We start from the raw sequence: 57671 nt of genomic DNA on the forward strand, positions 1-57671 counted from the left end.
CCGTCACCGAAGCGGTGATGGCTGCTCTCAGCGATGCGGGAGAGTTCGCCGTCGGGGCGGAGATCCCCGTCAAACGAGGAGCGGAGGGGTGGACCTGGCTCGTCGCCCACAGGCTCGACGGCGCGGCGCCGGACGGACTCGCGGAAGGCTCCACGGTTCGCCTCGATGTCGATTCCGACCGACGAGCGGGACTGAGCCGCGGGCACACCGCCTGCCATCTCGCCTCGTTGGCGCTGGATCTCGCAGTGGCTGATCTCTGGCGCAAGGAACCGGGCGTCGATGCCCTGGGCAATCCTGATTTCGAGGGACGTGCGAACCAGTCCAGCCGCATCCACGAAGACGGCAGCGTCGACGAGTACCGTCTCGGCAAGAGTCTGCGCAAGGCAGGTTTCGACACCGAGGTGTTCGCAGCGACGCTGGCGGCGCGTGAAGAGGCGATCAACGCGAAGCTCGCGGCATGGGTGGCGTCAGCAGCGCCGAGCAGTATCGAGATCGATGGGCCCCGCATCATCGATCTTCGGCGCTGGCGCTGCGATCTGCCCGACGGCGTGGCGGTGATCCCGTGCGGCGGCACGCACGTCGATGCACTGTCGGCGTTCTCGAGCATCCATGTCGCGCTCGACCTGTCGGATGCGCAGCTGCTGGTCATGAACACGTCGGCTGCTCCAGCCACGAAGTGACCCCGACCGCGTCAGAGGCTTCGGGTCATGAACACCGAGAGCGGGTCGTCGACATAGTCGGCGAACGGCCCGCACTCGATGAAGCCTTCGCTGGCGTACAGGGCTCTCGCTGCGGCGAATTCGTCTTCTGATCCCGTTTCGAGCGACAGCGAGGCGAGTCCCTCCGCCCGCGCGATGTCCACGACGTGCCGAAGCAGCGCGCGGCCGACTCCTCGTCCGCGCGCTGCATCGGTCGTCCTCATCGATTTCAACTCTCCACGGTGGGCGTCCAGGCGTTTCAGGGCGGCCATTCCGCCGAGCGTTCGATCGTTCCACGCGGTGAACATCGTCACGCCGGGCTCGCGCATCGCCGCGACATCGAGGGCGTGCACGCTCTCCGCGGGCGAAAGGCTCCGCATGTGCGTCAGATGCTCGATGACGAGCGCACGGATCGCGTCTCCGGTGAGATCGTCGGGACGGATGCGCCACATGTGGACATCGTCTCAGGGCCGTGTTTCGCGGATGTTGCGTCGTCCGCCGGCTGCACGCGTCGCGGGTGAGATCTCAGGTTTCCGCTGAGGACCGTGCATTCTCACGCGCCCGCCGTGCCCGTCGCGATTCCTTCGCCCGGGAGAGCGGGTACTTCTCGTCGAGGTGGGGCTCCAGATAGATCCGACGGATCGCGACGAGGATGATGTAGCCGCCGACCCAGTACCCGAGGAACAGCACCAGCCCCTGCGGGAACGTGAAGGCGACGAGCGTGAGCACGACGCCGACGCCGATGTACAGCCACCGCCACGCCCCGCTGATCCGGTCACGCGCAGCCTGCTGCTGCTCGGTACGGTCCTCCAGAGAGTCCACCCGGCTGCTCAGCGCCTCGCCGTCGATCTCGATGAAGAGATCCCGCACTGGCACGTGCAGGGCTTCGGCGACCAGCGAGAGGGTCTCCAGGCTCGCATCCTGACCCGCCTCCAGCCTCTGGACGGTGCGTATGCCCACGCCGCTCTCGTTCGCGAGCCGTTCCTGCGTCCAGCCCTGTGCCTGTCGGAGTCCGATGATTCGTGTCTTGTTCACGGAATTCATGCTCGCCTCACACCTCCCGCCGGCACCACGTCATGAACACGCCGGCATCCCGCCAACAGGCCGTCAACGACCCGCCACCGACCCGGCGAGCGCGAACTCCACCTCGCCCTTGCCGATGTCGGCACGGATCAGGTGCAATCGCACGGTGTCACCCGGCTTCGCGTTCGAAGGCAGGGGAGCGGATGCCGTCACCGCCGGGTCGGCGATCTGTATCGTCGCGCGATCCTCGCGGATCTCGATGATCGTCGCGTCGACCGTCGAACCGACCAGCGGTGCCAGCAGAGCAGCCTCCACGCGGTTGACGGTGTCGGCGTTCAGCCTGGAGGCGCGCCGGCCCGACTCCTGCATCAGCGCCGGCAACTGCTCGAGCGACTCGCGCGCCCAGGTCGGCACCTGCTCACCGCGAGACACCGCGAGGCAGATCGTGAGTGCCCAGCGATCCACGAGTCTCCGCAGGGGAGCGGTGGCGTGCGCGTAGGGCGCGGCGATCGCCGCCTGTTCGATGTCATCGGGGACCGAGCCGTCGAACGTCACATATCCTGCGCCGCGGAAGAGCGATGCCGCCGCTTCCAGGACCGGCTGCGTGAGGGGGTCGTCGCGATCGAGCGAGCGGAGATACTCGCCGTACTCGCCGCTCTTCCACGGCCTGCCCAGCGTCTCGGTCTGCAGGCGGAATGCGGTGAACGCCTTCTCATCCGGCTCCGGCATCGTGCGCAGCACGCCGACTCCGGCGTCGATCATGAGCGTCGCTGCGGCCATACCCGTCATGAGCGAGAGCTGCGCGTTCCAGTCCTCCAGGGGCAGCGGATGCCGGCGGTCGATGCCGTAGGTGCCGTCCTCTCGCTGGACGACCTCCGAATCGGGGAGGTTCAGGCTGGCGCCACCGCGCTGCGCTTCGAGCTTCTGACGCAGGCCGCCGATCACCGGAAGCAGCGACAGCGCGCTCTCCTCGCCGCGGTCGAGCGACTCCTGAGCGCTCTCGTAGTCGAGCTGCGCGCGGGAACGGATCAGAGCGCGTTCCAGCCGGAACTCTGAGACCGCTCCGGCCTCGTCCAGTTCGAACGTCCACACCAGGGCCGGCCGGTCCTGGTCGGGCAGCAGGGACGCGCGATCCTCGCTGAGCGCGCGCGGGTGCAGCGGTATCGACCCGTCAGCGGCGTACAGCGTCTGGCCTCGTTCACGGGCCGCCGCGTCCACAGCACCACCCGGCTCGACGAAGGCGGGAACGTCCGCGATCGCGTAGCGAACCTCGAAACCCGAACCGTTTCGGGCGAGGTGCATCGCCTGATCCAGATCTTTGGCGCCCAGCGGATCGAGCGTGACGAAGGGCACGTCTCGCAGATCGAGTTCGGGTTCCGGTGCGCTGGCGGCCTCGGCTTCGGCCACGGCCTCGGGCGAGAACTCGGTCGGCACGTCGAGGTCTTCGCGCAGCGCCGCGAGCGCGGCGGCGAGTTCGCTCTCGACGGCGGAAGGGGCGATGTGCGATCGACGCTGAGGCATGACTTCACCCTAAGCCGCCCCGCGTCCGCATCCACGGCATTAGCGTGGAGACATGACCGCTGCAGAGAAGGCTCAGAGCCTCGTCGCCCTTTACAACGCACCGGAGATCCTCCGTGTCGTCAACGTGTGGGATGTGATCTCGGCGAAGGCTGTCGCCGACGTCTCGCAGACCACCGCCCTTGCCACCGCCGGGCACTCGATCGCCGCGACCTTCGGGTACGCCGACGGCCAGATCCCGCGCGAGCTCATGCTGGACATGGTGGGCCGGATCGCGGCATCCACCGATCTTCCCGTGTCGGCGGATCTCGACGACGGTTACGACGACGCCGGCGAGACGACGCGTCTGGCGATCGCCGCCGGGATCGTCGGCGCGAACGTCGAGGACCGACTGAAGCCGCTCGCGGAGTCGGTCGCGGTGATGGAGGCGATCGTGAAGGCGGGTGAGGCCGAAGGCGTGCCGTTCGCGCTCAATGCGCGCACCGACGCGTTCGTCCGCGGGGGAGACCGACCGGTCGAGGAGAGCATCGCGGATGCCATCGAGCGCGGCCGTGCGTTCCTCGACGTCGGCGCGACCTGCGTCTTCGTCCCAGGCATCCTCGACGCCGACGTCACCCGGCAGCTCGTCGAGGGGATCGGCGAGCGCAAGATCAGCGTCATCGGCCTCCCCGGCGCCCTCACCGCCGCCGAGTACGAGGCGCTCGGCGTTGCGCGCATCTCGTACGGTCCGATGATCCAGCGCGTCGCGCTCACGGCGGTGCAGGACGTCGCGACCAGCCTGTATGCGGACGGCGTCATCCCCGCGAGCACCCGCGCGCTGAACTGATGGTCCGAGAACGAGTGACCACGGTCACTAGACTTGACGCGTGGTCACTCGTCTCTCGAAATTCTTCCTCCGCACGCTCCGTGAAGACCCCGCTGAAGCGGAGGTCGTCGGTCACAAGCTGCTGCTGCGCGCCGGCTACATCCGCCGTCAGGCCGCCGGTATCTTCGCCTGGCTCCCGCTGGGTCTGAAGGTCAAGGCGAAGATCGAGACCATCGTCCGAGAGGAGATGGCGAACGCCGGCGCGCAGGAGGTGCATTTCCCCGCCCTCATGCCGCGCGAGCCCTATCAGGCCACCGGCCGATGGGACGAGTACGGCGACCTGCTGTTCCGCCTGCAGGACCGCAAGGGCGCCGACTACCTCCTCGCGCCCACCCATGAAGAGGCCTTCACGCTGCTCGTTAAGGACCTGTACTCGTCGTACAAGGACCTGCCGCTGACGATCTTCCAGATCCAGGACAAGTACCGCGATGAGGCCCGTCCCCGTGCCGGCCTGCTGCGCGGACGCGAGTTCACCATGAAGGACGCCTACTCGTTCGACGTCTCCGACGAGGGCCTCGACGAGAGCTACACGGCGCAGCGCGACGCTTACGAGCGCATCTTCCAGCGCCTCGGCCTCGAGTACGTCATCGTGCAGGCGGATGCCGGCGCCATGGGCGGCTCACGCAGCGAGGAGTTCCTGCACCCGACGCCCGTCGGTGAGGACACGTTCGTGCGCAGCGGCGGCGGCTACGCCGCGAACGTCGAAGCGTTCACGACCGCGGTCCCTGACGCCGTCCCGTACGACGACGCGCCCGAGGCGACGGTCTTCGACTCGCCTGACACACCGACGATCCAGACCCTGGTCGCGCATTCGAACGCCGTGCTCGATGGCGAGTACACCGCAGCGGACACGCTCAAGAACGTCGTCCTCGCGCTGACTCACCTGGATGGCACTCGTGAGCTCGTGATCGTCGGTCTTCCCGGCGACCGCGACGTGGACGAGAAGCGCGCCGAAGTGGCGTTCGCCCCCGCCGAGGTCTCGACTGCGACCGACGACGACTTCGAGAACAACCCGCTCCTCGTGAAGGGCTACATCGGCCCCTGGTCGCCGACGGGCGCCGTCCTGGGTGAGGAATCCGCCACCGGCATCCGCTACCTCGTCGACCCCCGGGTGTCCGAGGGCACTCGCTGGATCACCGGCGCCAACATCGACCAGAAGCACGCGCACTCGGTCGTCGCCGGCCGCGACTTCGAGGCCGACGGCATCGTCGAGATCGCGAACGTCCGCGACGGCGACCCCGCACCGGACGGGTCGGGCCCGGTCTCGCTCGCCCGTGGCATGGAGATCGGCCACGTGTTCCAGCTCGGACGCAAGTACGCCGAGGCGCTGGGGCTCAAGGTCCTCAACGAGAACGGCAAGCTCGTCACCGTCACGATGGGCTCCTACGGGATCGGCATCACCCGCATCCTCGCGATCATCGCCGAGCTCCACAACGACGACAAGGGCCTCATCTGGCCGGCATCCGTCGCACCGTTCGACGTGCACGTCGTCGCGGCGGGTCGTGATCAGATCGCGTACGACGTCGCGGAGAAGGCCTCCGCCGCTTTGGAGGCCGCCGGATACGACGTGCTCTACGACGATCGTCCGAAGGTGTCGCCGGGTGTGAAGTTCGGCGACGCCGAACTCGTCGGCATCCCCAGAGTCCTCGTGATCGGGCGCGGCGCTGCCGACGGCCAGGTGGAGCTGTGGGATCGCCGCACGGGGGAGCGCGACGCGCTCTCGCTGGATGATGCGATCGAGAGACTGACGTCCTGACATGAGCGACTCGCAGCCGGACGAACTCACCGCGGCGGTCGACGAGATCATGGCCGACGCCGGGATCACGAAGAACCGTTCGTTGATCCGGCGCATGCTCAGCACCGGCATCCTGCTGGGCCAGGAGGACACCGACCGGCTCGACCTCAAGATCGCGTCGGCCGCGCTCGTCGAGATGCGCGATGCGTTCCGTCTGTTCCGGCCGTACGCCGATGTGCCGAAGGTCACGGTCTTCGGCTCGGCACGCACGACCCAGGACGACCCGCTCTACGTCCAGGCGCGCTCGGTCGCATCCGTGCTCGCCGAGCGCGGGTGGATGGTCGTCACCGGCGCAGGGCCGGGCATCATGCAGGCCGCTGCCGAGGGTGCGGGGGAGAAGATGGCGCTCGGCGTGTCGATCCGTCTTCCTTTCGAGGAGAAGCCGGATGCCGTCGTCGCCGACGACACGCACCGTGTGGAGATGAAGTACTTCTTCACCCGCAAGCTCATGCTCGTCAAGGAATCGACCGGGTTCATCTGCCTCCCCGGCGGTTTCGGCACGCTGGACGAGATGTTCGAGCTGCTGACGCTGCAGCAGACGGGCAAGGCCGAGCCGATGCCGATCGTGCTCCTGGACCAGCCAGGCGGCACGTTCTGGAAGGGGCTCGAGAGGTTCATCGTCGAGAGCCTGATCCCGGCACGGGTCATCTCGGCCGACGACTTCGACCGTGTGCTCGTGACGGACTCCGCCGAGGAGGCCGTCGCCGAGATCACCGGCTTCTGGCGCAACTACGACTCGCTGCGGTGGGTGGACGACGTGCTGATCCTGCGGCTGAAGAACACGCCTACGGATGCCGAGATCGACGGACTGAACGCCGAGTTCGCCCCACTGCTGGTCGATGGTCGGATCGAGCTGATCGGCGCCCACGCGATCGAGCAGGCGGACAACGACCGCGTAGAGCTGCCGCGGCTGGCGCTGCGCCTGCGCCAGCGCGAGGTCGGCGGTCTGTACCGGCTCATCGACGCGATCAACGCGCTCGGCTCTGCGGCCTGAAGCCACGGGAAAGGTCGCCTGCATCTGCTGTGAAGCGGATGCAGGCGACCTTTCGTCGTGTCAGCCGGTCAGTCGCGCATGCGCCGACGCGCGCGGACGGCGATCGCAGCACCGGCGGCGAGCAGCGCGCCGCCCAGCGCGAGCAGAGTCATCCAGACGCTCTGGTCGAGGCCGGTGGCAGGCAGTTCACCATCCGCTGTGCCGCCGCCGCTTCCGGGAGCCGGTCCCGATCCGCCGTCCTCGCCCGGTGCGGTGGGGCTCGGAGACGGAGTCGGCTCTGCGGCTGCGGCGATGGAGAACGGCACCGCGACAGGATCCGATGCGCGTGCACCGAGTGACTGCGTGAGCTGTGCGTCGTAGGAGCCGGCGGAGAGCCCGGTGAGCGTCAGCGTCCAGCGGCCGTCCTGGTCCACGACCGTGGTGCTCGAGGTCGGTGCGGCCTGCGCCGCGGCGACGGTCGCGACCGCGTCCTGCGCCACCGGCGCCGTGGTGTCGATCCGCACATCGGCCCCTGGCAGGCCGGTGCCGTCGAAGGTGACGGACTCGGTTCCGGCAGGCAGCGTCCCTGTCGGCGCCGAGGAGATCTGCAGCCCGGTCAGATCAGCGCGCTGGGTGAGCCATTCGGCAGGTGTCGTCGGGCGGTCGATGATGCGCGTCTCGCCGATGCACCCGTGCCAGCCGTTGCGTGCGGCGTCATCGACCCAGTCCGCGCCGAGGATCCATGGCATCCCCTCGTTCCACGTCATCCCGACGGTGTCGACGGCGTTGCGGAGCACGGGTGCACCGTCGACGTACATCGTCGTGGTCTGCGTGTCGGGGTCGTTCACGATCGCGACGTGGGACCAGCTCCCGGTCATGATCTCACCCGACCAGTTCACTCGGTCGCCCTTGGAAGCATCTGCGGAGAGGCTGGAGTACTGGAACTCGCGCAGGTTCGAGATGCCGAGGGCCGTGGGTGATGCCGTGTAGTCCCACTGGCTGGGCGGCATCTCCGTCCACGAGCGGTTACCGCTGCGCACCAGCGCCTTGGACCAGCCGTTCTGCGACGCGGTCCAATCGGCGTCGAGCTTCACGAACGTCTCGATCGTGTAGCCGTCGGAGAGATCGACGTCGTTGACGGCGGCGTCCGCCGCAGTCGTCAGGTAGCTGTAGCGGGTCGCGGAGGAGTCCGCGAAGCACACGGCCGCACCGTCGGACGAGAAGCCGTGCACATCGGCGCTCTCGACGGTGACGTCGCCCCACTCGGCTCCGACCGCGTCGGTCGACGCGGGATCGACTCGACGCAGGTCGTTGTCGCCCGCGACGTCTTCGACCACCGCATCGGCGTCGACCACGCCGTCCAGGCCGTTGAAGCGCCAGTGGGCGACCGTACCGGCCGCTTCGACGAAGTCGCGCTCGTCGCCGGGCAGCTCGGTGGAGATCGGGTCTGGTCCCTCGAAGCCGTCCAGCAGGAGGTCTCTGGCCCGCTGCGTCAGAGACGGCTCGTCAGGGGTGGCGCCCTCACCGAAGGCCGGGTTGAAACCGGCGAAGCGCTCCGTGAAGTCGATGTCGATGCCGTACTGCTGCTGCGTGCCCTCGAGGAACGGCTGGTCGTAGCTGGTGAGCGTCTCCTGCGGCTTGGACACCACCCACGGTGACGCGGTCTGAGCCTCGATCCGTCCGTTGGTCAGATCGAACTCGAGCAGGCCGAGATAGCCGTTTCCGCCCTCGTACGCCATCTGGTAGTCGATCAGCACCTCGTGCACCTCGTGGCCGAAGTCGTTGATCTTCGTCAGCCGTGAGGCGCCGTGAAAATGGCCGTTGAAGGTGAGGAAGATCTGGTCATTGCCCGCGATGAGCTTGTCCCAGAGCATCAGGCCGTACTCCGTCTCGCGAGGGGTCGCGCCGTCCGCCTCGACGTTGAGCACCTCGTGGCTGGTGAGGATCACAGGCACCGTCGGGTGCTCGGCCATCACCGAATCGGCCCATGCGAGCGTGGCGTCCGATACGCGCCAGGGGAGAGTCAGCACCATGAACTCCTGGCCCTCCGCTTCGAAGATGTGATAGCGGCTGAAGCCGGTCGGGTCGCTGCCCTGGTAAGTAGGATCGGCTGCGGCGCGCTCGGTGCCGAACCACTTCAGGAACGGCTCGGCGGCCAGGTCGTAGTCGGTGTCGACGAGCGCGTCGTTGCTGTCGAGGACGTCGTGATTGCCCGTGAGGATCGAGTACGGCGCGCCGGCCTGCTCCAGGTTCCTCATGGCGGCGTCCGCGGCCTGCCACTCCGCCTCCACGGTGGCGCGATCGACGACGTCGCCGACGTGAGCGGTGAAGGGGATGTGCAGCGTGTCAGCGTTGTCCGCGATCCACTGCGTCTGAGTGGCGAAGGGATCGGTCCCGTACCGGGGCTGGAACTGCTCGGCGGAGTACCTCGAGTAGAACTGCGTGTCCGGGAGGACGGCGAATGTGAAGCGCGACGCCAGATCTGCGCCTTCGTCGGCAGCGGCGGGTGCTGAGGCGGGGGTGGACTGCGCTGAGGCGGGAGCGGCAGCCCCGAGGAGCAGACTCGTGGTGAGACCGACGGCGAGGACGCCGGCTGTACATCGTGCCGCGAGTGCGACGGGGGACACAGGGAGTGATCGTGGTGATCGCAAGAGTGGATCCTTCGAGGAGGAACGGACGGGAGGACGTGGCGATCGGCCGGGTTGCTCCGGGATCGCCCGGGTGACTCACGTTCGTGTGCGCGGGTAGCCGAAAAGTGGCCGTTGCGTCGACGTCGTATGGCCCGTTGGCGACGAACGCGGTGCTGATACGCGGAGACCTCCGGATGCCGGGCTCGCGGTCGCAACGGTTCAGCGGCCGTTCACACTCCGGTCACATGAGCCGACGATCCTGACCTGAGCACCCCGATGAGGAGGACTCGATGACCATTGCAGAAAACATCCGCCGCCCGCTTCCGATGGCGGACCACGTGCGCGGCAAGCGCTCAGCCGTCACCTGTGAGCTGAAGTGCGCGAACGCGTGCCTCGGGCCGGAATGCAACACCTCGGCGAACCAGGACTTCCGCTCGATCGCCTCGGCCGTGTTCTCCCGACGTCAGCTGTTCGGCCTCGGCGCTGCCGCCGCCGTCGCGATCGCCGTCGGCGTCGACCGCGCGGCACCGGTGTCCGCTCCTGGTGCCGCGGGCGTCGGGGGCCTCGGCGTCTCCACCGGCAAGCCGGGAACCGCAGGGCTCTCCTTCGGACCGATCGCCTCCGTGCCTGCCGATATCGACGCCTTCACCGTGCCGGACGGCTACACGTGGCAGCCGCTGATCCGATGGGGCGACCCGTTGTTCTCGCGAACGCCGGCCTTCGACATCCTCGGTCAGACGGCCGAGGCGCAGCACGGCCAGTTCGGTTACAACAGCGACTACCTCGACATCATCCCCGACCCGAGCGGCAAGACCGGCGTCCTCGTGAACAACCACGAGTACGTCAACCCGAACCTCATGTTCCCGACCACCACCGACGCGGCCGAACTGCAGCGTCGCGGCGAGATCTACAAGGCCGCCCAGGGGATGTCGGTCGTGGACATCGCCCGTCGAAAGGTCGGAGAGCCGTGGGCGTACGTCGTCGACGGTCGGCGCAACCGCCGAATCACGGTCGAGACGGTGTTCGAGCTCACCGGGCCGGCCGCAGGGTCGGACCTCGTCAAGACCGCGGCGGACCCCGAAGGCCGATGGGTGCACGGCACCCTCGGCAACTGCGCCGGCGGCACGACGCCCTGGGGGACCGTGCTGTCGGGCGAGGAGAACTTCAACGGCTACTTCGCCTGGGCGGCCGACACCGCGGAGCAGAAGCGCTACTCAAACTCGAGCACGACGTCGACGTCGACCGGGTGGGAGGCCTACGACCCGCGCTTCGACGCCCACGACCCCGACTACGTCAACGAACCCAACCGCTTCGGGTACATCGTGGAGGTCGACCCGCAGGACCCGAACTCCACTCCGCGCAAGCACACGGCCATGGGGCGCCTCAAGCATGAGGGCGCGAACGTGCACGTGGCGGAGGACGGCCGCGTCGTCGCGTACATGGGCGACGACGAACGAGGCGACTACCTCTACAAGTTCGTGTCGAAGAACCGGATCTCGGGGTCTCGGAAGAAGAACCTGAACCTGCTCAGCGAGGGCGACCTCTACGTCGCGACGTTCCGCGGCAACTCGCCGGCCGCCGAGATCGTCGGCACGGGCGCGCTTCCCGCCGACGGTGCGTTCGACGGCACAGGCGTCTGGGTGCCGCTGACGCAGGGCGGCAAGAGCGCGGTTCCCGGATTCACCACCGAGCAGGTGCTGGTGTACACCCGCCTCGCCGCGGACGCGGTCGGTGCGACGAAGATGGACCGACCGGAGGACGTCGAGCCGAACCCGCTCACCGGAAAGGTGTACGTGGCTCTCACGAACAACTCCGGCCGCACGGCCCTCGACGAAGCGAACCCGGTCACCGGCAACCGGTACGGTCACGTCATCGAGCTCACCGAGACCGCAGGTCAGTCGGGTACGACGTTCGGCTGGAGCATCCTGCTGCTGTGCGGTGACCCCGCCACCTTCGACAACGCCTACTTCGCGGGCTTCCCGAAGGAGCTCGTGTCGCCGATCTCCTGCCCGGACAACGTCGCCTTCGACTCGGAGGGCAACCTGTGGATCTCGACCGACGGCGCCCCGAGCACGATCGGACGCGCAGACGGCCTGTTCAAGGTGCCGCTCACCGGATCCGAGCGCGGGCACGTTCAGCAGTTCCTCGCGGTGCCGCGTGACGCCGAGACCTGCGGACCCGTCATCCACGACAAGGAGGGGCTGGTCTTCGTCGCCGTGCAGCACCCGGGTGAGGACGGCACTTTCGAGGCTCCGAACTCGCTGTTCCCCGACTACGGCTCGAGCGCGCCCGGCGATGCGCCGAACGCGCCGCGACCGGCCGTGATCCAGTCGTACCGCGCGTGATCTGAGACGAGAGGCGATCGCCGGGAACTCCCGGCGATCGCCTCTCGCGTGCATGCGAGAGTGTCACGCGACGGCGTACACGGGGTATCGTTGTACGGATGTCGCGCGTGCGAACCTGCGCGACGAGAGCTGAATAGGGAGGCCGTTATGGACATCGAATTGGGGCTGCTGCGCGGGATCGAGAAGGAGAAGGCGATTCCCTTCGACGAGCTCGTCGCGATCATCGAGCAGGCCGTTCTGACGGCATACGGCAAGCACGTCTCGGAAGAGGGCGCCATCCCTGAAGGGGTTCGGGTCGAACTCGACCGCAAGACCGGGCACGTCGCCGTGCTGCAGCCGGTCAAGGACGACGACGGCGCGATCATCGGTGAAGAGGACGCCACCCCTGACGACTTCGGTCGCATCGGCGCGTTCGCCGCCAAGCAGGTCATCAGCCAGCGCCTGCGCGACATCGCGGACGAAGCCGTCCTCGGTGAGTTCAAGGGCAAGGAAGGCGACATCGTCGCCGGCGTCATCCAGCAGGGGCCGAACCCGCGCATGATCCACGTCGACCTCGGCAGCGTCGAGGCGATCCTGCCTCCGGAGGAGCAGGTCCCCGGTGAGGACTACGCGCACGGCTCACGCCTGCGCGTCTACGTCACGGCGGTCGCGAAGGGTCTCAAGGGGCCGCAGATCACGGTCTCGCGCACCCACCCCGGCCTCGTGCGCAAGCTGTTCGCACTCGAGGTGCCGGAGATCGCCGCTGGGCTCGTCGAGATCGTCTCGCTCGCGCGCGAAGCCGGCCACCGCACCAAGATCGCCGTCAGATCGGACGATCCGTCGATCAACGCCAAGGGCGCCTGCATCGGAGAACTCGGGCGCCGCGTCCGCGCCGTCACGGAGGAGCTCGCGGGGGAGAAGATCGACATCGTCGATCACGACGTCGACCTCGCCACCTTCGTCGCCCACGCGCTCTCGCCGGCGAAGGTCACGAGCGCCTTCGTGCTCGATGCGAACACCAAGGCCGTGCGCGCTCTCGTACCCGACTACCAGCTTTCTCTCGCCATCGGCAAGGAGGGCCAGAACGCCCGACTCGCAGCCAAGCTGACCGGTGCGAAGATCGATATCCAGCCCGACAGCATCCTGGACTGAGGCCGGGTCGCGGAATCGGGACCCGACGGCGCGGTGTAAGATGGAACCTGTACGAACATGCGTCGGTTGTCGCGTGCGTGCTTCCCGATCCGCTCTTCTCAGGGTGGTGGTCACCGACGGCGTCCTCATCATCGATGAGCGCGCCGCGATGACGGGGAGGGGCGCCTGGCTCCATCCGACGCGGGAATGCATGGAAGCCGCTCTGCGGCGCCGCGCTTTCGCACGAGCCCTCCGTGTGTCCGAACCACTGGACACGCAGACCATCGAGAAACGGCTGAATGGCTATGGAAACAAAGTGAACGGCTCGAAATGAGACCCGTCCGCAACTAGTGGTCTGCCCTGCCTGGGTGGACCGACCCAGACAGGAGAATTGTGGCTGCCAAACCACGCGTACACGAGATCGCCGCTGAGCTCGGCGTCGACAGCAAGTTCGCACTCGCAAAGCTGAAGGAGCTCGGCGAGTTCGTCAAGAGCCCTTCGTCGACCATCGAGCCCCCCGTGGCTCGCAAGCTCCGTGCGGCCATCGAGGCCGACGGCGCCGCGGCGCCCAAGGCGGAGGAGAAGCCTGCTGCAGCGAAGCCCGCTGCAGCGAAGCCCGGTGCGGCCAAGCCCGGTCCGAAGGCACCGACCCCCGGACCCAAGCCCGGCCCGAAGCCGGCACCCGAACCTGCGCCCGCGCCCGCCGAAGCACCGGTCGCCGCTGCGCCCGCTCCGGCTGCCGAGACGCCTGCTGCGGAGGCGCCTGCCGCCGCCGCACCGTCCGATGACAAGGGAGCACCGAAGCCCGGCGCCCCGCGTCCGGGCAACAACCCCTTCTCGTCCGCTCAGGGCATGGGGCAGCGCCCCACCGGACCCCGTCCGGGCAACAACCCCTTCGCATCCGCTCAGGGCATGGGCCAGCGCCCGACGCCGGGGAACATCCCGCGTCCGCAGGCTCCCCGCCCCGGGGCACCCCGCCCTGGCGCACCGCGTCCTGGCTCGCCCCGTCCCGGCGCTCCCCGCTCCGGCGGTCCCGGTCGTCCCGGTGGTGCACCGTTCCAGCAGCGTTCCGGCGGCCCCGGCCGTCCCGGCGGTGCCGGTGGTGCGCCAGGCGGCGGTCCCGGCGCTCGTCCGGGTGGCGGCTTCGCAGGTCGCCCCGGTGGCGGCGGCGGCCGCGGCCGTGGACCCGGTGGTGGAACCGCAGGTGCCTTCGGCAAGGGAGGCGGCAAGTCCAAGCAGCGCAAGTCGCGTAGGGCGAAGCGGCAGGAATTCGAGATGCGGTCGGCTCCGGTCGTCGGTGGCGTCAACGTCACCCGCGGCAACGGAGAGATCATCCGCATGCGCCGCGGCGCGTCCATCGCCGACTTCGCGGACAAGATCGAGACGCTGACCGGTTACACCGTGCAGCCCGGAACCCTTGTCACGATCCTCTTCAACCTCGGCGAGATGGCCACGGCCACCGAGTCGCTGGACGAGGCGACCTTCGAGGTCCTCGGCGAGGAGCTCGGCTACAAGATCCAGATGGTCTCGCCCGAGGACGAGGACAAGGAGCTCCTCGAGGGCTTCGGCCTCGACCTGGCCAAGGAGCTGGAGGAGGAGAGCGAGGACGACCTCGAGATCCGCCCGCCGGTCGTCACGGTCATGGGTCACGTCGACCACGGTAAGACGCGCCTCCTCGACGCGATCCGCAAGACCAACGTCATCGAGGGTGAGGCCGGAGGCATCACCCAGCACATCGGTGCCTACCAGGTCTGGACCGAGCACGAGGGCCACGAGCGCGCGATCACCTTCATCGACACCCCGGGTCACGAGGCGTTCACCGCCATGCGTGCCCGTGGTGCGCAGGTCACCGACCTCGCGATCCTGGTGGTCGCGGCCGACGACGGCATCATGCCGCAGACGGTCGAGGCGCTCAACCACGCCCAGGCGGCCGAGGTCCCGATCGTGGTCGCGGTCAACAAGGTCGACAAGCCCGACGCCAACCCGGCGAAGGTTCGTCAGCAGCTGACCGAGTACGGTCTCGTCGCCGAGGAGTACGGCGGAGATGTCATGTTCGTCGACGTCTCGGCACGTGCCGGCACGGGTATCCAGGAACTCCTGGACGCCGTGCTGCTCGCGGCCGACGCCGGCCTCGACCTGACCGCGAACCCGAACAAGTCCGCACGTGGTGTCGCCATCGAGGCGAAGCTCGACAAGGGCCGTGGTTCGATCGCGACCGTCCTCATCCAGTCCGGAACGCTGCGCGTCGGCGACTCGATCGTCGCGGGCACCGCATACGGCCGTGTCCGTGCGATGCTCGACGAGAACAGCGAGGCCGTCGAAGAGGCGGCTCCGTCGCGTCCGGTGCAGGTGCAGGGTCTGAACTCCGTGCCGCGCGCCGGTGACGTGTTCATCGTCACCGAGGAAGACCGCATGGCCCGCCAGATCGCTGAGAAGCGTGAAGCGGTCGAGCGCAACGCCCTGTTGGCCAAGGCCCGCAAGCGCATCTCGCTCGAGGACTTCACCCGTGCGCTCGAAGAAGGCAAGGTCGAGACGCTCAACCTCATCATCAAGGGCGACGTATCCGGTGCCGTCGAGGCGCTGGAGGAATCGCTGCTCAAGATCGAGGTCGACGACACGGTCCAGCTGCGCATCATCCACCGCGGTGTGGGTGCTGTCACGGAGTCGGATGTGAACCTGGCGACGATCGACAACGCGATCATCGTGGGCTTCAACGTCCGCCCCGACCCCAAGGCCCGTGAGGCCGCGGCTCGTGAGGGCGTGGATGTCCGGTTCTACTCGGTCATCTACTCCGCGATCGACGAGATCGAGAGCTCCCTCAAGGGCATGCTCAAGCCGGAGTTCGAAGAGATCCAGTCCGGTGTCGCCGAGATCCGCGAGGTGTTCCGCTCCTCCAAGTTCGGCAACATCGCCGGTGTCATCGTGCGATCGGGAACGATCACGCGCAACGCCAAGGCCCGCATCATCCGCGACGGTGTCGTGCTCGCCGATGGCCTCGCCATCGAGTCGCTGCGCCGCTTCAAGGACGACGTCACCGAGGTACGTACGGACTTCGAGGCCGGTATCGGTCTCGGCAAGTTCAACGACATCCAGATCGGCGACGAGATCGAGACAACGGAGATGGTCGAGAAGCCTCGCGGCTGATCGCATCACTCATGAGGGGCGCCCGAGGGCGCCCCTCATTCGTCACACGGAAGAAGAAGGAAATGGCTGGAGAACGACAGGCACGTCTGGCGGATCGCATCCGCGTCATCCTGGCGGAGCGCCTCGAGCGGGGTCTGCGCGACCCGCGGCTCGGCTTCGTCACCATCACCGACGTCCGCGTCTCCGGTGATCTGCAGCACGCATCGGCCTTTTACACGGTGCTCGGCACCGATGAAGAGCGGGCCTCGAGCGCTGCCGCACTCGCGTCGGCGACGGGGATGCTGCGCAGCGAGGTGGGCAAGCAGCTCAGCACCCGCCTGGTGCCGACCCTGGAGTTCATCCCCGACGCGCTCCCCGAGAACGCCGACAACATCACCGCGTTGCTCCGTCAGGCGCAGGAGCGTGACGCCGAAGTGGCCAGGCTCGCCTCGTCCGCCACGCACGCCGGCGATGCGGATCCCTACGTGCGCTCCGAAGAGGACGACCAGCAGCAGTGATCCGCGGCTGATCAGCGGGGGAGTCGGAGCAGGTGCTCCGACGCCTCGGCGAGTCCGTCCGCGATGAGGGAATCGATCGCACGATCGCGCTGCACGGCATCCGCCCAGTCGTGGATGACCGCATCGAGCGGCAGCTCACCGGCGGCCGCGTCGCGCAGCGCCTTCAGCACTGCACCGCGGGCCTGCCGGTCGGAGCCCTCATACCTGGCCTGTCTGCGGCGCTCGTCCCCGGTGTCGGGAAATCCGGATGAGGCCCACACGCAGTCGCCCGCTATCGGGCAGCGGCCGCATCTCGGCGTCCGCGACGTGCACACGGTGGCGCCGAGCTCCATCATGGCGGCGTTGAAGACGGCGGATTCCTCATCCGATTCGGGAAGCAGCGCCCCCATCACGACAAGGTCCCGACGTGCGGCCGGCCCGGGCTGGGATCGTCCTTCGATCGCGCGGGCGATGACGCGGCGCGTGTTGGTGTCGACGACAGGATGCCGGTCACCGAACGCGAACACCGCCACGGCCCTGGCGGTGTAGTCGCCGATCCCTGACAGCGCGAGAAGTGCGTCCACATCGCGCGGCACTTCACCGGCGTGACGTTCGGTGATCTCGATCGCGGCGCGGTGCAGCCACAGTGCCCTGCGCGGATATCCCAGATTCGCCCATTGGAGCACGACTTCCGCGGGCGTCGCCGCCGACATCGCGGTCGGTGTGGGCCAACGGGCGAGCCACGCCTCCAGATGAGGGATGACCCTGGTCACGGGCGTCTGCTGCAGCATGAACTCGCTGACCAGCGTGCCCCATGCGCCGAACCGCTCATGGAACTCCGGCTGACGCCACGGAAGGTCCCTGGCCTCAGCGAGATACCAGTCCGCGAGCAGCGGGGGCAGGTGCGAGGAGGGGGTCGGGGTCGCAGGCACCTCGCCAGCCTATGCGGAATGCCCTGTGGCAGCGCTCCGGCGCGCTCGTGGTCGTCGGTAGGCTGGGGGGATGGTCGCACCCGGCATTCTTCTCGTTGACAAACCAGGCGGGCTGACCAGCCATGACGTGGTCGCACGGACGCGGAAGGCGTTCGGCACCCGCAAGGTCGGGCATGCGGGAACGCTCGATCCGATGGCGACGGGCCTGCTGGTGATCGGGATAGAAGGCGCGACACGGCTGCTCACCTACGTGGTCGGCGCGGACAAGACGTACACATCGACGATCCGGCTCGGTCAGACGACCGGGACGGATGACGCAGAGGGCGAGATCACGCGCACAGCCGATGCGGCCGATGTGGCCGCGGTCACGGGCGAGCAGATCAGGGCGGCGATCACCGAGCTCACGGGCGAGATATCCCAGGTGCCGAGCGCCGTCTCCGCCATCAAGGTCGACGGTCGTCGCGCCTATGATCTCGTCCGCGCAGGTGAACAGGTCGAACTCAAGGCGAGACAGGTCACCGTGTCGCGGTTCGATGTCATCGAGGAGCGTCGCAGCACAGGCGTCATCGAACTCGACGTGGTCGTGGACTGCTCCTCGGGCACCTACATCCGTGCGCTCGCACGCGATCTCGGCGAGGCTCTCGGCGTCGGGGGGCATCTGACCGTGCTCCGTCGCACGAGGATCGGTCCGTTCGACGTCGACGACGCGGTCGGGCTGGATTCGCTTGCGGGCGCGACGACGCTGACTCCGGCCGACGCCGCGGCGTCGATCCTGCAGCCCCTCGCGGTCACTGAGGACGATGCGCGCGACCTTCGGCACGGCAAGCGACTCAAGGATCAGGCCTCGAGGCTCGACGACGTGCTCGCTGCGGCCATCGATCCCGACGGTGCGCTCGTCGGGATCGTCGAGAAACGCGGCGGGGATCTCAAGAGTGTGATGAACATGCCGGAGAGTGCACGATGATCCTCTGGTTCACGACCCTCCAGATCGTCGTCGCCGTCGCGGCCGGCCTCTTCTGCATCATCGCCGGGCTCGCCCGGCGGCGCCCGAGCGATCTCTCGGTGGGGGCGCTCGCGCTCGTCGAAGTGCTTCTCGTCGTGCAGATCATCATGGCGATCATCGCGCCGTTCGCAGGGAACCCGCCGTCGGGCGATCTGCTGGAGTTCTGGGTCTACCTCGTCTCCGCCGCTCTCCTGCCGATCGGGGGCGTGATCTGGGCACTGCTGGAGCGCAGCCGCTGGAGCACGGTGATCCTCGGCGTCGTCGCGCTGGCCGTGGCGATCATGCTGTGGCGGATGCAGGTGATCTGGACCATCCAGATCGGTTGATGCGCGGCGCTCGAGCGCGGCTCGCGCGCTTAGGATGGAGGATGCTATGAGCATCACCGCAACCCGCAATCGGATGACCGGCATCGGCCGTGTCCTCGTCATCGTCTACGCCGTGATGGCTCTGGCGGCCACGGGTCGCAGCTTCGTGCAGATCGTGCGGAAGTTCGATGAGGCGCCGCTCGCCTACTCGCTCTCGGCGATCGCCGCCGTCGTGTACATCCTCGCCACTCTGGCGCTGGTGCTCGCCGGCCGTCGTGGCTGGTACACGGTCGCGTGGGTCGCCATCCTCTTCGAACTGGTCGGAGTCGTCGTCGTGGGCGTCCTGAGCCTCGCCGTGCCAGAGCTGTTCCAGCACGATTCGGTCTGGTCGGTCTTCGGGCGCGGATATCTGTTCATTCCGCTGGTGCTGCCCGTGTTCGGCATCTGGTGGCTGCGCACGCACCGTCCCGTCGACGCGGCGCTCACGGTGGAGGCGAAGGCGTGATCGTCTTCCGCGATCCGAGCGAGGTCCCAGCTGACTTCGGGCCTTCGGCTGTCGCGATCGGCAAGTTCGACGGCGTCCACGCCGGACACCGTGCGGTCATCGAGCGCCTGAAGGCGGATGCCGCGGCATCCGGTGCACGCGCGGTAGCCGTGACCTTCGATCGCAATCCGCTGGCGCTGCTGCGTCCGGAGATCTGCCCTGAGAACGTCGTGTCGGTGGAACGCAAGCTCGCGCTCCTCGGCGAGCTCGGTCTCGATGCGACCCTGCTGCTGACGTTCGATCGCGCCCTTGCATCTCGTACTCCGGAGCAGTTCGTCGAGGAGTTCCTGGTCGCCGCGCTGCACGTGTCGACCGTGCTCGTCGGTCGCGACTTCCGTTTCGGCCGCGGGGGAGCGGGTACTCCTGAGCTGCTGGCAGAGCTCGGGCCGACGTACGGGTTCACGGTCGACGTCGTCGATGACGTGTATCTGGACGACTCGGAGCGCCGGGTCTCGTCCAGCTGGATCCGCGAACTGCTGGCCGAGGGCGACGTGCGCACAGCAGGGGACGTGCTCGGTCGTCCGGTCGACGTCCGCGGCGAGGTCGTCCACGGGCTCAAGCGCGGACGCGAGCTCGGCTTCCCGACCGCGAACCTGTCCGAGATCGTCGACGCGCTCGTCCCCGCCGACGGCGTGTACGCGGGCTGGCTCGTGGATCACGACACGAGGACCCGATACCCGGCGGCAGTCTCCGTCGGGACGAACCCGACCTTCGACGACGTGCTGGTGCGTCAGGTCGAGGCGCACGTGCTCGACCACGACGCGCTCGATCTGTACGGGCACGATGTCACGGTGGAGTTCACCGAACGGTTGCGGGGCATGGTGGCTTTCGAAGGCATCGAGGCGCTCATGGCGCAGATGGCGGCCGATGTGGTGGCGGCGCGCGTCCTGCTGACAGGCGAAGTGCGCACGTAGACGAAAAGCATTCCGCTCGGACCTCGTCAGCGCTACGCTTGCGCCGTGAGTCCTTGGGAGATCGTGCTCGCCGTCGCGGATGCGCCGAAGGCGCCCAACCTGTGGGGAGCGCTGGGGTGCGCCATGGCGTACGCCGCGGCGCTGCTGGCGGCGCTGGACGCCTTCGCCGACATGCTGCTGGCCCGTGGGACGACGGCGTCGGCGTTCGGACCAGCTCACGGGCTGAAGTTCGGTGGCAAACTCGCCGCCGCGGGCATCACGGTCGTCTCCGCCGGAGCCGTGCTGGCGCTCGATTCGAACTGGTTCGCGTTCACTGTCCTGTCGGTCGTGTTCGTCGTCGTGGTCTCGGCGGCGGCGCTGGTGATGCGCCGCACTGCGAGGAACGGGCGCGTGCAGGCGGAGATCGCCCCGCGATGACGTAAACTAACGGCAGGTCTTCTTCCGCGGAGCGCCACAACGGCGCCACGAGGATGACCGCACAACGTTCGCACCGTCCTGGCTGGCGCCACACGCGGACGGCACGGACCGCCTGTCATGGCGATCCGGTACTCACGCTCAGGAGGAGCATGCCGACTACGGCAACCGCCGCTACGCGGCGAAAGAAGACGTCGCGTCGTGATGACGAGGCCCCGCTGATCCCCATCCTCGCGCGCAAGGTCCGAGAGATCGAGGCCAAGGCGCAGCGCGGCAAGCTGGGACCCACGAACCGCGTGAAGTTCCAGGTGATCGCCTTCCTCGTGCGCGAGGAGCGCGCCAGGGTCAAGACGGACGCGGCCTTCACCGATTCTGCTCGGGCCGAGCTGCTCAAGCGACTCGACGGCGTAGCGACGATACTGGCGAAGACCGCTGCACGGGACACCTCCCTCATCCAGCTGCTCGAGGCCGACTCGGCCACGAGCCCCGTCGCGAAGCGCATGCGCCGCGACTGGCTGCTCGAGTCCGGTGCCGAGCTCGCACCGGAAGAGCTCATCATCACCGACATCGCGCCCGTGCAGGCTCCGGTCGTGCCCGCCGCGCTGGCCGATCGCCAGGTGATCCCGCCCGCCGTGGAGTCCAGGCAGCTCGCCAACCCGTTCCTCGCGCCGGATCTGACCCCTCGCCAGCCGACAGCGCCTCGGCGCAGGCTGGACGACTGGGAACTCATGGGTCCGCTGTACAAGGCGTTCGAGACGGGTGCAGGCGGATCGTCGGCGACCATGGAGCTCCCTCCGACGCCGGAGTACGATCACGTCTCGCCCAAGGGCCTCGAGGTCATGGTGCACCAGTCGCGGTTCCTGGAATCCGTGCGTCACGGCCACCGCAGCTTCCTGCTCGCAGACGAACCGGGCCTCGGCAAGACGGCCCAGTCCGTCCTCGCCGCATCCATCGCCGACGCGTACCCGCTTCTCGTGGTCGTCCCGAACGTCGTGAAGATGAACTGGGCCCGCGAGGTCGAGCGGTGGACGCCGCAGCGCCGCGCCACCGTCATCCAAGGCGATGGCACGGATGTCGACGCGTTCGCCGACGTCTTCATCGTCAACTACGAGATCCTGGACAGGCACCTGTCGTGGCTCGGCTCGATCGGCCTCAAGGGCATGGTCGTCGACGAGGCGCACTTCATCAAGAACCTCTCGTCCCAGCGCTCGCAGAACGTGCTCGCGCTGGCGTCGCGGATACGCGAGCGCACGCGCGATCCGCTCATGATGGCGCTCACGGGTACACCGCTGATCAACGACGTCGAGGACTTCGACGCGATCTGGCGCTTCCTGGGCTGGACCACCGGCGACAAGCCGGGTGTCGAGCTCATGCGCAAGCTGGACGACACCGGACTCACCCCGGCGGACAAGGCCTTCTACGCTGAGGCGCGCGACGCCGTGATCTCGATGGGCATCGTCCGTCGCAAGAAGAAGGACGTCGCGGCCGACCTGCCGGACAAGCTCATCGCCGACCTGCCCGTGCAGTTGGACGACGAGTTCGGTCGCGGCATCCGCCAGGCCGAGCGCGAGCTGGGGGAGCGGCTCGCAGCCAAGTACCGCCGCATCGTTCAAGCACGCGGCGATCGCGGCCTCGAGCCCGGCGAGATCGACGAGGACATCGTCCGTCTCGTCGCCCACAACGAGCTGGAGGAGTCGAAGGCGGCGGGAACCGGCGGAGACAACGTCTTCACCATGGTGCGCAAGATCGGTCAGGCCAAGGCTCAGCTCGCGGCGGACTACGCCGCTCAGCTGCAGCGCTCGGTGGGCAAGGTCGTCTTCTTCGCCAAGCACATCGACGTCATGGACCAGGCCGAAGCCCACTTCAGGGCATCCGGCATCCGTTACGTGTCGATCCGGGGCGACCAGACGACGCCTGCGCGCCAGCAGGCGATCGACGACTTCAACGGCGACGAGAGCGTCGGGATCGCGGTCTGTTCCCTGACAGCCGCCGGCGTCGGGCTGAACCTGCAGGCGGCGTCCAACGTCGTCCTCGCGGAGCTGAGCTGGACGGCAGCCGAGCAGACGCAGGCCATCGACCGCGTCCACCGCATCGGGCAGGACGAGCCGGTGACCGCATGGCGGATCATCGCCGCTCACACGATCGACACGAAGATCGCCGAGCTCATCGATCAGAAGCAGGGCCTCGCAGCCCGTGCTCTCGACGGTGAGACCGTGGAGGCGTCGGCCAGCGAGTCGGTCCAGCTCTCCGCGCTCATGCATCTGCTGCGACAGGCTCTCGACGCCTGAGGGGGCCGTCACGATCGCTAAAGAATCGCGCTTCTTGACGGTGATTCACGGTTTTCGACGCGGCATCTGCGGAAGATCGGTCGTTCGCCGCATATCGCGGCGCAAGATCATCGTTTTTCGCGGCCGCTGAATGGCGTCGGCCGGTGATGCCCACTAGGGTCGAGAGCAGGCAGCGTCGCCCGTCCCCCTCCCGAAACGTCCGAAGGCATCAGCATGAAGATCGGCATCCTCACCAGCGGCGGCGACTGCCCCGGCCTCAACGCGGTCATCCGCGGCATCGTGCTCAAGGGCACGACCTCGTACGACCTCGAGTTCGTCGGTATCCGCGACGGATGGCGAGGCGTCGTCGAGGGTGATTTCATGCCGCTCACCCGTCACGAGGTCAAGGGACTCTCCAAAGTCGGCGGCACGATCCTGGGCACCAGCCGCACGAACCCCTACGAGGGGGAGCGCGGTGGTGCCGACAACATCGCCAAGACGCTCTACGGGCACAAGATCGACGGCATCGTCGCCATCGGCGGCGAGGGAACCCTCGCAGCCGCTGACCGGTTGTCGAAGGACGGCCTCAACGTACTGGGCGTGCCGAAGACCATCGACAACGACCTTCGAGCGACCGACTACTCGTTCGGTTTCGACACCGCGGTGAACATCGCGACGGACGCGATGGATCGGCTTCGCACCACCGGAGACTCGCACCAGCGCTGCATGGTCGCCGAGGTCATGGGCCGTCACGTGGGGTGGATCGCGTTGCACGCCGGCATGGCGGCCGGTGCCCACGTGATCTGCATCCCCGAGGTGCCGATGTCGATCGACGAGATCGCCGAGCTGGTCACGAGCGCTCACGATCGTGGTCGTGCGCCCCTCGTCGTGGTCTCGGAGGGCTTCAAGCTCGAAGGCATGGACGAGGCGTTCAGCGACAAGGGTCTGGACGCCTTCAATCGCCCGCGGCTCGGTGGCATCGGCGATCAGCTCGCTCCCGCGATCGAGCGGATCACCGGCATCGAGACCCGCGCGACGATCCTGGGCCACATCCAGCGAGGCGGTTCGCCCTCCGGATTCGACCGCGTGCTCGCCACGCGCCTCGGCCTGCACGCCGCAGACGCGATCATGGAGGGAGCCTGGGGCAAGATGGTCGCCATGAAGGGAACGGACATCGTTCGGGTGCCGTTCGAGGAGGCTCTCGGCGAGCTCAACACCGTGCCGCGCTATCGCTACGACGAGGCCGCTGCGCTCTTCGGCTGAACATCGCACGCGCTCAGCGAGCGCACAGCGCACCCACAGGCGAGGTGAATGCTGACCGCCTATCGTCGCTTCGATGATGCGCGCAGATTCACGTCTTCCCCACGGCAGGCACTTCGCCCTGACCTGGGGGATCAGCGATCACTACGGCGGCATGACCAATGCCATGCTGCGACGCTCGCGGTCCTTCAAGCGGCTGGGCGGCGTCGACGTCGACATCCTCACGCTCGATGATCGCGCCGACTATCACCTGCTGGATTCACGACTGCGCGCGGCCGGCGAACTGATCGAGGGGATGCGGATCCGCAACCTCTGGGACGATCTTCGCCGTCGGCCGCCGAGGGCGAAGGGCACGGCGGCTGACCCGGTCGAGCCGCTCACGCCTGCCGAAGACGATGTGGTGTCCGAGTGCGACGGTGTGGTCATCGCCCGGCAGCGCTCTCAGGCGGACGGCGGCCCGGTCGCGGTGGATCGGTTCCGTCGTGACGGAACCCTGCTCGCCACCGAGCGCACGGGAACCGACACGCGGCACATCGTTGTGTACGCGGAGGACGGTACTCCGATCCGGTCGTGGAGATCGAAGTGGAGTCTGTACCGATGGTGGTTCGATCGGTTGACGGCGGGGAAGACCAGTTACCTGCTGGTCGATTCGAAGACCGCTGCCCCGTGCGTCGCCGGCTATCGGAGGGAGAACGTGACGACCGTCCACATCGTGCACGCGTCTCACCGGCTGCGCGGACGAGCGGGGACGTTGCGGGCTTCGCGCGCAGCCGTTCTGCGGCGGGCGGAGGAGTTCGACGACATCGTCGTCCTGACGGAGAGGCAGCGGTCGGACCTCGAGGAGGATCTCGCTGCCATCGACGTCAGAGCCAGGATCCGCGCGATCCCGAACGAGGTGGATCTCCTCGAGGCGTCCGGACGCCCTCGTTCCGACGCCTCCGGTGTCGTCGTCGCCTCCTTGGACACCCGCAAGCGCCTGAAGCATGCAGTGGATGCCGTGACGCGCGCGCACGCGGTCGATCAGCGGATCAGCCTCGATCTCTACGGCGACGGGCCGCGGGAGCGTGAGATCCGCGCACATGTCGAGAAGCGCGGAGTCGAGGAGCACGTCCGGTTCCGAGGATTCGACCCCGACGCGCGTGCGGCCTTCCAGACCGCGGGATTCAGTCTTCTGACCTCCACCTCGGAGGGGCTGCCGCTCGTACTGATTGAGAGCATGGCCGCGGGCTGCATCCCCATCGCGTACGACATCCGATACGGCCCGGCGGACATGATCCACGACGGCGTCGACGGATTCCTCGTCCCCGAGGGCGACGTGGCGAAGATGACGGAGCGGATCCTCGAACTCCAGTCGATGCCGGCAGCCCGTCTCGAGGGCATGAGGAGGCGGGCGATGGCGCGAGCCGCGGAGTTCTCCGAGGCGGCGGTGACCCGTCAGTGGGCGCGGGAACTGCGCGCGGCGTTCGACGCGAAGCGGATCGCCTCCGCGCGCGAGCAGCCGCTGCGCGTGCGCGTGCGGCGACGCGCAGGAGTCGTACGCAGGCGGATCCAGTGGATGACAGGGCGCTGACGGGGCCGATCAGGCAGCATTCGCGCGGCGGTCACCGTGGTCATGCGGTGGGGCTCCGTCGCCCGGCGATGCGGCTTCCCACTCGGCGCGCCAGCGTGTGCGACGGACGCTCCACCCACCGGTAGAACAGTGCAGAGACGCCGAGCGACAGCGGCAGCCCGATGAGGCACACCAGCCACCATCGGTCGGCGCCGAGCAGGTAGCCCAATGTCCCGAGGACGGGTGCGTGCACGAGGTAGAGGCTGAACGAGATCCTGCCCAGCCACAGTGCCGTCGGACGCTCGCACGCACGGCGCAGGAACGGCCACACGATCGCGAGCAGCACGATGAGCGCCGCGCCCACCCCGGCGAGTCCCCAGATCACGTCCTCGACGGGCGCCGGGTAGGCGCCGACGACCGGTCGTACCAGCCAGCTGGCGATGAGCAGCACCGCGGCCACCGCGGCGAGGATCGGCCAGAGCGACCTGGCGTGCAGGCGCTGCGAGAACCCGCGGATGCCGTCGAGATTGACGGCGATGACGGTTCCGAGCAGGAACACCGGGAAGTACACGAGCGCGTCGATGTCGAGCACCCGCCCGGCGACGGTGGCGACTGCGGCCAGCACGGCGAGGTACGCGCTCGCACGGCGGAAACGGATCGCGAGCCACACGAACACCGGGAGCAGAAGTGAGAAGAAGAGCTCCCATCGCAGCGACCACAGCACGTTGTCGATGTCGTACGACGCCGGAAGCAGAGATGCTTCCGCCAGAAAGGAACCGGGTGAGACCGAGGTCGCCTGTGCGTCTCGCAGCCAGGAACCCTCGGGCATGGCAGAGGCGTCCCGAGGGATCGCGACGATCAGCACGGTCGCGAGGATCAAGGCTCCGACCACCGGGAGATACAGCCGGAGCAGGCGTGACGGGTAGTAGCGGGCCCACGTGAAACCCGTGCGCAGAGCAGGCAGTGCGACGACGAGACCGGACAGTGCGAAGAAGACGAGAACCGCCTCCGTACCAGGGAACAGCAGCTTGAGCGGACTCTGTGTCAGCCACGCCCACCCCGTCTCGCTCATCTCAGGGCGTGCGATGAGCGAGAGGTGGTAGAGCACGACGGCGAGAGAAGCGAGTCCTCTCAGTCCGTCGAGACCTGTGATCCTGGTTGAGCTGTCGGACATCCCGCGCCATGCTAGGCGCCGGATCTGCGAGCGGCCTGATCAGTCGGTGGATGCGCTGCCGGCGAGACCGAGGGTGTCCAGCATCCAGGCGAGCTCGAAAGCCCGCTCCTTCCATGCGTTGTACCGACCGCTCACGCCGCCGTGTCCTGCTGCCATCTCGCATTTGAGCAGCACGTCTTCGGCGCCGGCCTCGCGAAGCCGTGCGACCCACTTGGCCGGCTCCACGTACAGCACACGGGTGTCGTTGAGCGATGTCATCGCCAGGATGCGCGGGTAGGCGACGCCGTCCTGCACGTTCTCGTAGGGCGTGTACGACTTCATGTATGCGTAGACGTCCGCGTCGTGCAGCGGATCGCCCCACTCGTCCCACTCGATGACGGTGAGCGGCAGCGAGGGGTCGAGGATGCTGGTGAGCGCGTCGACGAACGGCACGGATGCGAGGATCCCCGCGAACCGTGTCGGCGCCAGATTCGCGACCGCGCCCATCAGCAGACCGCCGGCGCTTCCGCCCTCCGCGACGAGCCGCTCGGGGGTCGTCACACCGCCGGTGATGAGATGCTCGGCGCACGCCACGAAGTCGGTGAATGTGTTGCGCTTGTTCATCAGCTTGCCGTCGTCGTACCAGGTACGACCCATCTCACCGCCACCGCGCACATGCGCGACCGCGAAGATCACGCCGCGATCGAGCTCGGAGAGCCTGGCGACCGAGAACCCGGGATCGATCGAGTGCTCGTACGATCCGTATCCGTACAGGTGGACGGGGCGAACTCCTTCTCCCGGCGCACCGAACGACTTCTTCCAGACCAGTGAGATCGGCACCTGTGTGCCGTCGTCCGCTGTCGCCCACGCCCGCTCCTGGCCGTACTCGTCGGCCGAGTAACCTCCGAGCACCGGCTGGCGCTTGCGCAGTACGAGCTCACGAGTGACCAGATCCAGGTCGTACACCGTGCTCGGGGTGACGAAGGACGTGTAGCCGAGGCGGAGGAAGGGGGAGTGCCATTCCGGGTTGCCCGACGGCCACGCGGAGAACAGCGGCTCGTCGAAGCCGAGTTCGTCGACGGTGTCATCCGCGTAGCCCAGCAGCCCGATCCGTTCGAGTCCCTCGCTGCGGTAGCCGACGACGGCGTGGTCGCGGAAGCAGTCGACTCCGAGAATGCGGCGCCCCGCCTCATGCGCCATGACGACACGGCGTGCGCCCAGCGGATCGTCCGCCGCGACGGAGACGAGTTCGAAATCGACGGCGTCCTGATTGTGCAGGATCAGCAGCCGATCCTGTCCGTCGATCACGGCGTGCTCGAGCGAGTACTCCACGCCCTCGGTGCGCGGCCACACGAGTCGCGGCTCTGCCGTGATCTCGCCCTCGAGGTCGACGAGGTACTCCTCGCTCGTGATGCTGGAGCCGACGCCGATCACGAGGTAGCGCCGGCTGCGCGTGATCCCCGCGCCGAGCCAGAAGCGCTCATCGCTCTCGTGGAAGAGTTTCACGTCGTCCTCGACGGGCGTGCCGATCACGTGCAGCCACAGCGTGTCCGGACGCCAGGCGTCGTCGCGGGTCGTGTAGATGATGCCCGTGCCGTCCGGAGTGAAGAAGCCGCCGCCGGTCTTCGGGATCTCGTCATCGAGGTTCTCGCCGCTGACCAGATCGCGGACCTTGATCGTGTACAGCTCGTCGCCCTCGTAGTCCGGCGCCCACAGCATCCTGGTCGCATCGTCCGACGTGTCGAAGGAGCCGAGCGAGAAGAACTCGTGGCCCTCCGCCTCGACATTGCCGTCGAGGAGGATCTGCTCGCCGGGGACGGGGACGCCGGGCTCGAGTACCGGGGGAGTCCAGTCGTCCTTCGCCGCCGCTGCGCGGCATTGGATGCCGTACTGCGAGCCCTCCTCGCTGCGGCTGTAATACCACCAGTCGCCCTTGCGCGTCGGGACCGAAAGATCCGTCTCCTGCACGCGTCCCTTGATTTCCTGGAACAGCGTCTCGCGCAGACCTTCGAGATGTCCGGTCCTGCTGTCGGTGTACGCGTTCTCCGCCTCGAGATGTCCGATGACCTCGGCGGAATCCTTCTCTCTGAGCCACTCGTACGGGTCCTCGAAGGTGTCTCCGTGATGTGTGCGGGTGTGGGTGCGGCGGGCTGCGATGGGGGCGTTGGTCACCGTTCCACGCTAGCTCAGGTCGAGTTGACCGGAGCCGGGCAGGGTGCGAGGATTTATCGGGGCCGGTTAACGGAAGTCAAACCCACGGTGAACTCTTCGTTCATCACGCCGATCACGTCGGCAGCTCTCTTCCAATCACACAACCGAAAGCGAACGGTGGAAACCGCAGCCCTCATCGTCGTGCTGGTCATCGCACTGGCTCTCTTCTTCGACTTCACCAACGGCTTTCACGACACGGCGAACGCCATGGCGACCCCGATCGCGACGGGCGCCCTCAAGCCGAAGACCGCCGTGCTCCTCGCAGCCGTGCTCAATCTCATCGGCGCATTCCTGTCGACCGAGGTCTCCAAGACCGTCTCGCACGGCATCATCAACGAGGACGCGATCAGGGATTCGGGGGCCGAACTCTTCCTCTCCGTGATCTTCGCCGGACTCATCGGCGCCATCACGTGGAACATGCTCACCTGGCTGCTCGGGTTGCCGTCCAGCTCGTCGCACGCGCTGTTCGGCGGACTCATCGGCGCGACCCTGGTCGGCGTCGGACTCGGCGGCATCGACTTCGGAATGGTGCTCTCGAAGATCGTCCTCCCTGCGCTCATCGCGCCGATCACGGCAGGCATCATCGCCTTCGTCGCGACGAAGATCGCCTATTCGATCACCCGGCGCTACGACAACAAGCCGGACGGCCGAGACGGCTTCCGCTGGGGCCAGATCTTCACATCGTCCCTGGTCGCGCTCGCGCACGGAACGAACGATGCGCAGAAGACCATGGGCGTTATCACCCTCGCGCTCATCACCGTCGGTTGGCAGAGCTCCGACCAGGCGGACCCCTACTTCTGGGTCATCTTCGCATGTGCGTTCACGATCGCGCTCGGCACCTATCTCGGCGGCTGGCGCATCATCCGCACATTGGGCAAGGGCCTCACCGACGTCAAGCCCGCACAGGGTTTCGCTGCGGAGAGCTCGACCGCGGCGACGATCCTCGCGTCCAGCGCCCTCGGCTTCGCGCTCTCGACCACCCAGGTCGCATCCGGCTCGGTGATCGGCTCTGGCCTCGGTCGTCGAGGATCCACGGTGCGCTGGCGGACCGCCGGGCGCATCGGCATCGGTTGGCTGCTCACGCTTCCCGCTGCGGCAGCGGTCGGTGCGGTGGCGGCGCTGCTCGTGGTCTGGTGGGGCACCTGGGGTGTCGCGATCGACGCCGTTCTCGCGCTGGTCATCATCGTCGGCCTGTTCCTGCGCTCGCGCCGCAACGCGGTGACGGCTGACAACGCCATGAGCGACGTCGCCGAGTCCGGACTCGCGGTCGAGCTCCCTGATATGCCGCCGCCGACCAGACGACAGCTGCGCATCGAACAGGCGCGGGCCGAGGCCAAGGCCCGTGCCGATGCGAAGGCCGACGCGAAGGCGAAGGCGAAGGCGGCGAAGAAGGGCGGTACGCGATGAGCGTCGAGATCGACTGGCTCGCCTTCGTGCAGGTGTTCGCCGCGGCTCTGATCGGCGCGACGGCGATCGTGACCTTCTACGCACTCGGTCTCCGGCTGCTCGTCCGTGCCGGGCATGCACCGGTCGTGAGCCCTGCGGAGTTCACCGACGCGATCACCGTGATCAGTGAGAAGGAAGCCAGGCGCGCCGCGAAGCAGGCTGCCAAGGCGGCGAGGAAGAGCCCGCTCACCGATGGGCAGAAGCGCGTCGCGCTCGCGGGCGCCTACGGCTGCTTCGCGCTGTGCGCGGTCGCTGTGATCGGCGGCATCCTCGTGATCGTGATCGGCCACTGATCGGGCGACGACGCGGCGGCTCAGAACCCGTCGGCGCGGGCCGGCGGCATAGACTGGACGCATCCCCTCGTTCCTGATCCGCCACCACCCACAAGGATGTGACATGGCTTCTGCCGCGCCCGCTCTGACCCGCACCGAGACTGACTCCCTCGGGAGCATGGAGATCCCCGTCGACGCGTACTGGGGGATTCACACCGCCCGCGCAGACGCGAACTTCCCGATCACGAAGCGACCGATCTCGGTGTATCCCGATCTTGTCCGTGCGCTCGCTATGGTGAAGCAGGCCAGTGCCAGGGCGAACAAGGAGATCGGGACCCTCGATGCGATGAGGGCCGATCTCATCGACGCCGCGGCGCAGCGGGTGATCGACGGCGAGTTCCACGATCAGTTCACGGTCGGCGTCATCCAGGGCGGAGCCGGCACCTCGACGAACATGAACGCGAACGAGGTGATCACCAACATCGCCCTGGAGGCGGCTGGGCGTGAGAAGGGCGACTACGAGTTCCTGTCTCCGATCGACCACACCAACCGCAGCCAGTCCACCAACGACGTCTATCCGACGGCCGTGAAGATCGGCCTCTCGCTCACCCTGCGCTCCCTGCTCGACGAACTCGATCTGCTGCGCAGATCCTTCCTGAGCAAGGCCGTCGACTTCCACGACATCCTGAAGGTCGGACGCACTCAGCTGCAGGACGCCGTGCCGATGACGCTCGGCCAGGAGTTCCACGGGTTCGCGACGACACTGGGCGAGGACCACAGCCGTCTGACCGAGAACGCCTCCTTGATGTTCGAGATCAACATGGGTGCGACCGCGATCGGCACCGGCATCACCACGCATGCCGACTACGCGCCCGCGGTGCTCAAGCACCTGCGGGAGATCACGGCTCTCGATCTGGAGACCGCGACCGACCTGGTCGAATCCACCAGCGACACCGGCGCCTTCATGTCGTTCTCCTCGTCCCTGAAGCGCAACGCGATCAAGCTCTCGAAGATCTGCAACGATCTGCGCCTGCTCTCATCGGGCCCGCAGGCGGGTCTCGGCGAGATCAATCTCCCTGCCAAGCAGGCCGGATCGAGCATCATGCCGGGCAAGGTCAACCCGGTGATCCCCGAAGTCGTGAACCAGGTCGCGTTCGCGGTGGTCGGTGCGGACATGACCGTGACGATGGCAGTCGAGGCAGGACAGTTGCAGCTCAACGCCTTCGAGCCCGTCATCGCGCATTCGATCTTCCAGTCGATCACCTGGATGCGGCAGGCGATGTGGACACTGCGCGTGAACTGCGTCGACGGCATCACGGCGAACACCGATCGCCTCGGCGCGATGGTCGGTGCCTCGGTGGGCGTCATCACCGCGCTCACGCCGTTCATCGGCTACGCCGCAGCCGCAGCCCTCGCCAAGACCGCACTGCTGACGAACCGCAACGTCGCCGACCTCGTCGTCGAAGCAGGACTCATGTCGCGCGAAGAGGTCACCAAGCAGCTCTCGCCCGCGCGGTTGTCCGGCCTGGAGGCCGTGACCGCTGCGATCACCGTGATCCCGCCGGAAGGCCTGATCGAGATCTGATCATCTTCGGTCGAGCCCCGCTCCCGTGCGGAGCGGGGCTCGACCGAAGGCTCAGTCGTAGATACGGCAGTGCGTGGTGAGCTCGCCGATGCCGTCGATCCCGACGGTCACGGTCGACCGGTCGCGCAGGAAGATCTGCGGCTCGCGGGAGTAGCCGGCGCCTCCTGGGCTGCCGGTGGAGATCAGCGTTCCCGGTCGCAACGTGACCGACTGGGACAGATGCGCGATGAGAGTCGCGACGGAGCGGACCATCTGTCCGGTCGTCGCGTCCTGCACCGTGTGACCGTCCACGACGGTCCAGATGTGCAGATCCTGAGGATCGGGGATCTCGTCCGCCGTGACGACGAACGGCCCGGTCGGAGTGAAGCCGTCGAAAGACTTGCAGCGCGACCACTGCGCCTCGGAGAACTGGATGTCCCGGGCGGTGATGTCGTTGACGACCGTGTATCCCCAGACGTGATCGAGGGCTTCCGCCTCACCGACGTCCTTCGCGGGGCGACCGATCAGCACGCCGAGCTCGGCCTCGTAGTCGACCGACTCGCTCAGTGTGCGGGGCCACCCGGTGGTCGCCTCGTGCGATGTGAGGGAATTCGGCCAGAGCGTGAACACGGTCGGCGCGGTGTCGGTCTTCAACCCCAACTCGCTGGAATGCGCGGCGTAGTTCAGCCCGATCGCGAGGATCACCGGCGGATCGAGCACCGCCGACGCGAAGCCGAAGCCGTCGAGCGGATAGCGGGGCGCCGCGCCTTCATCGAGTGCGGTGCGCAGCGCGCCGAGGGCATCATCACCGCCGTCGATGAGCTGCTGGAGAGTGAGCGGAGCCGGATCCATCAGATCGGAGACCAGCACGGCCTCGGCATCCTGGATCACTGCGAGGTGGGCATCGGGGGAGTCTGGCCGACGCAGATGGGCGAAACGCATGTCTCCTACGCTACCGTCAGGACGCCTGCAGCAGAGTGAAGGTACCTCTAGGCTTTGGCTATGTCATTCGGAGGACCGTCAGAGCCGCAATACACGCCGCCCCCGTCCCAGCAGCCGCAGCAGCAGCAGCCCCAGTACTCGCAGCAGCAGTACTCGCAGTCGCCGTACGTGCCGCCGCAGTTCAGCCAGCAGCCGACATACGCCTCGGCTCTCGCGCAGCCCACGCACTATTCGCCGCCCGCGCCTGCCGCTCCGGCCCCGGCGGGTGCGCTGCCCACCCTCCCGGTGGCGTCCAAGAAGGGCAGGACGGTGTCAATCTGGCTCTTCGGCGTGCTGGGCTTCGCACTCGTCGCCCTGATCGGCTACTTCGTGTGGGCGCTCGGTGCCGTGGCATCGGGGATGGGGCTCGTGCTCGCACTCATCCCGCTCGCGATCGTCTTCCTGGGCGTGTACATCATCGATCGCTGGGAACCCGAGCCCAAGGCGCTGATCGTCTTCGCGATCGCGTGGGGCGCCATCGCCGCGGTCGGCCTGACGCTGCTCATCGACATCGGCATGACTCTCGCGTTCGGTCTGCGTTCGGAGGCGGTGAGTGCCGTGATCCAGGCGCCCATCGTCGAGGAGCTCGCCAAGGGGCTCGGCATCTTCATCATCTTCCTGATCGGGCGCCGGGCTTTCGACGGCCCGATCGACGGCATCGTGTACGGCGCTCTGGTCGGCGGTGGCTTCGCGTTCACGGAGAACATCCAGTACTTCGCCATCAGCCTGATCGAGGGCGGCGGTGAGCAGCTCACGGCGACCTTCGTGATGCGCGGGCTGCTCTCGCCGTTCGCGCACGCGATGTTCACGGCGCTCACCGGCTTCGCGATGGGGCTGGCCGCGCGCCGCAGCGCGTCGAAGAGCAGAGTCCTGGGCGCGGGCCTGCTGGGTCTGCTCGGTGCGATCATCCTGCACGGCTTCTGGAACGGGTCGGCCACTTTCGCCGATTTCTTCGCGCTCTACATCACACTCCAGGTGCCGCTGTTCATCGGGTTCATCCTCGCGATCGTGGCTCTGCGGCGAGAGGAGGCCCGTGTCACCAGGGAGCGTCTGGGCGACTACGCGGCCGCCGGATGGTTCACGCCGGAGGAGATCACCATGCTCGCGACACCCGCCGGTCGCAAGGTGGGCATGAAGTGGGCTGCGGGACTCCGTGGCGATCGCCGACCCTTGATGAAGACCTTCATCAAGGATGCCGCCGCTCTCGCGGCTGTTCGCCAGCGCGCGATCATCGGACGAGACCCACTGGCCGCCGACGACGAGCGGGCCCTTCTCACGCGCACGCGCGCGACAAGGGCGGCGCTGCTGGCGTACTGAGCCCTGGCGTCGGGAGACCGGTGCCCACCAGGTCGTCCATACCAAGACTCAGCGCCCGGTGCTGCGGCGATGCCTGCATGTCTACCGGGCGCTGAGTTGATCTGTATTCAGATTGCACCCGGCATCCGCATCGTGTCAATACCTTCGGCGCCGGCAGCCGGATGAGCGCGTCCGGGTGTTCGCTCTGAGCAGGCGCGGTCGCGTTGACCGGCGCCGATCGCTCGGGTTGTATGGAGTCATGACTGATCGCACAAAGCCCGAGTTCGACGCCCCCACAGCTCCCGCTCCCACTGAGCTCGTCACCAGAGACATCATCGAGGGCGACGGCGCGGCCGCCAAGCCCGGCGACACCGTCACCGTGCACTACGCCGGCGTCGAGTACGACTCCGGCGAGGAGTTCGACTCGTCGTGGGGCCGCGGCGAGACGATCCAGTTCCCGCTGCGTGGACTCATCCAGGGCTGGCAGGACGGCATCCCCGGCATGAAGATCGGTGGGCGTCGTGAGCTGATCGTTCCTCCGCACCTCGCGTACGGCCCTGCCGGCTCGGGGCACTTCCTGTCCGGCAAGACCCTCATCTTCATCATCGACCTGGTCGCCGTCGGCTGAGCGGAGCGATGATCTCGAGGGCCTCTGTTCCGTTTCGGAACGGGGGCCCTCTTCTTTTTGCTGAGATCTTGTGCCGTGATCTCGGAATACATGCGCTCGCATAAGAGTTGGCACGATGTGAACGTACGAGACCCCCACGATTCAAGGAGACAATCCGAATGACCACGATCGACATCCCCGGCTACCGCGCAGGCACCTGGGTCCTCGACCCCGCACACAGCGAGGTCACCTTCAGCGTCCGTCACATGATGATCTCCAAGGTGCGCGGCACGTTCGGCATGAAGAGCGCGACGCTCGTCGCGCCGGAGAACCCGCTCGAGGCGAAGGTCGAAGCGAGTGTGGACGTCACCTCCATCGACACGAACGACGAGGGCCGCGACGGCCACCTCCGCTCGGCGGACTTCTTCGACACCGAGAACTTCCCGACCATGGAGTTCGTCTCCACCGGTGCGCGGGTGGAGTCCGACGACTTCTTCATCGACGGTGACCTGACCATCCGCGGAATCACGAAGCCGGTGAGCTTCGCCTTCGACTTCGGTGGCTTCGGCACCGACCCGTACGGCAACTACAAGGCGGGTGCGTCGGCGACCACCACGATCAACCGTGAGGACTTCGGCCTGACCTGGAACGCCGCGCTGGAGACCGGTGGCGTCCTCGTGGGCAAGGACATCACGATCAACCTCGACCTGCAGGGCGCTCTGCAGCAGGACTGATCGTCGTCATCGAAGACCCCGTACCGTCACGGTACGGGGTCTTCTGCGTCGTAGGCGCGGAAACTCGGCGTGAGGCGTACGAGCACGCCGACGAGCGCTATCACGATCAGGCCGCCGAGCAGCGGCGGGAACCACAGCACGGTGAGCGTCGCCAGCGTGCCGGCGTAGAGCGCACCGAGGCGGGGCCCGCCGGCGACCACGATGATGAAGATGCCCTGCAGCCTTCCGCGGATGCCATCCGGGACCGAGGCCTGCATCATCGTGTTGCGGTAGATAGCGCTGATGTTGTCGGCGGCTCCTGAGAGCGCAAGGGCTGCGCAGGCCGCGATGATGAGAGCGATGTTCGCGTGGGTCTCGTCCGCCGCGGGTGACCACGCAGCGATCAGCAGCACCACTCCGAAGAGCAGGATCGCCGCACCGTACGCCTGCACCGCCCGTTCGATGCCCCGGCCGTGCCAGCGATAGCGGACGATCCGACCCGAGAACAGGCTAGAGAGGAAGGTCCCCGCCGCCACGGCCGCGGTCAGGGCACCCGTGGTCACCGCGCCTCCGCCGAGGAGGACGGCTCCCAGTGCCGGGAACAACGCCAGTGGCTGCCCGAACGTCATCGCGACGATGTCGACCAGATACTGCATCCGGATGTTGGCGGCTCGAGTGAGGAACCGCCAACCGTCGACCAGTGACTCCAGGCCCGGCCGGACGATGTCGCCCTCCGGGCGTAGAGCGGGAAGCGTCCACAGTCCGAGGAACATGGCGAGCATGAGCACGACGTCGATCGTGTAGGTCCAGCCGTAGCCGGTCAGAGCGACGAGGACGCCGGCGAGGGCCGGTCCGACCATCACCATGACCCCGATCGTGATGCCGTTCAAGGCGGATGCCGCGGCGAGGAGGTCGCGGGGGATGAGGCGCGGCACGATCGCCGTCCGAGTCGCCATGCCGACCGAATTGGCTGCCGAATTGATCATGCTCAGCGCGTACAGCCACCAGATCGTCTCGAGCTGCCCCCAGGTGAGGACGGCGAGCAACAGGGTGGAGGCGAATGTGATGATCGCGGCGATGAGTGCGACCTTGCGGCGGTCGAATGCGTCGGCGAGCATCCCGCCGTAGAGGCCGGCGAGGATCATCGGCACGAGGCCGGCGACGGCGACCATCGAGACGGCGAACGTGCTCGCAGTCAGCTCGAACACGTGCAGCATCACGGTGACGATGGTGAGCTGGCCACCCAGTCCTGCCAGTGTCGAACCGATCCACATGCGTGTGAAAGCGCCGCTGGCACGGAACGGGCGCAGGTCGATGAGAGACCCGCGGGCACCGCCGCTCACGTCTCGACCTCGCGCGGCGACCTCCGGTCGGCTTCGGGACGATCCCGCAAGATGATCTGCACGAGTCGAGGCTATCGGCTCGTCGCGGCGTCGCGGTCGGCGGAGGTTCGGCTCGTGCGCCGAGGCTGGTAGACTCTACAGGTTGCCGTTTGATCGGCCGCGGATAAAGAGAGCTCGCACATCAGGTGCAGGGCGCCGCGCAATGAGTGAAAGGGGATCGAATCTATGGCACTGGAAGCAGACGTCAAGAAGGCGATCATCGAAGAGTACGCGACGCACCCCGGTGACACCGGATCCCCCGAGGTGCAGGCCGCGATGCTGACGCAGCGCATCAAGGACCTCACCGAGCACCTCAAGGAGCACAAGCACGACCACCACTCGCGTCGTGGCCTGTTCCTGCTCGTCGGTCAGCGCCGTCGTCTGCTCGGCTACCTCCAGGGTGTGGACATCGAGCGTTACCGCTCGCTGATCCAGCGCCTCGGACTTCGCCGATAAGGCACCGAGCCAGCGTAATATCGCACTTCTTCCGAAGGCCGTCCCAGGTGTGGGGCGGCCTTCGTCGTGTGTCGGTGCACCCGCGCTCATTGCTTTCCAGGTGGAAAGTCCGTAGATTCGGTCTCAACTTGCGCTTTCCAGTTGGAAAGCTGATGTGGAGGCCTCTGTGGACCAGCGACCGATCGACGGCGCGGCGCCGCTGCCCGCCCCGAGCTCCGACGTCGCACGTGCCTACCTCGAAGAGGTCGCGACGGTCCGCTCGCGCCGCGAGGCGCGCATCGATCGGCGTGGCGCGGGTCGACTCGCGTTGGTCGAGCCCGTCGTCCTGTCCGTGTACGTCACGGTCATCGCGATCAGTATGGGCGAGTCCTCCGCGTCGTCATCGTTCATAGTGTTCGTCGGTCTGTACCTGCTGTGGATCCAGCTCGCCACTCAGCGTCGAGAGGGCTACGGGATCATGGGATCCGGCGTGTCCGCGCCATGGACGACGGCGATCGTGCTCTGCGTCGTGCTGGTCGTCGTGCTCGGCGCCGCCTTCCTCGCGGGCGTCACCGGTGCGGAGATCCCGTTCCTCGTGCGGCTGGTCCCCGGGACGCTGGTTCTGCTCGTTCTCGGTGCCGCAGCGATTCGCGCCATTCGATGCTCGGCTCCTCCGACGGAGATCTTCGCCACGAGACGCAGACGGCTCTCGATCGGAGCGCGATGGGCCACGATCGTCGTGGGCGCAGTCATGGCTGCGGGTATCTGGGTGCTCTCCGCCGGCGATGAGCTCCTGCGTTCCTTCCTGGGCATGCTCTTCATGCTCGGGTATCTGACCTGGTGGACCGTGACGCGTGTCGTCGAACGGGTTCCGGCGCTCGGAGCGGTCTGGGCCTGGCCGCAATGGACGGCCTTCGCGTTCTCCGGAGTGATCATCATGACGATCGTGCTCCTCCAGGCGAGGGGCGAGACCGGGGTGCTCGTGTTCGGCCCTGCGGCTGCGGCCGCAGCGTTCATCCTGCATCTCGGCAGTGCGTTCCTGGACGGGCGCGATGGCTGACACGCACCCGCGACTGCGCCTGGACGACAACTTCGCAAGCCCGATCCGCTTCTCGCTCATGGCCGCACTTCTCGACGGGAACGAGCTCGACTTCGCGACGCTCGCGAGAATCCTTCAGGTGGGAGATTCGGCGCTCAGCAAATCCATCTCGCACCTGCACGTGACCGGCTACGTCACCACGCGCAGGGGAGAGACGGAGAGTCGGCCCCGTACCTGGGTGCGTTCGACGGCCAAGGGAGAGCGTGCATTCGCTGCGCACCTGCAGGCGCTGCAGGAGATCGTCGAGTTCGGCGGTCAGCAGCCGCGCTGAGCGGGCGGATGCGGCGCCGGATTGCGCCGGTGCCGCATTCTCAGGCGGAAGCCGCCAGCAGATCGGAATGATGGATCGCGGCGACGTCCGGGTGAGCGCGCAGCCTCGACTTCAGGGCGTTCTCGCCGTAGAGGCTGTGGATCGGGTTACTCGGATCCTCCGTCACGCCGCGGGCTTGGTCTGCGAGCTCCGCCGGCAGCTCGATCAGCGGCAGCTTCGCGTCGAGCGCGGGGCTGAAGAAGAAGGGCACCGAGATGCGGTCCGCCGGAGCCTTGGGGGAGATCACGCGGTGGTTGGTCGCCTTCAGGTATCCGCCGGTGGCGTACTCGAGCATCTCGCCGATGTTGACGATGAAGGCGTCGTCGACCGGGGGAGCATCCACCCACTCGCCGTCGCGTTCGACCTGCAGGCCGCCCTTGCCCGGTTCGACCCAGAGCAGCGTGAGGACTCCGGAGTCCTTGTGCGCACCGACGCCCTGCTGCGGCTCCGGTGCATCGGTGCCGGGGTAGCGGACGATCTTCAGCAGACTCGCCGGATCGCCGAAGTCGGCGTCGAAGTGCGTGCGTTCGGCGCCGAGTGCCTCCGCCCAGCTGCGCAGCAGACGCCGGGAAATGCCCGTGAGGTGCTCGCGCCACGTCTCCACGACCACCCGAAGCTCGGGTTGCGCCTCCGGCCACAGGTTCGGGCCGATCAGGCGGTTGAACGCAGGACCGCCTTCGACGGGCTCGCGCTCGGGCCCGATGTCGATCTGCTCGCGCCAGTCGACCTTGCCCTGAGTGAGCTCGCCACCGATGCGCGTGTAGCCGCGGAACTGCGCGCTGTGCACGTTCTCGATCGCGAGCTTCTGCTCCTCGGGAAGCGCGAAGAAGTCCCGGGCTGCCTGCTGCAGTCCGCGGAAGAGCGCGGGATCGATCCCGGTGCCTGTCAGGTAGAAGAATCCGACGTCGTGGGCAGCGGCGGCGAGCTCGCTGCGGAACCTCGCAGCCGCCTCTGGGCCGCCGTCGAGCTGGGAGAGGTCGAGGACGGGGAGGTTCAGTTCAGCCATGACCCGAGCGTACGGCGGGTTCTCATCGCTGACCTCGTGTGTTGCGAAGAGTTACCGCCGGTAGCGTGGAGACATGCCGCGCCTGTGGATCTTGCTCCGTATCGTCCTGCCCGCCGTCTGGATGGGCCTGATTCTGGGGCTCAGCTTCATCGAGACGCCGCTGAAGTTCCTGGCGCCGGGGATCACGACCCCACTCGGCCTCGGTATCGGTCGGCTGGTCTTCATCGCGTTGTCCGTGGCCGGCTGGACGATTCTCGTGATCCTCACTCTCATCGCGCAGGCGCGCCCACGCGAGACGAGGGGCGGGTGGATGCTGATCGGCGGGATGTGGATCATCATGGCTGTCGAGAGCTTCGTGATCCGACCCGCTCTGGCGGCCCGCAGCGATGTGATCATCGCGGGCGGTGATTCGGGGGAGTCGTGGCTGCACTACGGATACATCGTCGCCGAACTGCTGCTGCTGGTCGCCTTGGCCTGGTACATCGTGCGCGTGGCTCGGCGCATCCGAATCGAGTGATCCGTCGGCGCCTGTGCAGGGTGCTAATCTCTTCTTGTAAGGAGTGCCTTACCTAATCGCTGCAGAAAGTGCGCCGTCTGTGCTCGCCACCTTCCTCATCGGGCTCCGCGAAGGACTCGAAGCCGCGCTCGTCGTCGGCATCCTCATCGCGTATCTCCGCAGGCTCGACCGAGGCGACGTACTGCCCCGCATGTGGGCGGGCATCGGCCTCGCGATCGCACTGGCGCTGGGCATCGGCGCGGTCCTCACTTTCGGACCCAACTCGCTCACGTTCGAGGCGCAGGAGATCATCGGCGGCAGCCTCTCGCTGCTCGCAGTGGCGATGGTGACGTGGATGATCTTCTGGATGCAGAAGGCCGGACGCACCATGAAGCGGACACTCGAGCGTGGTGTCGACCGTGCTCTCGCGCAGGGCGGGCTGTGGGCGATCGTGGCGATCGGATTCGTCTCCGTGGCACGAGAGGGCATCGAGACGACTCTGCTGCTGTGGTCCATGGTGCAGTCGTTCGGCGACGCACCCGCCGCTCTGCTCGGAGCGCTGCTCGGCCTCGTGTGCGCTGTGCTCGTCGGTGCTCTGATCGCACGCGGGGCGGTCCGTCTGGACCTGCGCCGCTTCTTCCTCTGGACCGGCGGATTCCTCATCATCGTCGCCGCCGGGGTGCTGGCCTACGCGGTCATGGATCTGCAGGAGGCCGGTGTGATTCCCGGTCCGTTCTCCGATGCCGCTCCGGTCGATGCTCTGACCCATACGGTGGCGGTCGGGTGGGGCGCCTTCCCGTTCGGCTGGGCGTTCGACGTCAGCGCCGCCATCGCGCCGGGCGGAGTGCTCGCCACCGTGCTCCAGGCGACGGTCGGTTTCATGCCGGCGATGACCTGGATCCAGGTGCTGGCCTGGCTCGTCTACCTCCTCGTCGTCGGCTCGCTCTTCACCAGGGGCATCGTCGGCGCACGCAGCTCGGCGCTGGGGCGGCAGATCGCCCCGGCGCGGGACGACTTCTCGAACTCTCCGACACTCACCGAACCACAAGGAGCACCATGACCATGCCGACCCGACTTCTCGGTGCTCTGGCCGCCACAGGCGCCGCCGCACTCGTCCTATCGGGCTGCGTAGCGAAGGCAGATGTCGCCGACGCCGCAGCGCTGCAGGTCTCGTCCTCCGACTCCGACTGCGCTGTGTCGGATTCGGCGGCGACCAGCGGCACGCTGACGTTCGAGGTCACGAACGACTCCAGTCAGGTCAGCGAGTTCTACCTGCTTGCATCCGACGGACTGCGCATCGTCGGCGAGGTGGAGAACATCGCTCCGTCCGCGTCGCGCACGCTGACCGTCGTCGCCCAGCCTGGCGAGTACTTCACGGTCTGCAAGCCGGGGATGATCGGTGACGGCGTCGGACGTTCCGCGTTCACCGTTTCCGGTGAGGCCGTCGCCGTCGAAGGAGAGGACGCCGCGCAGAAGCAGAAGGCCGTCGATCTATACGCCGCGTTCGTGAAGGACCAGGTCGGACAGCTCGTCCCGGCGCTCGACGAGTTCATCGCCGCGTACGAGTCCAACGACGACGACACCGCTCGCGCGCTGTTCCCGCAGGTCCGGGCCTTCTACGAGCGCATCGAGCCGGTCGCGGAATCGCTCGGCGACCTCGATCCTCGCATCGACTACCGCGAAGTGGATGCCGTCGCCGAAGGACTGGACTGGACAGGCTTCCACCGCATCGAGAAGGACCTCTGGATCCCCGCTGCGGATGCGCTCAACGCCGACGCCGAGACGCCTGCATGGCAGGACTGGGCTCCGTCGACGAACGAGCAGCGCGGCGAGTTCGGCGATCAGCTCATCGCCGACGTGCAGGAGCTCTACGACTACGTGCACTCCGACGACTTCGTCGACGCGCTCGACGAACAGGGCATCGCCGGCATCTCGAACGGCGCGATCGCGCTGCTCGACGAGGTCGCGACCGGGAAGATCAGCGGCGAGGAGGACTGGTGGTCCGGCACTGACCTGTGGGACTTCGCCGCCAACGTCGAGGGATCGAGGATGGCGTTCGATCTGGTCCGCGACTTCGCGGAATCCACCGGCGATGAGGGCGCGGCGCTGGTCGACGACATCGACGCCGGGTACGCGGCTCTCGAGGAGTCCCTCGCCGAACAGGGATCGCTGACGTCGGGGTTCATCGGATACGGCGAGCTCACCGATGAAGACAAGCGCGAGCTCACTGATCTGCTCAACGCGCTGGCCGAGCCGCTCTCGCAGTTGACCGGAACGGTGCTCTCCTGACGTGAGCGATCACACGGATCCGAACACCGAGCCGGCCCCGCCGGCCGACCAGGCCCGGCCGACCGGCCTCAGCCGTCGCGGTCTGCTCGGACTCGCGCTGGGTGGCGGTGCGGCCGGCCTCGCCGTCGGGGTGGGCGCAGGACTCGCCGGAGGCATCGCCATCGGCCGGGAGCGTGAACGCTCGGCGACCGACGCGCCCTTCGCCTTCTTCGGCGCCCATCAGGCCGGTATCACCACTCCCGTCCAGGATCACCTGCATTTCGCGTCGTTCGACATGATGCCCCGCAGCGACCGTGACGACCTCGTCACGCTCCTGCAGGACTGGTCGTACGCGGCATCGCGCATGACCCAGGGCCTCGAGGTCAGCGCGACGGGCGCGGTGGGCGGCGACGCGCAGACCCCGCCGGATGACACCGGGGAGGCTCAGGGACTCAGCGCAAGCGGCCTGACCATCACGATCGGTTTCGGCCCGACACTGTTCGAGAACGCGGACGGCGATCGCTTCGGGATCGCGGACAGGCGTCCGGCCGGCCTCGAACGGCTTCCTGCGTTCCTCGGCGACGATCTGAACCCGGAGACGTCCGACGGAGACCTCTGCATCCAGGCGTGCGCCGACGATCCGCAGGTCGCGGTCCACGCGATCCGCAACCTGAGCCGGATCGCGTTCGGGCGCGCACGGCTGCGCTGGTCGCAGCTCGGATTCGGCCGTACCTCGCGCACGACCACCGATCAGGCCACGCCGCGCAACCTGTTCGGTTTCAAGGACGGCACGGCGAACATCCTCTCCGACGATGCGGCCGCGCTCGACGAGCATGTCTGGGTCGCGGCATCCGATGAGCCGCAGTGGCTCCGAGGCGGCTCCTATCTCGTTGCCCGGCGGATCGCGATGATCGTCGAGACGTGGGATCGGGTGCGCCTGGCCGAGCAGGACCGGATCATCGGCCGCGACAAGGGGGAGGGGGCGCCGCTGTCCGGAGGGCACGAGTTCACGGACCCCGACTTCACGAAGGCCGCGATCGATGAGAACAGCCATGTGCGCCTCGCCCATCCATCGCAGAACGCGGGGGTGCGGATCCTCAGGCGCGGCTACAACTACGTCGACGGCAACAGCAGTCTCGGACGACTCGATGCCGGGCTGTTCTTCCTCTCGTACCAGCGTGATCCCCAACAGTTCATCGCGCTGCAGCGCTCGCTGTCGACCGATCTCATGAACGAGTACATCCGGCACGTCGGCTCGGGTGTGTGGGCCGTCCCCTCCGGAGCGCGCAACGGTTCGTACGTAGGCGCGGAGCTCTTCGACTGAGCAGCGCCTTCGACGGATCAGCCATCGCGAGAGCGCCGAGACCCTGTCGGATCGTCCCGGCGGGACACATCGGCCGACAGTCGCGCATCGGAGAACAGCCAGCGCGCACGCGGTTCGACGAGCGGTCGGAAGAGCCACCGCACCGGCCTCGTCGCGAGCACGACGGCGATGAGCACCGACAGGAGGATCACGGTGGGCAACCAGATCCAGGTCGGCTCCGCGTCGCGCAGGATGCCGGATTCTCGGAACGGGTAGAGCACGAACGAGTGCAGCAGATACACGTACATCGTGTACTGACCGAACTTCGTCCACCATTGCTCGCGACGGGGGATCAGCACGAAGAATGCGGCGCTCAGCACGAGACCGATCGCGATGAGCAGCAGGCGGATCCCACCTGACCACCACTCGTCACCCCCGAGGTCGACGTAGGTGTCGTTGTAGAAGAACCACTTGTCGAGACTCATGCTCTCCCACAGGTCCACCCACGTCCACGCCACGTACGCGTCTGCGGCGAAGACGAGCAGCGCGACGACGCGAAGCCACCAGGGCCTGAAGTCGATCAGGCGGAAGCGGTTCACGAGGTCGTGCTCCCGCAGCCACCATCCGAGCACGAAGAACGGCAGGAAGCCCAGTGTGCGCGAAAGCGAGAAGGTGCTGTCGACGTTGCTGAGGTAGCCGGCACCCACGGAGATCAGCACGCTCCACACCAACGGCCAGCGCAGCAGGGCGAGATAGGGCAGGACCAGTCGGAAGATCCCGAGGGCGAGCAGGAACCACAGCGTCCACGACGGTTTCGTGAGGTTGGGTTCGGCCTGGCCCTCCACGAGCCACTTCGTGAGGGTCCACAGCAGCTCGAAGATCACATACGGGACCAGGATGTCGGTGATGACCCTCGCCATCTGCTTGCGAGTGGGCGGCGAGGACTTCGAGAAGTACCCGGCGATGATCGCGAACGCCGGCATGTGGAACGCGTAGAACGCCAGGTAGAGCGCCATCGCGATGCTCGAGTCGTAGGTGAGGCGCTGGATGGCATGGCCGAGGACGACGAGCACGATGCACGCGTATCGGGCGTTGTCCCAGAAGGGCACGCGTCTGCGTGGCCGCGCCATGCCCCCGGTGATCGGGCCCGTGGGCGTCTGTGCGGCAGTGCTCATCCTCCGAGGCTACCGGCCGTTCCACGGCAGACCGGGAATAAAGTTGCGTGGGTTGCGTTGTCCCATATACATGCATTTGAATAGAAGCGACATGCAGACAGCATCCGCCTCGAGAAACCCGGAGCACACCATGAGCGAGCAGACCGACACCTCAGGCATCCAGTTCGGACTCTTCACCGTCAGCGACATCACGCAGAACCCCGTGACGGGAGAGACGCCGAGCGAAGGGCAGAAGATCAAGGACGCGATCACGATCGCGAAGCACGCCGAAGAAGTCGGCCTCGATGTCTTCGCCGTGGGCGAGCATCACAACCCGCCGTTCTGGTCCTCGTCGCCCACCACGACCCTCGCCGCGATCGCCGCGCAGACCGAGCGCATCATCCTCTCGACCTCGACGACGCTGATCACGACGAACGACCCGGTGAAGATAGCCGAGGACTTCGCCATGCTCCAGCACATCTCGGACGGGCGCACCGATCTCATGCTCGGCCGTGGAAACACCGGCCCCGTCTACCCGTGGTTCGGCAAGGACATCCGCCAGGGCCTGCCTCTGGCCATCGAGAACTACGCGCTGCTGCGCAAGCTCTGGGATGAGGACGTCGTGGACTGGGAGGGCAAGTTCCGTACGCCGCTGCAGGGCTTCACCTCGACCCCTCGTCCGCTCGACGGTGTCGCACCGTTCGTGTGGCACGGATCGATCCGCACGCCCGAGATCGCAGAGCAGGCGGCATACTACGGCGACGGTTTCTTCGCGAACAACATCTTCTGGCCCAAGGAGCACTACCAGCGCCTGATCGAGCTGTACCGCCAGCGCTACGCGCACTACGGGCACGGCACACCGGAGCAGGCGATCGTCGGCATCGGAGGGCAGGTGTTCATGCGGGCCAAGTCGCAGGATGCGGTGAACGAGTTCCGTCCGTACTTCGACAACGCGCCGGTCTACGGCCACGGTCCCAGCATGGAGGACTTCACGGAGATGACGCCGCTCACGGTCGGCTCTCCGCAGCAGGTCATCGACCGGTACGCAGCGATGCGCGACACCTTCGGCGACTTCCAGCGTCAGCTGTTCCTGATCGATCACGCGGGCCTCCCGCTCAAGGTCGTGCTCGAACAGCTCGACATCCTCGGCGGCGAAGTGGTGCCGGCACTGCGCCGCGAACTCACCACGAACCGCCCGGCGACGGTGCCGGATGCCCCCACCCATGCCGCACGGGTGAAGGCCGTGTACGGCGACGGGCCTGCCCGCCAGGCGGTGCCGGGCGCCAATCGTGGTGACAACCTCACCGCAGGATCCCCATATCAGGACACCCCCGAGCCCGCAGGCGCGTCGTTCGGGCTCGGCCGGAAGGACGCATGATCATGGCAGAGCGTCGCATCGCCGTCATCTCGGCAGGACTCTCCAACCCGTCGTCGACCCGCATGCTCGCAGACCGCATGGCGGCTGAGACCGTGAAGCGGCTCGCCGAGCACGACATCGAGGCCACCGTCGACGTGATCGAGCTGCGCGACCTCGCGCACGACATCACGAACAACCTGCTCACGGGTTTCGCGCCGGCGGCTCTCGAATCAGCGCTCAACTCGGTGTACTCGGCCGACGCAGTGATCGCGGTGACGCCGATCTTCTCCACGAGCTACTCAGGACTGTTCAAGTCGTTCATCGACGTGCTCGATCCCGACGCGCTCACCGGCAAGCCCGTCCTGATCGGAGCGAACGCCGGCACGCCGCGTCATTCGCTCGCGATCGACTATGCGATCCGTCCACTGTTCGCCTACCTGCACGCTGAGACCGTCTCCACCGGAGTGTTCGCGGCGTCCAGCGATTGGGGTGGATCAGGAGACGACGTCGCTCCACTGGCGAAGCGGGTGGAGAAGGGTGCCGGAGAACTCGCGGACGCCATCGCCCGCAAGGACGCGGCGGCCGTCGAGGACCCGTTCGATCCGGCGAACTACCTGGGCGAGGGCCGATCCTTCGGTCACCTGCTCGGCGGGCTCGCGGGGGAGTAGGTCCCTCAGCGCCACCGGTACTCGGTCTCGGGGCGGCCCCGACCGCGGTACCGGGCGGCGCGCTCGAGCCTGCCCTCATCGGCGAGGTGCTCGAGGTAACGCCGCGCCGCCACACGCGACATTCCCAGTTGTTCGGCGGCCTCGCTCGCCGACAGCACCCCCGCGGCACGGGCGGCCGCGGTCACACGGGCCAGCGAGGTGGCCGACAGCCCCTTCGGCACTCGGATGCTCCCTGTGGGCCGTGATGCGCCCAGCAGCGCATCGATCTCGGCCTGGCTCGCCTGACCGGCTGCGGCGACGGCCTTCGCGCTGTAGGCGCGGTGCTGCTCGAGGCGCTCGCTGAAGGTGGCGAACGTGAACGGTTTGACCAGGTACTGCACGACCCCGAGCGCGGCCATCTGGCGCACCGTCTCCGCGTCTCGGACTCCCGTGATGGCGATGACGTCGACGGGGATCGAGCGTGCGCGCAGATGACGCAGGACATCGAGTCCTGAACCGTCGGGCATCGTCATGTCGAGCAGCACCAGGTCGATGCCCTCCGGCGGAGGGTTCTCGATCAGGGCATTGAGCGCCGCGCGGGCGCTGCTGCATTCCCCGACGACCGCGTAGCCGTCGATGCGTTCGATGTAGTCCCTGTGCAGTTCCAGGGTGAGGGCATCGTCATCGACGAGGAGCGTGTGGATCACGGCATCCGCCCCTTCGTCGCCTCATGCGGCCCACGCGCACCCGGCAGCGTCACACGGAACGTCGTCGGGTCGTCCATGATCTCGACGGTCCCGCCTGCCTCGTCCACGATCGATCGCACCAGCGCGAGTCCGACACCTCTGCCGTCGGCGCCGGCGGGCTTGGTCGAGAACCCGTGCCGGAAGATCTGCTCCCGGACCGCGGAGGGAACGCCCGCGCCGCTGTCCGACACCTCGAGCACCACTCCGCCGTCCGGCGCGGCTCCGACCACGACCCGGATCCAGCGCACCGGCGCCGCAGCGGCCGCATCCAGGGCGTTGTCGATGAGGTTGCCGAGCACGGCGATGCTGTCCATCGGCGCGAGTGCCGAGCGCGGTGCGTCTGGCGCGATGTCGGCCGACCATTCGACACCGCGCTCCTTCGCCTGAGAGGCCTTGCACAGCAGCAGCGCGCCCACCGTCGGGTCGCCGTCTCGCCTGGCCGTGACCTGATCCACGAGCGACTGGCTCTGCCTCGACGTCTCGGCGAGGATCTCGATCGCCTCCTGCGTGCGCCCGAGCTCCAACAGCGCGATCGCGGTGTGCATCCGGTTCCCGTGCTCATGCGTCTGGGCGCGCAGTGCTTCACCGAGTGTGCGCACCGATTCGTAGGACGCGACGGCATCGCGCACCCGTCCAGCCGGCAGATCGCCCGCGATGCGGCGGGTGTAGCGACGTGCGAGGTACGCACCGAGCAAACCGGCGGCGATGATCAGTGCGGAGATCGCGACAGCCGACGGCAGACGTCCGAGGAACGACTCGGCCACGGATTCGACAGTGACTCCCGCCGCCACCCACCCCACGCTTTCCCCTTCAGCGTTCAGCACCGGTGTGATCGTGCGGATCGAGGCGCCCAGTGTTCCGGTGAACTCCTCGGTGAGAGTCTCCGCTGCCGGAGGGATGGTGCCGATGTAGAGCGCCCCGAGCCGTGTGGGATCGGGGTGCGTGACGCGCACCCCGGACGGCGTCATCACCGTGATGAAGTCCAGGGCTGAATGATCGACGACCGCGGTCGCGTAGGGCTGCAGTGCGGCGGACGCGGCGCCGGGATCGTCGCCGTCGAGGGCCTCGATGACGCTCGGCGAGTCGGCGAGCGCCTGCGCCAGCGCGCGGGTGAGGTTCTCGGCCTCGGTCCGTGCGCTGCGCTGGGTCTGCAGAGCGAGGATCACCGCGGCGACGGCCCCCACCAGGATCGCCGCGATGAGCAGGACGACGAACACGTGGGATGCCGCGCTGCGGCCGCGCTCAGAACGCGTCATCGCGATCTCCTTCTGCATCGTCGGCCCGACGGGCCACGACCAATACGACCACAAATGGTGGCCGTCTGAGAACCCGGGGGAGGGTGAGACCCGTTCACCCGGCGCTTCGCCGGACGTCATGTGACGACGCAGTTCATGATCACGGAGGTAACCCATGGCCATCACGACGAGCTTCTCGCTTCCCGGCTACAACTGGCGAAAAGGCAAACGCTCCTGGGACAAGCACACCTGGTTGTACGTCTCCGTCCTCATCGCCGTCGTCCTCGGCGCGGCCGTCGGCCTGATCTGGCCGGAGTTCGCGCAGAGCCTGGAACCGCTCGGCAAGGGCTTCGTCTCGCTGATCAAGATGATGATCGCACCGATCATCTTCTGCACGATCGTCGTCGGCGTCGGTTCGATCGCGAAGGCGGCCACCGTCGGGAAGATCGGCGGTCTCGCCCTCCTGTACTTCATGCTGATGTCCACGTTCGCGCTGGCGATCGGTCTTGTCGTGGGAAACATCATCCACCCCGGCACCGGGCTGGACATGGCCGGCGCGTCGTACGACGCGACCACCACGGAGGCGAAGTCCACGCAGGACTTCATCCTCGGCATCATCCCGACGACATTCTTCTCGGCCTTCACGGGTGAGAGCGTTCTGCAGGTGCTGTTCATCGCGCTGCTGGTCGGCTTCACCGTTCAGGGGCTCGGCGACAAGGGAGCACCGATCATGGCTGCGGTGAAGCAGCTTCAGCTGCTCGTGTTCCGCATCCTCGGCATGATCCTCTGGCTCGCGCCGATCGGAGCGTTCGGCGCGATCGCCGCCGTGGTCGGCAAGACCGGCATCGCCGCGATCTGGGGCCTCGGTCTTCTGATGGTCGCGTTCTACGTCACGTGCATCGTGTTCATCATCGGAGTGCTCGGCACGCTGCTGTACGTCGTCACGCGACTGAACATCTTCCTGCTCATCAAGTACCTGGCCCGCGAGTACCTGCTCATCGTCGGCACGTCGTCGTCGGAGTCGGCGCTCCCGCGGCTCATCGCGAAGATGGAGCACGTCGGGGTGTCCAAGCCGGTCGTGGGGATCACGGTGCCGACCGGATACTCGTTCAACCTCGACGGTACGGCGATCTATCTGACGATGGCGTCCCTGTTCATCGCGGCAGGCATGGGCCAGCCGATGTCGATCGGAGAGCAGATCGGACTTCTGCTGTTCATGATCATCGCCAGCAAGGGTGCGGCAGGCGTCACCGGCGCCGGCCTCGCGACGCTCGCGGGCGGTCTGCAGGCGTACCGACCCGACCTCGTCGACGGGGTCGGCGTGATCGTCGGGATCGACCGCTTCATGTCCGAGGGGCGCGCGCTCACGAACTTCACCGGCAACGCCGTGGCGACACTTCTCATCGGAACCTGGACGAAGCAGATCGATCCCGAGCGGGCGCGACGCGTGCTCGGCGGCGGCGAGCCGTTCGACGAGTCGATGATCGACGGATCGTCGCACGACGGAATGTCGACCGCGACGGACGCGGTCGACACCCAGGGCCTGGAAGAGGCAGCAGTGAGAGAGCTGGCGGCGAAGGAAGCGCGGGCGAAGGCACGCGCTCAGGGCTGAGGCGAATCCTCAGAAGAGGAAGAGGGCCACTCCGTCGGGAGTGGCCCTCTTGGTGGTCATCCGCTCTTGCGTCGGAACTCACGTCGCGTCTGCGGCGCGTTCGCCGCGTGGACGGCGGAGTCGCCGTCCAGGTGCGATTCACCGTTGCGGTGCTGTGCGTTCTTCTTCTCGAGCGCTTCCTTGAACTTGCGCTTCATCTCCTCGGACGAGGAGGCCGCGCCTTCTTCGGTGCTCATGACGCCAGCCTACTCGGACGGCTCGTTCGCTGCGACCGGGTTCCGCCGACGGGAGCGCCGGCGGATGATGAGGTCGATCAATGCGCCGAGCCCGATGGCGACGACGATCGAGATCAGCACCGACACGATGGGGGCGTCGGGAAAGATCGCGGCGAACACCGCGCCGATGGCGGCCTGGTACGTGGCCCAGCCCGTCGCGGCGAGCACGACCAGGCCGAGGTAGCGCGCGAACGGGATCCGGGTCGCCCCGGCGACGAGGTTGATCGCAAGCCGTGCGAAGGGGACGAAGCGTGCGGTGAACAGCACCACCGCCGTGCCCGCTTCGAGCCGCCCGCGCGCCCAGCGCTGCGCGCGCTGCAGACGTTCGTTGCGCATCCACCGCCAGCGTTCCAGGCCAGCCCACCGGCCGATCCCGTAACACAGCAGGTCTCCGCAGGCCGCCGCTGCCGCGGCGCAGAGGATCACCGCCCACAGCGGGGGCGTTCCCGTCGACGTCGACAGCGCCCCGAGCGCCGTCACTGCGATCTCGCCGGGGACGACCACGAGGAACGCGTCACCGAACACGAGCAGCGCCATGACGGCGAGGCCCCAGGGACCTGTCGCCGCATCGAGCAGCCCTTCCGGAATCACGCGACAACTCTGCGCGTCCAAGGTGAACGGAAACGGAATCGGGGACAGCCGGTGAAGGACAGTCATGCAACAGGTGAACACTCAGGTGCGGGGCCCGCCGTTGTCCGATGCCGGCGATCGGTGGCGTCATCCTGAGATCGTGAGAGTCGCGATCGTGACCGAATCCTTCCTGCCGCACATGAACGGTGTGACGGGATCTGTGCTGCAGATCCTGCGCCACCTCGAGCGCGAGGGCCATGAGGCCCACGTGATCGCCCCGGATGCCGTCGGCATCCCATCCGTGATGCATGAGGCCCCCATCGAGCCGGTGGCGAGCGTGGCGCTGCCGGGGTACCGCAACGTCAGGATCGGCGCGGCGACCACGAGACGCGTCGCGGCATCGCTGGGACGTTTCCGTCCCGACGTGGTGCACCTGGCCTCACCGTTCGCGTTGGGATGGCGCGGCGCACTCGCGGCGTCCAGCCGCGGCATACCTGCCGTCGCCGCCTACCAGACCGATGTCGCCGCGTACACGGAGCGCTACCGGCTTCCCGCCACGACGGCGTTCGCCCGCAACCACATCGTCCGGCTGCATCGCCGGGCGACACTGACCCTGGCGCCGTCGAGCGAGTCCGAACGCCAGCTGATCGACCTCGGCGTCGACCGCATCCGCCGGTGGGGACGCGGCGTCGACGCCGAGCGATTCCACCCTTCGCAGCGCGACGAGCGGCTGAATCGTCGGACGCCGGACGAGGTCATCGTCGGGTACGTCGGTCGGCTCGCCGCGGAGAAGCAGGTCGAGGATCTTCGGGTGCTGCATCGGATGCCGGGTGTGCGTCTCGTCATCGTCGGCGATGGGCCGTCGAAGGCGAGGCTGCAGTCCGAACTGACCGATGCACTGTTCCTCGGACACCTCGACGGGGAATCACTCGCGACCGCCATGGCATCGTTCGACATCTTCGTGCATCCGGGGGAGAGCGAGACGTTCGGGCAGACCCTGCAGGAAGCGCACGCGAGTGGCGTTCCCATCGTCGCGACCGGCCGCGGCGGTCCTCTCGACCTGGTGCGGATGGGCATCGACGGCTGGTTGTTCCGGCCGGGAGATCTGGACGACCTCCGCATGCGAGTGGCCGACCTCGCCGGTGACGGGCGCAAGCGCCGGGCGTTCGGCGTCGCGGGACGCGCCGCCGTGGAGGGGCGAAGCTGGCAGGCGGTGTGCGACCAGTTGATGGGGCACTTCGAGGAGGCCCGCGAACTGCACGATCTCGATCAGCGGACGAGAGCCGCACGCATCCGGAGGCCCGAACCGGCGCGTCCGACATCGGGGCGCCGCTGGCAGCGCTACGTCGCACTGGGAGACTCGTTGACCGAAGGGCTCTGCGATCCTGCACCCGACGGCGCGCTGCGCGGCTGGGCCGATCGTCTCGCGCTGCTGCTGGCAGCCCGCGGCGGCCTCCACTATGCGAACCTCGCCGTGCGATCGCGGCGCGTGCGCGACGTGTCGGGGGAGCAGCTCGCCAGGGCGCGCGAGCTGCAGCCGGATCTCGTGTCCATCCTGATCGGCGCGAACGACCTCGTGAAATCCCACGTCGACGTCGCCGCGCTGGCGGCGCAGGTCGAGCAGGTCGTGCGCACACTGCGAGACGACGGCGCGGATGTGCTCCTGGTGACGCCCTTCCTGCCCGACCGTCGGGCCGCGCGACTCTTCACACGGCGGTTCGCCGACTTCGCCAGCCGACTGGCCGCGATCGCGGAGCGCACGGGTGCCATCCTCATCGACACGGACCTGCACCCTGTGCTCTCGTCCAGACCGAACTGGGGCGAGGACCTCGTCCACCTCAGCAGCCGCGGACATCGCTTCCTCGCCTACCAGGCAGGAGAGATGCTCGGCGTGCCGCACGCCGACACGCTCGGCGCGCTGGATCAGGTCCTGCACGACGTCGATTCCACGAGTCGCGCAGCGTGGTGGCAGCATCACGCCCTGCCATGGGTGTGGCGGCGCCTGCGCGGCCGGGTGGCCGGAGACGGTCGGGTGGCCAAGCATGATGACTACGTCTACATCGGCAGGTCGTCGGCCATGCGCAGCGTCGCAGCCCGCTGAGGCGTCCAGGTCATCCGCGAATTCCACGCGCGCTGGTAGGCTGACAGTGGACTGCTGTGTGCAGTACGCGCGCCGCATTGTGCGCGCTGACGTATGATCTCGCCCGTCACACGGACGGACGAGTCTAAACAAAGAAGGAGAGACCTCTTGGAAGGTCCTGAAATCACTGCCGCCGAGGCCGTTCTCGACAACGGCCGCTTCGGCACTCGTACCATCCGCTTCGAAACCGGTCGCCTCGCTCAGCAGGCGCAGGGTTCGGTCGCGGCTTACCTCGACGGGGAGACCATGATCCTCTCCGCGACCAGCGCAGGGAAGCACCCGCGCGAAGGATTCGACTTCTTCCCGCTGACCGTCGACGTCGAAGAGCGTTCGTACGCTGCCGGCAAGATCCCCGGCTCGTTCTTCCGCCGTGAGGGCCGTCCCTCCACCGAGGCCATCCTGGTCTGCCGTCTGATCGACCGCCCGCTTCGTCCGTCGTTCGTGGACGGACTCCGCAACGAGGTCCAGGTCGTCATCACCGTGCTGTCGATCGCTCCTGGTGAGTACTACGACGCTCTGGCGATCAACGCGGCCTCCGCGTCGACGCAGATCTCGGGTCTGCCGTTCTCCGGTCCGATCGCGGGCGTGCGCCTGGCGCTCATCCCGGGTCAGGGCGAGAATGCGGATCAGTGGGTCGCGTTCCCGAACCAGGCTCAGGTCGAAGAGGCCGTGTTCGACCTCATGGTCGCCGGTCGCGTCGTCAAGAAGTCCGACGGCTCCGAAGACGTCGCGATCATGATGGTCGAGGCCGAAGCCACCGAGAACAGCTGGAACCTCATCAAGGGCGGCGCCGTCAAGCCGAACGAAGAGGTCGTTGCAGGCGGCCTCGAGGCCGCCAAGCCGTTCCTGAAGCAGCTCGTCGAGGCGCAGGCCGAGATGGCTTCGCACTCCTCGAAGGCTCCCGGCGTGTACCCGGTCTTCCCGGCGTACGAGCAGGGCACCTACGACTTCATCGCCGCCTCTGCGACCGCCGACCTCGAGAAGGTCTACCTGATCGCCGACAAGCAGGAGCGCCAGAGCGCCGATGACGAGGTCAAGGACCGCGTCAAGGCCGAGGTCGCCGCCGCCGTCGAGGCGGGGACGCTCCCCGCTTCCGCGACCGGTGAGGTCTCGGGCGCGTACAAGTCGCTGACGAAGAAGATCGTCCGTGGTCGTGTGCTGTCCGAGGGCGTCCGCATGGACGGCCGTGGACTGGCCGACATCCGTCCGCTGGACGCCGAGGTGCAGGTCATCCCGCGCGTGCACGGTTCGGCGATCTTCCAGCGCGGCGAGACCCAGATCATGGGTGTCACCACGCTGAACATGCTCAAGATGGAGCAGCAGATCGACTCGCTGTCGCCGACGACGAGCAAGCGCTACATGCACCACTACAACTTCCCGCCCTACTCGACCGGTGAGACCGGGCGCGTCGGGTCGCCGAAGCGTCGCGAGATCGGGCACGGCTTCCTGGCCGAGCGCGCGCTCGCACCGGTGCTGCCCAGCCGCGAGGAGTTCCCCTACGCGATCCGTCAGGTGTCCGAGGCTCTCGGCTCCAACGGCTCGACGTCGATGGGCTCGGTCTGCGCGTCCACCCTGTCGCTGCTGAACGCGGGTGTGCCGCTGCGTGCACCCGTCGCAGGCATCGCGATGGGCCTCGTGTCCGATGAGGTCGACGGCCAGACGCGTTACGCCGCGCTGACCGACATCCTCGGTGCGGAAGACGCGCTCGGCGACATGGACTTCAAGGTCGCCGGCACCAGCGAGTTCATCACCGCCATCCAGCTCGACACGAAGCTCGACGGACTCCCGTCCGACGTGCTCACTGGCGCGCTGACCCAGGCGCGCGATGCACGTCTGACGATCCTCGGTGTCCTGAACGCGGCGATCGACGCTCCTGACGAGATGGCGCCCACCGCGCCGCGCGTCATCAGCGTGCAGATCCCCGTCGACAAGATCGGCGAGCTGATCGGCCCGAAGGGCAAGACGATCAACGCGATCCAGGACGAGACCGGCGCGCAGATCTCGATCGAGGAGGACGGCACCGTCTACATCGGCGCGACCGATGGGCCGTCCGCTGAGGCGGCTCGTGCGCAGGTCAACGCGATCGCCAACCCCACCAACCCCGAGGTCGGCGAGCAGTTCCTCGGCACGGTCGTGAAGATCGCGTCGTTCGGCGCGTTCATCTCGCTGCTGCCCGGCAAGGACGGACTGCTCCACGTCACCGAGGTGCGCAAGCTCGCCGGTGGCAAGCGTGTCGAGAACGTCGACGACGTCCTCTCGGTCGGCCAGAAGATCCTCGTGAAGATCACGAAGATCGACGACCGCGGCAAGCTGTCGCTCGAGCCCGTCCTCGACGACGCCGCTGAGGCGGCACCGGCAGCCGAGGCCGCTGCCGAGTCGGAGACCACCGAGGCGTAAGCCATCCGGATCAGGCCCGGATTCCACTCCTTGCGAGCGGGATCCGGGCCTTCTTCGTATCCGATGTGATCGAAACGTTATGCAAAGTTCTCCGGGTGTTACCGCCAATGGTCGGAGTTGTCTCCGGCGTCGCTTACCCTCGAAATACGCACCGGGGGGTGCACACGGATCACGCAGGCCGTAGCTATCGGACATGTGCGGGGGTGATGAGGATGCGACTGTTCAGCACAGGTGCTGCTGATCAGCAGGCGAGCCTGCAGGAGCATTCCCTCGAGCATCCGTCGGCACCGATACCGGTCGTCGGTCCAGGGGTGGGCGAGAGCATTCGCGTTCCGCTCGGTGAGACCGGCATGGAGACGTTCCCGCTCATGCTCGGGGCGGCTGAGTTCGGGTGGAACGTCGACCTCGAGACCAGCCATGCGATCCTCGACCGCTACGTCGAGTTCGGCGGTAATGCGATCCACACCGCCGACGGGTTCTCGGGCGGCCGCAGCGAGCACATCATCGGCCAGTGGCTTCGTTCGAGGGGGCACCGCGGCCGCAGCCTGCTCAGCGTGCGCATCGGCTCGCACGCCGATAATCCGGGCCTGGGCTCGGTGAATCTCGTACGCGCCGTCGAAGGTTCGCTCACCAGGCTCGGCGTCGAACGGATCGATGTGCTGCATCTCGATGCGTCCCTCGATCAGCAGACCAATCTGGAAGACACCCTGGCGACGGTCGAGTGGCTGCGCGACGCGGGCAAGATCCACGCGGTCGGCGCCTTCGGCTTCGCCCCCGAGCGATTGGTGGAGGCGCGGATCCTCGCCGCCGCAGGCTACCCGCGCATCGAGGTGCTCGACGAGCCGTACAACCTCATCCGCCGTCAGGCCTTCGAGGGCGATCTGCGACTCGTCGCGGGCGCGCAGAGTCTCGCCGTCACGCCTTCGCACGCTCTTGAGCACGGTTTCCTCTCCGGCAGGCACCGCAACAAGGCGCTGATGTCGCAGGGCGTGCGCGGTGAACAGCTGCGAGGGCATCTGAACCGTCGTGGCATCCGGATCCTCCGCGCGCTCGACCAGGTGGCGACCGAGATCGCCGCCCCTGTCGCGGCGGTGTCGATCGCCTGGCTGCTCGCGCAGCGCACGATCGCCGCGCCGATCGTCAACACCTTCGCGACGCAGCACGTCGAGGAGCTCATGCAGGGTGCAGGCATCACGCTGTCGCGCACGCAGGTGGCCGACCTCACTCGCGC

At 67.5% G+C, this 57671-nt stretch carries 51 protein-coding genes (2 of these 51 running past the window's edge); 36 read left to right on the forward strand and 15 right to left on the reverse strand.

From position 1 onward, the window contains the following. Nucleotides 1-680, forward strand: partial view of an alanyl-tRNA editing protein gene (locus tag ACYVG2_RS03145; RefSeq protein ID WP_460779637.1) — the 3' portion only. It extends 190 nt beyond the left edge of the window; the window shows 680 of its 870 coding nt (coding positions 191-870); its start codon lies off the left edge, out of view; the stop codon is at nt 678-680. Between the two features lie 11 nt (nt 681-691). On the opposite strand, the gene ACYVG2_RS03150 is transcribed toward ACYVG2_RS03145, so the two are convergent. From ACYVG2_RS03150 to ACYVG2_RS03160, 3 genes are all read right to left on the reverse strand, one after another. After that, nucleotides 692-1150: a GNAT family N-acetyltransferase gene (locus ACYVG2_RS03150; protein ID WP_460779639.1), complete on the reverse strand. Its 459-nt coding sequence runs from the start codon at nt 1148-1150 to the stop codon at nt 692-694. Between the two features lie 73 nt (nt 1151-1223). Next, the gene (locus ACYVG2_RS03155) at nt 1224-1733 is read right to left on the reverse strand and encodes a helix-turn-helix domain-containing protein (protein ID WP_460779640.1); all 510 of its coding nucleotides are present in this window, start codon (nt 1731-1733) and stop codon (nt 1224-1226) included. A 72-nt stretch (nt 1734-1805) separates the two neighbouring features. Next, on the reverse strand, nt 1806-3242 hold the full coding sequence (locus ACYVG2_RS03160; RefSeq protein WP_460779641.1) for an RNB domain-containing ribonuclease: 1437 nt from the start codon (nt 3240-3242) through the stop codon (nt 1806-1808). A gap of 52 nt (nt 3243-3294) precedes the next feature. Between ACYVG2_RS03160 and ACYVG2_RS03165 the strand changes: the two genes are divergently transcribed. Genes ACYVG2_RS03165 through ACYVG2_RS03175 form a run of 3 tightly spaced genes read left to right on the forward strand, consistent with a single transcriptional unit; the run spans nt 3295 to nt 6893 of the window. Further along, nucleotides 3295-4065 carry an isocitrate lyase/PEP mutase family protein gene (locus tag ACYVG2_RS03165; protein WP_460779642.1) on the forward strand — a complete coding sequence of 257 codons (771 nt, stop codon included), beginning with the start codon at nt 3295-3297 and terminating at the stop codon, nt 4063-4065. A 40-nt stretch (nt 4066-4105) separates the two neighbouring features. After that, nucleotides 4106-5860, forward strand: coding sequence for a proline--tRNA ligase (locus tag ACYVG2_RS03170; protein WP_460779643.1), 1755 nt, complete (start codon nt 4106-4108; stop codon nt 5858-5860). A gap of 1 nt (nt 5861) precedes the next feature. Then, complete coding sequence (locus ACYVG2_RS03175; RefSeq protein ID WP_448965311.1) at nt 5862-6893, forward strand: LOG family protein; 1032 nt, start codon at nt 5862-5864, stop codon at nt 6891-6893. A 68-nt stretch (nt 6894-6961) separates the two neighbouring features. On the opposite strand, the gene ACYVG2_RS03180 is transcribed toward ACYVG2_RS03175, so the two are convergent. Then, nucleotides 6962-9523: a LamG-like jellyroll fold domain-containing protein gene (locus tag ACYVG2_RS03180; RefSeq protein WP_460779644.1), complete on the reverse strand. Its 2562-nt coding sequence runs from the start codon at nt 9521-9523 to the stop codon at nt 6962-6964. A 269-nt stretch (nt 9524-9792) separates the two neighbouring features. On the opposite strand from ACYVG2_RS03180, the gene ACYVG2_RS03185 reads away from it, so the two are divergent. The 5 genes from ACYVG2_RS03185 to rbfA all read left to right on the forward strand — a co-directional run bounded on the left by ACYVG2_RS03185 (nt 9793) and on the right by rbfA (nt 16598). After that, nucleotides 9793-11847, forward strand: a complete 2055-nt coding sequence (locus ACYVG2_RS03185; protein WP_460779646.1) for a PhoX family protein — start codon at nt 9793-9795, stop codon at nt 11845-11847. Nucleotides 11848-11994: 147 nt separating this feature from the next. Further along, nucleotides 11995-12978: a transcription termination factor NusA gene (gene nusA / locus ACYVG2_RS03190; protein WP_448965314.1), complete on the forward strand. Its 984-nt coding sequence runs from the start codon at nt 11995-11997 to the stop codon at nt 12976-12978. A gap of 40 nt (nt 12979-13018) precedes the next feature. After that, entirely contained in the window at nt 13019-13291 is a 273-nt protein-coding gene (locus ACYVG2_RS03195) for a YlxR family protein (RefSeq protein ID WP_448965315.1), read from the forward strand. Nucleotides 13292-13350: 59 nt separating this feature from the next. Continuing rightward, complete coding sequence (infB, locus tag ACYVG2_RS03200; protein ID WP_460779647.1) at nt 13351-16101, forward strand: translation initiation factor IF-2; 2751 nt, start codon at nt 13351-13353, stop codon at nt 16099-16101. Nucleotides 16102-16163: 62 nt separating this feature from the next. After that, a complete protein-coding gene (gene rbfA, locus ACYVG2_RS03205) occupies nt 16164-16598 on the forward strand; it encodes a 30S ribosome-binding factor RbfA (RefSeq protein WP_448965317.1) in 435 nt (144 codons plus the stop codon). Between the two features lie 11 nt (nt 16599-16609). Here rbfA and ACYVG2_RS03210 read toward each other — a convergent pair whose 3' ends face one another. Then, nucleotides 16610-17509 (reverse strand): HhH-GPD family protein, encoded by a 900-nt coding sequence (locus ACYVG2_RS03210; protein WP_460779648.1) that lies wholly within the window; start codon nt 17507-17509, stop codon nt 16610-16612. Nucleotides 17510-17579: 70 nt separating this feature from the next. On the opposite strand from ACYVG2_RS03210, the gene truB reads away from it, so the two are divergent. From truB to ACYVG2_RS03250, 8 genes are all read left to right on the forward strand, one after another. Continuing rightward, nucleotides 17580-18473 carry a tRNA pseudouridine(55) synthase TruB gene (gene truB / locus ACYVG2_RS03215; protein WP_460779649.1) on the forward strand — a complete coding sequence of 298 codons (894 nt, stop codon included), beginning with the start codon at nt 17580-17582 and terminating at the stop codon, nt 18471-18473. Continuing rightward, on the forward strand, nt 18470-18838 hold the full coding sequence (locus ACYVG2_RS03220; RefSeq protein WP_460779650.1) for a hypothetical protein: 369 nt from the start codon (nt 18470-18472) through the stop codon (nt 18836-18838). The genes truB and ACYVG2_RS03220 overlap by 4 nt, the downstream gene beginning before the upstream one ends. Before the next feature lie 73 nt (nt 18839-18911). Continuing rightward, nucleotides 18912-19322: a hypothetical protein gene (locus ACYVG2_RS03225; protein WP_460779931.1), complete on the forward strand. Its 411-nt coding sequence runs from the start codon at nt 18912-18914 to the stop codon at nt 19320-19322. Beyond that, nucleotides 19319-20275, forward strand: a complete 957-nt coding sequence (locus ACYVG2_RS03230; RefSeq protein WP_460779651.1) for a bifunctional riboflavin kinase/FAD synthetase — start codon at nt 19319-19321, stop codon at nt 20273-20275. The genes ACYVG2_RS03225 and ACYVG2_RS03230 overlap by 4 nt, the downstream gene beginning before the upstream one ends. Before the next feature lie 45 nt (nt 20276-20320). Continuing rightward, a complete protein-coding gene (locus ACYVG2_RS03235; protein WP_448965322.1) occupies nt 20321-20692 on the forward strand; it encodes a hypothetical protein in 372 nt (123 codons plus the stop codon). Between the two features lie 149 nt (nt 20693-20841). Continuing rightward, the gene (locus ACYVG2_RS03240) at nt 20842-22977 is read left to right on the forward strand and encodes a DEAD/DEAH box helicase (protein ID WP_460779652.1); all 2136 of its coding nucleotides are present in this window, start codon (nt 20842-20844) and stop codon (nt 22975-22977) included. A gap of 213 nt (nt 22978-23190) precedes the next feature. Beyond that, nucleotides 23191-24219: a 6-phosphofructokinase gene (locus ACYVG2_RS03245; RefSeq protein ID WP_448965324.1), complete on the forward strand. Its 1029-nt coding sequence runs from the start codon at nt 23191-23193 to the stop codon at nt 24217-24219. Nucleotides 24220-24292: 73 nt separating this feature from the next. Then, nucleotides 24293-25786, forward strand: a complete 1494-nt coding sequence (locus ACYVG2_RS03250) for a glycosyltransferase (RefSeq protein ID WP_460779653.1) — start codon at nt 24293-24295, stop codon at nt 25784-25786. A gap of 40 nt (nt 25787-25826) precedes the next feature. On the opposite strand, the gene ACYVG2_RS03255 is transcribed toward ACYVG2_RS03250, so the two are convergent. Both ACYVG2_RS03255 and ACYVG2_RS03260 read right to left on the reverse strand, forming a co-directional pair. Then, nucleotides 25827-26939, reverse strand: coding sequence for an acyltransferase family protein (locus ACYVG2_RS03255; RefSeq protein ID WP_460779655.1), 1113 nt, complete (start codon nt 26937-26939; stop codon nt 25827-25829). 39 nt (nt 26940-26978) lie between these two features. After that, nucleotides 26979-29090: a S9 family peptidase gene (locus ACYVG2_RS03260; protein ID WP_460779656.1), complete on the reverse strand. Its 2112-nt coding sequence runs from the start codon at nt 29088-29090 to the stop codon at nt 26979-26981. Nucleotides 29091-29246: 156 nt separating this feature from the next. Here ACYVG2_RS03260 and ACYVG2_RS03265 point away from each other — a divergent pair, with 156 nt between their 5' ends. From ACYVG2_RS03265 to ACYVG2_RS03275, 3 genes are all read left to right on the forward strand, one after another. Beyond that, a complete protein-coding gene (locus ACYVG2_RS03265) occupies nt 29247-30536 on the forward strand; it encodes an inorganic phosphate transporter (protein ID WP_448965328.1) in 1290 nt (429 codons plus the stop codon). Beyond that, entirely contained in the window at nt 30533-30868 is a 336-nt protein-coding gene (locus ACYVG2_RS03270; protein WP_448965329.1) for a peptidase, read from the forward strand. Before ACYVG2_RS03265 ends, ACYVG2_RS03270 begins: the two co-directional genes overlap by 4 nt. A gap of 103 nt (nt 30869-30971) precedes the next feature. Beyond that, nucleotides 30972-32432, forward strand: a complete 1461-nt coding sequence (locus ACYVG2_RS03275; protein WP_460779657.1) for an aspartate ammonia-lyase — start codon at nt 30972-30974, stop codon at nt 32430-32432. Between the two features lie 51 nt (nt 32433-32483). Here ACYVG2_RS03275 and ACYVG2_RS03280 read toward each other — a convergent pair whose 3' ends face one another. After that, complete coding sequence (locus ACYVG2_RS03280) at nt 32484-33353, reverse strand: fumarylacetoacetate hydrolase family protein (RefSeq protein ID WP_460779658.1); 870 nt, start codon at nt 33351-33353, stop codon at nt 32484-32486. A gap of 60 nt (nt 33354-33413) precedes the next feature. Between ACYVG2_RS03280 and ACYVG2_RS03285 the strand changes: the two genes are divergently transcribed. The 3 genes from ACYVG2_RS03285 (at nt 33414) to ACYVG2_RS03295 (ending at nt 36029) form a co-directional block, all read left to right on the forward strand. Continuing rightward, nucleotides 33414-34709, forward strand: a complete 1296-nt coding sequence (locus ACYVG2_RS03285) for a PrsW family intramembrane metalloprotease (RefSeq protein WP_460779659.1) — start codon at nt 33414-33416, stop codon at nt 34707-34709. Nucleotides 34710-34947: 238 nt separating this feature from the next. Next, nucleotides 34948-35316, forward strand: a complete 369-nt coding sequence (locus tag ACYVG2_RS03290) for an FKBP-type peptidyl-prolyl cis-trans isomerase (RefSeq protein WP_448965333.1) — start codon at nt 34948-34950, stop codon at nt 35314-35316. A gap of 158 nt (nt 35317-35474) precedes the next feature. Continuing rightward, complete coding sequence (locus ACYVG2_RS03295) at nt 35475-36029, forward strand: YceI family protein (RefSeq protein WP_448965334.1); 555 nt, start codon at nt 35475-35477, stop codon at nt 36027-36029. Between the two features lie 26 nt (nt 36030-36055). On the opposite strand, the gene ACYVG2_RS03300 is transcribed toward ACYVG2_RS03295, so the two are convergent. Continuing rightward, nucleotides 36056-37351 (reverse strand): MFS transporter, encoded by a 1296-nt coding sequence (locus tag ACYVG2_RS03300; protein ID WP_460779660.1) that lies wholly within the window; start codon nt 37349-37351, stop codon nt 36056-36058. A 225-nt stretch (nt 37352-37576) separates the two neighbouring features. On the opposite strand from ACYVG2_RS03300, the gene rpsO reads away from it, so the two are divergent. The 3 genes from rpsO (at nt 37577) to ACYVG2_RS03315 (ending at nt 39195) form a co-directional block, all read left to right on the forward strand. After that, nucleotides 37577-37846 carry a 30S ribosomal protein S15 gene (gene rpsO / locus ACYVG2_RS03305; RefSeq protein ID WP_147037780.1) on the forward strand — a complete coding sequence of 90 codons (270 nt, stop codon included), beginning with the start codon at nt 37577-37579 and terminating at the stop codon, nt 37844-37846. Between the two features lie 166 nt (nt 37847-38012). Next, nucleotides 38013-38885, forward strand: coding sequence for a hypothetical protein (locus ACYVG2_RS03310; protein WP_460779661.1), 873 nt, complete (start codon nt 38013-38015; stop codon nt 38883-38885). After that, nucleotides 38878-39195, forward strand: coding sequence for a transcriptional regulator (locus ACYVG2_RS03315; protein ID WP_460779662.1), 318 nt, complete (start codon nt 38878-38880; stop codon nt 39193-39195). Before ACYVG2_RS03310 ends, ACYVG2_RS03315 begins: the two co-directional genes overlap by 8 nt. 40 nt (nt 39196-39235) lie before the next feature. Here the strand turns inward: ACYVG2_RS03315 and ACYVG2_RS03320 are convergent, their stop codons facing one another. Next, nucleotides 39236-40240: an isopenicillin N synthase family dioxygenase gene (locus ACYVG2_RS03320; RefSeq protein WP_460779664.1), complete on the reverse strand. Its 1005-nt coding sequence runs from the start codon at nt 40238-40240 to the stop codon at nt 39236-39238. A gap of 73 nt (nt 40241-40313) precedes the next feature. Between ACYVG2_RS03320 and ACYVG2_RS03325 the strand changes: the two genes are divergently transcribed. From ACYVG2_RS03325 to efeB, 4 genes are all read left to right on the forward strand, one after another. After that, nucleotides 40314-40757: a hypothetical protein gene (locus ACYVG2_RS03325; RefSeq protein WP_460779665.1), complete on the forward strand. Its 444-nt coding sequence runs from the start codon at nt 40314-40316 to the stop codon at nt 40755-40757. 79 nt (nt 40758-40836) lie between these two features. Next, nucleotides 40837-41796 carry an iron uptake transporter permease EfeU gene (efeU, locus tag ACYVG2_RS03330; RefSeq protein WP_460779666.1) on the forward strand — a complete coding sequence of 320 codons (960 nt, stop codon included), beginning with the start codon at nt 40837-40839 and terminating at the stop codon, nt 41794-41796. Further along, nucleotides 41793-43025 carry an iron uptake system protein EfeO gene (gene efeO, locus ACYVG2_RS03335; RefSeq protein WP_460779667.1) on the forward strand — a complete coding sequence of 411 codons (1233 nt, stop codon included), beginning with the start codon at nt 41793-41795 and terminating at the stop codon, nt 43023-43025. The genes efeU and efeO overlap by 4 nt, the downstream gene beginning before the upstream one ends. A 1-nt stretch (nt 43026) precedes the next feature. Beyond that, nucleotides 43027-44328, forward strand: coding sequence for an iron uptake transporter deferrochelatase/peroxidase subunit (gene efeB, locus ACYVG2_RS03340; RefSeq protein WP_460779668.1), 1302 nt, complete (start codon nt 43027-43029; stop codon nt 44326-44328). A gap of 17 nt (nt 44329-44345) precedes the next feature. On the opposite strand, the gene ACYVG2_RS03345 is transcribed toward efeB, so the two are convergent. Beyond that, complete coding sequence (locus ACYVG2_RS03345) at nt 44346-45482, reverse strand: acyltransferase family protein (RefSeq protein ID WP_460779670.1); 1137 nt, start codon at nt 45480-45482, stop codon at nt 44346-44348. A 130-nt stretch (nt 45483-45612) separates the two neighbouring features. Between ACYVG2_RS03345 and ACYVG2_RS03350 the strand changes: the two genes are divergently transcribed. Both ACYVG2_RS03350 and ACYVG2_RS03355 read left to right on the forward strand, forming a co-directional pair. After that, nucleotides 45613-46839 (forward strand): LLM class flavin-dependent oxidoreductase, encoded by a 1227-nt coding sequence (locus tag ACYVG2_RS03350; RefSeq protein WP_460779671.1) that lies wholly within the window; start codon nt 45613-45615, stop codon nt 46837-46839. A 2-nt stretch (nt 46840-46841) separates the two neighbouring features. Next, the gene (locus ACYVG2_RS03355; RefSeq protein ID WP_448965343.1) at nt 46842-47486 is read left to right on the forward strand and encodes an FMN reductase; all 645 of its coding nucleotides are present in this window, start codon (nt 46842-46844) and stop codon (nt 47484-47486) included. 5 nt (nt 47487-47491) lie between these two features. On the opposite strand, the gene ACYVG2_RS03360 is transcribed toward ACYVG2_RS03355, so the two are convergent. Both ACYVG2_RS03360 and ACYVG2_RS03365 read right to left on the reverse strand, forming a co-directional pair. After that, complete coding sequence (locus ACYVG2_RS03360; RefSeq protein ID WP_460779672.1) at nt 47492-48172, reverse strand: response regulator; 681 nt, start codon at nt 48170-48172, stop codon at nt 47492-47494. Further along, nucleotides 48169-49467: an ATP-binding protein gene (locus ACYVG2_RS03365; protein ID WP_460779673.1), complete on the reverse strand. Its 1299-nt coding sequence runs from the start codon at nt 49465-49467 to the stop codon at nt 48169-48171. The genes ACYVG2_RS03360 and ACYVG2_RS03365 overlap by 4 nt, the downstream gene beginning before the upstream one ends. A gap of 154 nt (nt 49468-49621) precedes the next feature. On the opposite strand from ACYVG2_RS03365, the gene ACYVG2_RS03370 reads away from it, so the two are divergent. Continuing rightward, nucleotides 49622-51058 (forward strand): cation:dicarboxylate symporter family transporter, encoded by a 1437-nt coding sequence (locus tag ACYVG2_RS03370; protein WP_460779674.1) that lies wholly within the window; start codon nt 49622-49624, stop codon nt 51056-51058. Between the two features lie 56 nt (nt 51059-51114). Here ACYVG2_RS03370 and ACYVG2_RS03375 read toward each other — a convergent pair whose 3' ends face one another. Both ACYVG2_RS03375 and ACYVG2_RS03380 read right to left on the reverse strand, forming a co-directional pair. Continuing rightward, entirely contained in the window at nt 51115-51294 is a 180-nt protein-coding gene (locus ACYVG2_RS03375) for a DUF5302 domain-containing protein (protein WP_460779675.1), read from the reverse strand. A gap of 9 nt (nt 51295-51303) precedes the next feature. Continuing rightward, on the reverse strand, nt 51304-51924 hold the full coding sequence (locus tag ACYVG2_RS03380; protein WP_460779676.1) for a DedA family protein: 621 nt from the start codon (nt 51922-51924) through the stop codon (nt 51304-51306). 154 nt (nt 51925-52078) lie between these two features. On the opposite strand from ACYVG2_RS03380, the gene ACYVG2_RS03385 reads away from it, so the two are divergent. From ACYVG2_RS03385 to ACYVG2_RS03395, 3 genes are all read left to right on the forward strand, one after another. Further along, complete coding sequence (locus tag ACYVG2_RS03385) at nt 52079-54004, forward strand: GDSL-type esterase/lipase family protein (protein WP_460779677.1); 1926 nt, start codon at nt 52079-52081, stop codon at nt 54002-54004. 147 nt (nt 54005-54151) lie between these two features. After that, complete coding sequence (locus ACYVG2_RS03390) at nt 54152-56440, forward strand: polyribonucleotide nucleotidyltransferase (RefSeq protein WP_460779678.1); 2289 nt, start codon at nt 54152-54154, stop codon at nt 56438-56440. A 212-nt stretch (nt 56441-56652) separates the two neighbouring features. Further along, nucleotides 56653-57671: the 5' portion of an aldo/keto reductase gene (locus ACYVG2_RS03395; RefSeq protein WP_460779679.1), read on the forward strand. Its footprint extends 10 nt past the window's final position; only the first 1019 of its 1029 coding nucleotides appear in the window; its start codon is at nt 56653-56655; its stop codon lies off the right edge, out of view.

Source organism: Microbacterium shaanxiense, assembly GCF_054779995.1.

Bases quoted from the DNA above. Each gene is read 5' to 3' on its own strand.
- ACYVG2_RS03350 (WP_460779671.1), top strand. From the start codon at position 45,613: ATGAGCGAGCAGACCGACACCTCAGGCATCCAGTTCGGACTCTTCACC.
- ACYVG2_RS03175 (WP_448965311.1), top strand. From the start codon at position 5,862: ATGAGCGACTCGCAGCCGGACGAACTCACCGCGGCGGTCGACGAGATC.
- ACYVG2_RS03285 (WP_460779659.1), top strand. From the start codon at position 33,414: ATGTCATTCGGAGGACCGTCAGAGCCGCAATACACGCCGCCCCCGTCC.
- rpsO (WP_147037780.1), top strand. From the start codon at position 37,577: ATGGCACTGGAAGCAGACGTCAAGAAGGCGATCATCGAAGAGTACGCG.
- ACYVG2_RS03225 (WP_460779931.1), top strand. From the start codon at position 18,912: ATGACCGGCATCGGCCGTGTCCTCGTCATCGTCTACGCCGTGATGGCT.
- ACYVG2_RS03345 (WP_460779670.1), bottom strand. From the start codon at position 45,482: ATGAGCACTGCCGCACAGACGCCCACGGGCCCGATCACCGGGGGCATG.
- ACYVG2_RS03320 (WP_460779664.1), bottom strand. From the start codon at position 40,240: ATGGCTGAACTGAACCTCCCCGTCCTCGACCTCTCCCAGCTCGACGGC.
- ACYVG2_RS03165 (WP_460779642.1), top strand. From the start codon at position 3,295: ATGACCGCTGCAGAGAAGGCTCAGAGCCTCGTCGCCCTTTACAACGCA.
- ACYVG2_RS03365 (WP_460779673.1), bottom strand. From the start codon at position 49,467: ATGACGCGTTCTGAGCGCGGCCGCAGCGCGGCATCCCACGTGTTCGTC.
- ACYVG2_RS03370 (WP_460779674.1), top strand. From the start codon at position 49,622: ATGGCCATCACGACGAGCTTCTCGCTTCCCGGCTACAACTGGCGAAAA.
- ACYVG2_RS03250 (WP_460779653.1), top strand. From the start codon at position 24,293: ATGATGCGCGCAGATTCACGTCTTCCCCACGGCAGGCACTTCGCCCTG.
- nusA (WP_448965314.1), top strand. From the start codon at position 11,995: ATGGACATCGAATTGGGGCTGCTGCGCGGGATCGAGAAGGAGAAGGCG.
- ACYVG2_RS03280 (WP_460779658.1), bottom strand. From the start codon at position 33,353: ATGCGTTTCGCCCATCTGCGTCGGCCAGACTCCCCCGATGCCCACCTC.
- ACYVG2_RS03355 (WP_448965343.1), top strand. From the start codon at position 46,842: ATGGCAGAGCGTCGCATCGCCGTCATCTCGGCAGGACTCTCCAACCCG.
- ACYVG2_RS03245 (WP_448965324.1), top strand. From the start codon at position 23,191: ATGAAGATCGGCATCCTCACCAGCGGCGGCGACTGCCCCGGCCTCAAC.
- ACYVG2_RS03270 (WP_448965329.1), top strand. From the start codon at position 30,533: ATGAGCGTCGAGATCGACTGGCTCGCCTTCGTGCAGGTGTTCGCCGCG.
- ACYVG2_RS03325 (WP_460779665.1), top strand. From the start codon at position 40,314: ATGCCGCGCCTGTGGATCTTGCTCCGTATCGTCCTGCCCGCCGTCTGG.
- truB (WP_460779649.1), top strand. From the start codon at position 17,580: ATGGTCGCACCCGGCATTCTTCTCGTTGACAAACCAGGCGGGCTGACC.
- efeO (WP_460779667.1), top strand. From the start codon at position 41,793: ATGACCATGCCGACCCGACTTCTCGGTGCTCTGGCCGCCACAGGCGCC.
- ACYVG2_RS03185 (WP_460779646.1), top strand. From the start codon at position 9,793: ATGACCATTGCAGAAAACATCCGCCGCCCGCTTCCGATGGCGGACCAC.
- ACYVG2_RS03315 (WP_460779662.1), top strand. From the start codon at position 38,878: ATGGCTGACACGCACCCGCGACTGCGCCTGGACGACAACTTCGCAAGC.
- ACYVG2_RS03195 (WP_448965315.1), top strand. From the start codon at position 13,019: ATGGAACCTGTACGAACATGCGTCGGTTGTCGCGTGCGTGCTTCCCGA.
- rbfA (WP_448965317.1), top strand. From the start codon at position 16,164: ATGGCTGGAGAACGACAGGCACGTCTGGCGGATCGCATCCGCGTCATC.
- ACYVG2_RS03295 (WP_448965334.1), top strand. From the start codon at position 35,475: ATGACCACGATCGACATCCCCGGCTACCGCGCAGGCACCTGGGTCCTC.
- ACYVG2_RS03375 (WP_460779675.1), bottom strand. From the start codon at position 51,294: ATGAGCACCGAAGAAGGCGCGGCCTCCTCGTCCGAGGAGATGAAGCGC.
- ACYVG2_RS03290 (WP_448965333.1), top strand. From the start codon at position 34,948: ATGACTGATCGCACAAAGCCCGAGTTCGACGCCCCCACAGCTCCCGCT.
- ACYVG2_RS03220 (WP_460779650.1), top strand. From the start codon at position 18,470: ATGATCCTCTGGTTCACGACCCTCCAGATCGTCGTCGCCGTCGCGGCC.
- ACYVG2_RS03160 (WP_460779641.1), bottom strand. From the start codon at position 3,242: ATGCCTCAGCGTCGATCGCACATCGCCCCTTCCGCCGTCGAGAGCGAA.
- ACYVG2_RS03255 (WP_460779655.1), bottom strand. From the start codon at position 26,939: ATGTCCGACAGCTCAACCAGGATCACAGGTCTCGACGGACTGAGAGGA.
- ACYVG2_RS03150 (WP_460779639.1), bottom strand. From the start codon at position 1,150: ATGTGGCGCATCCGTCCCGACGATCTCACCGGAGACGCGATCCGTGCG.
- ACYVG2_RS03240 (WP_460779652.1), top strand. From the start codon at position 20,842: ATGCCGACTACGGCAACCGCCGCTACGCGGCGAAAGAAGACGTCGCGT.
- ACYVG2_RS03275 (WP_460779657.1), top strand. From the start codon at position 30,972: ATGGCTTCTGCCGCGCCCGCTCTGACCCGCACCGAGACTGACTCCCTC.